Here is a 57,671-nt window from a genome sequence, read left to right as displayed (position 1 = left end):
CTCGAACCCAGCGCCGACGCACACACCGCCATCCACTCAGGGTGACATTCCGGGCGGCCACGGCGCGAATCATCATCGCCACCCCCCAGGGCAATTCAACGGGCACCAGAACCCGACCAAAACCCTTTGAAAAACAAAAAATTAAATTCAAGCGTACAGCGTTCGCGCGCGATATAACCGGGTCCAGAACGGAGATCAAGCCCCTTCAACCTATACGAAATATTCGCTTTGCTAATTCACTCATCAACGACCTCGACGGCCTCTCGAGCGCGACCCGCAGTCATTGACGGAATGATTGCAAATTCGTTTACACGGCACTAATGTCGCCACGCATCGAGTTCCAGAAGGCCTTCCATCGATGTAGTGGAGGCCCAGATCTCAACACAGAGGATAGAGCGATGGACTATCAGAGCGTCTACAAGCATTCGATGAAAGACCCCGAGGCCTTCTGGGCGGAGGCGGCCAGCCTCATCGACTGGGACAAGCCGTGGGACAAGGTGCTTGACGACTCCAACAAGCCCTTCTACCGCTGGTTCAGTGGCGCGATGATGAACACCTGCTACAACGCGGTGGACCGTCATGTGATCGCCGGTCGCGGCGACCAGGCGGCGATCATCCACGACAGCCCGGTGACCGGCAGCAAGCGGGTGATCACCTACGCCGAGCTGCAGCAGCAGGTCGCGCGGATGGCCGGCGCGCTGCAGGCGCAGGGCGTCACCAAGGGCGATCGGGTGATCATCTACATGCCGATGGTGGCCGAGGCGCTGATCGCCATGCTCGGCTGCGCGCGCATCGGCGCCATCCACTCGGTGGTGTTCGGCGGCTTCTCCTCGCACGAGCTGGCCACCCGCATCGATGACGCCAAGCCGAAGATGATCGTCGCCGCCTCCTGCGGCATCGAACCCAACCGCGTGGTGCACTACAAGCCGCTGCTCGACGAGGCGATCGAACTCTCCACCCACAAGCCCGAGCACTGCCTCGTGCTGCAGCGCCCCGAGGAGCCCGGCACCCTGGTCGAGGGTCGCGACCTCGGCTGGGCCGAGGCGCTCGCCGCCGCCGAGCCGGCCGACTGCGTCTCGGTGGCCGCCACCGACCCGCTCTACATCCTCTACACCTCCGGCACCACCGGCCAGCCCAAAGGCGTGGTGCGCGACAACGGCGGTCACGCCGTGGCGCTGGCCTGGAGCATGGGTAACATCTACGACGTCCAGCCCGGCGAAGTATTCTGGGCCGCCTCCGACGTCGGCTGGGTGGTGGGTCACTCCTACATCGTCTATGCCCCGCTGCTGCGCGGCTGCACCACCGTGGTCTACGAGGGCAAGCCGGTCGGCACCCCGGATGCCGGCGCCTTCTGGCGGGTGATCGAGGAGCACAAGGTCAAGGTGCTGTTCACCGCCCCGACCGCCTTCCGCGCGATCAAGGGCGCCGACCCCAAGGCCGAGCATCTCGGGCGCTACGACACCAGCTCGCTGAGCGCGCTGTTCCTCGCCGGTGAGCGCTGCGACCCCGACACCCTGCACTGGGCCGAGGACATCCTCAAGCGCCCGGTGATCGACCACTGGTGGCAGACCGAGACCGGCTGGGCGATCGCGGCCAACTGCATCGGTATCGAACAGCTCCCGGTCAAGGCCGGCTCGCCGACCTGCGCCGTCCCCGGCTACGACATCCAGGTGCTCGACGACGAGGGCGAGCCGGTCAAGCCGGGCAACATCGGCCGCATCATGGTGAAGCTGCCGCTGCCGCCCGGTTGCCTGTCGACCCTGTGGGGCAATGACACCCGCTACGTCCAGTCCTACCTCTCGGCCGAGCCGGGCTACTACCTCACCGGCGACGCCGGCTATCTCGACGAGGACGGCTACGTCTTCGTCATGAGCCGTATCGACGACATCATCAACGTCGCCGGTCACCGGCTCTCGACTGGCGCGATGGAGGGCGTGCTCGCCTCACACCCGGATGTCGCCGAGTGCGCGGTGATCGGCGCCGCCGACGAACTCAAGGGCGAGCTGCCGCTCGGCCTGGTGGTGCTCAAGTCCGGGGTCGAGCGCGATCTCGACACGATCAAGAAGGAGCTGGTCAAACTGGTGCGCGAGCAGATCGGTCCGGTCGCGGCGTTCAAGACCGTTGCCGTGGTCGAGCGCCTGCCCAAGACCCGCTCGGGCAAGATCCTGCGCGGCACCATGAAGGCGATCGCCGACGGCACCACCTACAAGCAACCGGCAACCATCGACGACCCCTCGATCCTCGACGAGATCACCAGCTCGCTCAGCGCCATCGGCTACGGCCGTCACGACTGATCCCCCCGCGACGACCGTCCGCACGGACGGTCGCGTGCGCCGCCCGCCCCACCGGGCGGCGCACCCTACGCCACAGCTCCCCCGTCCGCCCGTCCCCTCCCCCGACAGCATCGAGTATCAGCCTGCTCAATCCGCAGCATTGTCGACAATCAGGATTGACATCGACGAAAAACACGCTATCTTCGCTGTCATTCCGTTGAAGTGTCGACAATCCAGATGACAAAGGCCTCCAACGCCTCAACCGAGCCCAGCTCCACCATCGCCGATCGCATCTTCGACCAGATGCGTCAGGCGATCGTCGAGGGCGGCATCCCCGCGGGCAGCAAGATCAGCGAGCCGGTGCTCGCCGCCCGCTACGGGATCAGCCGCGGGCCGCTGCGCGAGGCATTGCGTCGGCTCGAGTCGATCAAGCTGGTCGAGCGCCGCGCCAACGTCGGCGCCCGAGTGATCCAGCTCAACAGCGACCAACTGCTCGAGATCTACGACGTGCGCGAGGCGCTCGAGGGCATGGCCGCACGGATCGCCGCCGAGCGCATGCCGGAGGAAGCGATCGAGGAACTCAAGGCGCTGCTGGCCCATCATCGCGGTGACATCGCCCGCGACGACTGGCAGACCTACTTCCAGGAGGAGGGGGATCTGGATTTCCACTTCCGCATCGTCCAGGGCGGCGGCAACCGCCGACTGGTCGACATCCTCTGCAACGATCTCTACCACCTGGCGCGGATGTATCGCTGCCAGTTCGGGATGCGGAGCGAGCGGGCGCGGGATGCGCTCAAGGAGCACGAACTCGTCGTCGACGCCATCGCGGCGCGCGACGGCGAGCTGGCGGAGTGGCTGATGCGTCGCCACATCCGCGCCTCGCGCGAGGCCATCGCCCGGCGCCTCGTCCCATAGCGCGGACGACGACCGCGGGCCGGATCCGCGCATCGAAATCACCACAGTCACGGACGCCGCACGCGTCCGGGCGGTTCAAGGAGACCCAACACCATGAGCGACACCATGACGGCCGGCGCACGACTGCGACTCGCGGTCCAGGAAGAGAGCCCCCTGCAGATCATCGGCGCGATCAACGCCTATCACGCGATGATGGCCGAGCGTACCGGCTACCGCGCCATCTATCTCTCCGGCGGCGGTGTCGCCGCGGGTTCCTACGGCCTGCCCGACCTGGGCATGACCAGCCTCGACAACGTGCTGGAGGACGTGCGCCGCATCACCGACGCCACCCAGACCCCGCTGCTGGTCGATGCCGACACCGGCTGGGGTGGCGCCTTCAACATCGCCCGCACCGTGCGCCTGCTCAACCAGGCCGGCGCCGCCGGTTGCCACATCGAGGACCAGGTCGCGGCCAAGCGCTGCGGTCACCGCCCGGGCAAGGCGATCGTCTCGCAGGCCGAGATGGTCGATCGCATCAAGGCTGCGGTCGACGCGCGTCGTGACGACTTCGTGATCATGGCCCGCACCGACGCGCTCGCCGTCGAGGGCATGGACGCGGCCATCGAGCGCGCCGTGGCCTGTGTCGAGGCCGGCGCCGACATGATCTTCCCCGAGGCGATGACCGAGCTGGAGCAGTACCGTCAGTTCACTGCCGCGGTCGACGTCCCGGTGCTCGCCAACATCACCGAGTTCGGCGCCACCCCGCTGTTCAAGACCACCGAGCTGGCCGAGGTCGGCGTCTCCATGGTGCTCTACCCGCTGTCGGCCTTCCGCGCCATGAACAAGGCCGCGCTCAACGTCTACCAGGCGATCCGCAACGACGGCACCCAGGCCGGCGTCGTCGACACCATGCAGACCCGCATGGAGCTTTACGACTACCTCGGCTATCACGCCTTCGAGCAGAAGCTCGACGCGCTGTTCGAGCAGAGCAAACCCGAGTAATTCGCTGACGCCGGAGACGCACGGTCACTCGACCGGCGTCTCCCGCCCCGTCGCGTGCCGCGACCGGGGCCAACCCGATCGAGGAGAGAATCATGGCCGAGACCTCGCAGAGCCAGCTGCCCAAGCCGAAGAAGTCCGTCGCCCTGTCCGGCACCGCCGCGGGCAACACCGCCATCTGCACCGTTGGCCGCACCGGTAACGACCTGCACTACCGTGGCTACGACATCCTCGACTTCGCCGACCAGGCCGAGTTCGAGGAGATCGCCTACCTGCTCATCCACGGGCGTCTGCCCAACCACGCCGAACTGGCCGCCTACAAGCGCAAGCTCAAGAGCCTGCGCGGCCTGCCCGCGGCGCTCAAGACCGCGCTCGAGCAGCTGCCGCCCTCGGCCCACCCGATGGACGTGATGCGTACCGGCTGCTCGGTGCTCGGCACCCTCGAGCCGGAGAAGGACGACATGTCGGTGGCCGGCGCACGCGACATCGGCGACCGGCTGCTCGCCAGCTTCGGCTCGATGCTGATGTACTGGTACCACTTCTCGCACAACGGGCGGCGCATCGAGGTCGAGACCGACGATGATTCGATCGGCGGTCACCTGCTCCACCTGCTCCACGGCGAGACCCCCTCGGACGAGTGGGTGCACGCGATGCACACCTCGTTGATCCTCTACGCCGAGCACGAGTTCAACGCCTCGACCTTCACCTCGCGCGTGGTCGCCGGCACCAACTCCGACATCTACTCGGCGATCACCGGCGCCATCGGCGCGCTGCGTGGTCCCAAGCACGGCGGTGCCAACGAGGTCGCCTGCGACATCCAGAACCGCTACGCCACCGCCGACGAGGCCGAGGCCGACATCACCGAGCGGGTCGGGCGCAAGGAGATCATCATCGGCTTCGGCCACCCGGTCTACACCATCGCCGATCCGCGCAACAAGGTGATCAAGGCCGTGGCCAAGCGTCTCGCCGAGGGCAATGGCGACATGCGCATGTTCCAGGTCGCCGAGCGACTCGAGACGGTGATGTGGAACCTCAAGAAGATGTTCCCCAACCTCGACTGGTTCTCGGCTGTGTCCTACGCGCAGATGGGCGTGCCCACCGCGATGTTCACCCCCTTCTTCGTGATCTCGCGGACCACCGGCTGGGTGGCGCACGTCATCGAGCAGCGCCAGGACGGCAAGATCATCCGCCCGAGCGCCAACTACGTCGGTCCCGAGGACCTCAACTGGCTGCCGATCAAGCAGCGCTGAGCCAGCTACCAGCTACCAGCTACCAGCTACCAGCTACCAGCTACCAGCTACCAGCTACCAGCTACCAGCTCGAGGCTGGAGCTGGTGGCCGGCGGCTGCAAGCCACCGCATTCCCAACCCACTGGAGACCTCATTCAAATGAGCGCACATATCGCCGACGCCAACGTTCGCCCCGATCCGGACCAGGAACTGGTCGCCATCGCCGACTACGTCTGCAACACCGAGATCGACTCGGCCGAGGCCATCACCACCGCCCGTCACTGCCTGATGGACTCGCTCGGCTGCGCCATGCTCGCGCTGCAGTACCCCGAGTGCACCAAGCACCTCGGCGCCATCGTCCCCGGCACCACCGTGCCCAACGGTTCGCGTGTGCCCGGCACCGCCTTCCAGCTCGACCCGGTCAAGGCCGCCTGGGACATCGGCGCCATGGTCCGCTGGCTCGACTTCAACGACACCTGGCTCGCCGCCGAGTGGGGCCACCCCTCCGACAACCTCGGCGCCATCCTCGGCCTCGGTGACTATCTCTCGCGCAAGGCGGTGGCCGACGGCGCCGCGCCCCTGACCGTGGGCGACGTGCTCCAGTACATGGTCAAGGCACACGAGATCCAGGGCGTGCTCGCCCTCGAGAACAGCTTCAACCGCGTCGGTCTCGACCACGTGCTGCTGGTCAAGGTGGCCTCGGCGGCGGTCTCGGCGCTGATGCTCGGCGCCGATCGCGATCAGGTCATCGACACCCTGTCGCAGGCCTGGGTCGACGGCCAGTCGCTGCGCACCTACCGTCACGCGCCCAACACCGGCTCGCGCAAGTCCTGGGCAGCGGGCGATGCCAGCTCGCGCGCGGTGCGCCTGGCGATGATGGTCGACCGTGGCGAGATGGGCCTGCCCTCGGTGCTGAGCGCGCCGACTTGGGGCTTCTACGACGTGCTGTTCAAGGGCAACAAGTTCGCCTTCCAGCGCGACTACGGCAGCTATGTGATGGAGAACATCCTGTTCAAGATCAGCTTCCCTGCCGAGTTCCACGCCCAGACCGCGGTCGAGTGCGCGATGCGCCTGCACGACCAGGTCAAGGACCGCATCGACGAGATCGAGCGCATCGAGCTGATCACCCAGGAGTCGGCGATCCGCATCATCAGCAAGGACGGCCCGCTCTACAACCCGGCCGACCGCGACCACTGCCTGCAGTACATGGTCGCCGTACCGCTGATCCACGGTCGTCTCACCGCCGCCGACTACGAGGACGGCGTCGCCGCCGATCCGCGCATCGATGCGCTGCGTGAGAAGATGGTGGTGCGCGAGGACCCGCGTTACACCGCCGAGTACCTCGATCCCGAGAAGCGCTCGATCGCCAACGCCGTGCAGGTCTTCTTCAAGGACGGCAGCAGCACCGAGCTGGTCGAGGTCGAGTACCCGATCGGTCACCGTCGTCGTCGCGCCGAGGGCATCCCGGTGCTCGAGGCGAAGTTCCTCGCCGCACTCAAGACCCGCTTCCCCAAGGGTCAGGCACAGCGCATCTACGACCTCTGCGAGGACGAGCAGCAGCTGATGCAGACCCCGGTGCACCAGTTCATGGACCTGTTCATGATCTGATCCCGGTCGCGCGCCCCCGCCGGGGCGCGCCCCGAGCGGGGTGGCCTTGACCACCCCGCGCCCTCCCCTCTCCCCACCACCCCGCCGACCACCCGTCCCACTTGGCGTGCCGCCCGCACTGGGCCATGCTTATTAGAGAGCGCTCCCGTGCACGACCCACTGGCGCCGAATCTCGCCATCGGTCGAGCGGGCCTCGTCCCGGGCCATCGCGCAGCATCTCTATCCATATCGGTCAAGCCGCACCCCGACTGCGGCATCTCGCGGAGGCAGTGGTCAATGCACCCCCCCGGCCCCGACAGCGAGCAACTGCGTGTCGAGAACGCCGCGCTGAAGCGCCGTATCGACGAACTCGAACGAGTACAGTACAGGACACACTGCCCCGATACCGCCGCCCTGGTCGATAACTTCCCCGGCATGGCCTACCGCTGCAGGAACGACAGCAACTGGACCATGGACTATGTCAGCGCTGGTTGCCGGTCACTCACCGGCCACCCCCCGGAGGCATTGATGCGCGACCGGGTCATCTACTCGGATCTGATCCACCCCGAGGATCGCGACCGGGTGTGGGATCAGGTCCAGCTGGCACTCGTCGAGCGACGTACCTTCGAGGTCGAGTACCGCATCAACCATATCGACGGCGACATCCGCTGGGCCTGGGAGCGCGGCTGGGGGCTGTGGTCGAGCGACGGCGAACTGCTCAGCCTCGAAGGCTTCATCACCGACATCTCGGCCTACAAGCGCGCCGAGCAGGCACTGCGCGACCATCAGGCGACACTGCGCGCACTGCTCGACACTCCCGACGACTCGATGCTGCTGATGGACACCACCGGCAAACTGATCGCCTGCAACGACATGACCGCCCGCCAATTGCACCGCGACCGCCGACAACTGATCGGCAGCAGCCTGTTCGCACAGCTCCCGACCGAGACCGCCGCCAACCTGCGCCGTCAGCTCAGAGAGGTGATCAACAGCGCCGAGCCGACCCGCTACCAGGAGCAGTATCGCGACCGCTGGTTCGACCACACCCTCTACCCGGTCTGCAACGCACACCACCAGGTCTCGCAGCTCGCGCTCTACTCACGCGATATCACCGAGCAGAAGCAGCTCGAGCGCACCCTCGAACAACTGGCCATCTCCGACCCACTGACCGGACTGTTCAACCGCCGTCAGTTCTGGTCGCTGGCCGAGCAGGACCTGGCTCAGGCGGCGCGCAAGCGCACGCCGACCAGCGCGCTGATGATCGACATCGACCACTTCAAGTCGATCAACGACCGCCACGGTCATCTCATCGGTGATGAGGTGCTGCAGACCGTTGCCGGCCAACTCAAGCTCAACCTGCGCCACAGCGACATCCTCTGTCGCTACGGCGGCGAAGAGTTCGCCGCGCTGCTCCCCGAGACCGATCTCGCCACCGCCTGCGAGACCGCCGAACGCTTGCGCCAGTGCATCGCCGACACCCCGGTCGAGACCGACCAAGGGGCACTCTCGCTGACCATCAGCATCGGTGTCGCCGAACTCGTCGGGGGCTTCAGGACCAGGCTCTCGGCTCTGCTCGAGTGCGCCGATCGCAAGCTCTACGCCGCCAAGCAGGCCGGGCGCAATCGGATCGCCTGCTGGACCCCGCCGGACGACGAGCTAGAGCGCATCGCCAACAAAGAGCGTGGCCCCTGAGGTGGACTCAGCGCGCCAGCGTCTCGCGCACCCGGGACCAGGGGAAGTTACCCGTGAACCCTGGATAGGCACCGCCGGGATCGACCTTCGACTTGTAGCGCCGCCCGCCGCAGACGAAGCTGCGGGTATCGAGTTCGCCATGACCACGTATCTGCGCCGGGCTCAGATCGTGGGCGACGAGCAGTGGCTGCAGCAGTGCGATCAGCGCCTGGATCTGAACCTCGGGAAAGGGGTCGCGACCATCGCCGTCGTTGACCAGCTCGATGCCGACCGAACGGGCGTTGTGACCGCGGGCGTGATGGGCGACCTCGGCCACCGGCGTCCCCGTCACCGTGGTGCCGTCGCGACCGATCAGATAGTGATAGCTGATGCCCGGGTTGCGGGCGAAATGACGCTGGTTGGACTCGAGTGTGCCGCCCCCGGAGTGCCACAGTCGCCCCGCCTTGCAGCCCGGACCGCCGGTGGCGTGGATCACCACCAGATCGATCTCGCGCGCCGGCGTCGCGCCGAGCCCGAGCAGCAAGAGCACGCCGAGCAGCCAGCGCCCGCCTCTCGCCGTCATCCCCATGCTCCACCTCCGGCGGCCTCGACCGCATCTCGGGCACGCCCATGCAGGCGATCTCGGCTATGCTGGGCGGCTTGAATCCGCTTTGCAGAAGGATCCGGCCATCCTCTCCCTGACCGATCTCGCCACCCTTATCATCCTCACCGCCGCCGCCTTCGCCCACGGCGCCCTCGGCTTCGGCTTCCCGTTGCTCGCCACCCCGCTGCTGGCGCTGGTGATGGACCTGCGCATGGCGATCCTGCTGACCCTGATCCCGACCATCCTCATCAACCTGGTGAGCATCGCCCACGAGCGACACTGGCGCGAGGCGCTGCGCCGCTTCTGGCCACTGCCGGTGAGCACCATGATCGGCAGTCTGATCAGCACCCAGCTGTTGCTCAGTATCGACCCGCAACCCTTCCAGATCCTGCTGGCGCTGGTGCTGGTCGCCTTCCTGCTGCTCGAACGACGACGGGGCACGGGACCGGAGCGCCAGGTGCCGCACTGGGCGCTGGCGCTGCTCGGGTTGAGCATGGGGCTGCTGGCGGGACTGATCAACATCTTCGCCCCGGTGGTGGTGGCTTTCGCCCTCTACACCCGGATGAACCCGGCGCTGATGGTCGCGACCTTCAACCTCAGCTTCATCACCAGCAAGAGCGGTCAGGTGCTCGGTTTCGCCAGCCGTGACGCGCTCGACCCGGAGGTACTCGGGCTGGCGCTGATACTGCTACCGGCGGTACTGCTGGCACTGTGGATCGGCATCCGGGTGCGACGCCGTCATGGCGGGGCGAGCTACCGCAACTGGCTGCGCGGGGCACTCTGGGCGATCGCCGTCCTATTGATCATCGAGGCCTGGTGAGGGCGCTCAGTCGGCCTCGGCGAGCGAGTCGAGATCGATCTCCCAGCGCTCGAGGATGCGCCGATAGATCGCCAGCTCACTGTCGGCGAAGTGGCCGTCGGCGCGCGCTACCAGCAGCAGCACCCGCGCGAGCATGCGCCGACGCGAGACCTCGGTGACCGGGGCGAGCACCGCGTCGATCCACTCCAGGTCGTTCAACCCGACATAGCGCGAGGTGCCGGCATGGGCGATCAGGTCGTCGCAATAGGCATCGAAGACCTCGGCGAAGCGGTTGTGGTCGACGCCCAGGGTCTCGAACACCCCGAGATCGTCGAGGATCTCCACCTCGCCATCGGCGACCTCGCCGTCACTGACGATGAAGAGGGTGATCACCCGCAGCAGCGCCTCGGCGCTGTTGTCGGGATAGGGAGTGAGTTCGAGCGTCGACATACCTGCTCCAGCTGATGGCGAATGAGACTGCCACGATCATCGCACAGACCCTGGATCCGGCACGAGTCATCATCAGCCGCCTTTAATCCCCAGCCGCCAGCCATCAGCCTCCAGTGGGCGGTCGTCCTCGACCACCGTCGCCGAAGCGAGGCGTCGCGTCCCGCCTTTGCTGGTCGCTGGCTGGCGACTGGCGACTGGCGACTGGCGACTGGCGACTGGCGACTGGCGACTGGCGGCTGGTAGCTGATGGCTGATGGCTGATGGCTGGTGACTGGCAACTGGCAACTGGCAACTGGCAACTGGCGGCTGATGGCTGATGGCTGGTAGCTGGCGGCTGGAGACTGAAGACGGCTGATAGCTGACTCCGCCGATTGCACCGGCCGTCGAGTGGCACCACAATGGGGCGAGCCCAGACGGGTCGCGGCGTGACCTGTATCGCGCCGCCCGCTCCACCTCAACCTTAAGCTTTAACAGGTGACGGAGCGGCGCGCTCGACCTGCCGGACCCGTGCAACCGCGATCATCCAGGAGCCCGCATGTCCAGATCCCTGACCTCACTCGCCGCGCTGGCACTTGCCACCATCGCCACCTCCGCGCTGGCGGCCAATCCCCGCGTCGCGCTGGACGTCTCCATCGGCGGCGAGCCGGCCGGCACCGTCACCCTGGAGCTGTTCGCCGATACCACCCCGAAGACCGCGGAGAACTTTCGCACGCTCTGCACCGGTGAGCGCGGGGACGACCTCGCCTATGCCGGCAGCCCCTTCCACCGCATCATCCCCGGCTTCATGATCCAGGGCGGCGACTTCACCAACGGCAACGGCACCGGTGGCCGCTCGATCTATGGCGAGCGCTTCCCCGACGAGAACTTTGAACGGCATCACGACCGCCCAGGCCTGCTGTCGATGGCCAATGCTGGCCCCGACACCAACGGCTCGCAGTTCTTCATCACCGTCGCCCCCACCCCCTGGCTCGACGGCAAGCACGTGGTCTTCGGCGAGGTCGTCGACGGCATCGAGGTCATCAAGGCGATGGAGGCCGAGGGCTCGCGCTCCGGGCGCACCCGGACAGCGGTGATACTGGAGGACTGTCGGGCACTGTGACCCCCGGGGCGTGGTGGGCCCTTGGTCTGGTGTCCACCACCCCCACCCTTAACAACAAGCTACCAACCGACGCGAACGAGGACTCAGCCATGCGTATCCCAGACCCTCGCGACACCTTCCTCGACCCACGGCGCCAGCCGCTCGAGCAGGCACCCGAGCGCCAGCCGCGTCTGCAGACCTGGAGCGAACTCGAGACCGTGCACCCGCACGGCGCCGATCGCGAACACCCCCATGCCCGCCAGATCGAGGCGGCGATCCTGCGCACACTGCGCTAGCCTGCGATGGCGCAGGGACGCGCCCCAGTCCACACCCTCACTCCTCCGCCGTCCGCACCCGCAGATAACGCGCAAAGCGCGGAATGCCGTTACTGGTGTAGCCCTGATACCTGAAGGTCACCCAGCTGCCGACCGGCGGCGGCGCCTGCCGTTCGGCATCGCTCAGACCGCTACCGAGACGAAAGCGCCGCCCCTCGGCATCCTCCACCAGCAGCGCCCCGACCATCCCGCGCAGCCGCCCCTTGCCGGGCAGGTGGGCGATCACCCGCGCCTCGGCGTCGAGATAGGGCTTGAGCTTGAGCAGGTCATCGCCGCGCCCCGCCCGATAGGGCGCAGCGCCGCGGTGCAGCATCAGCCCCTCGCCCCCGGCGGCAACCACCTGACGCAACCGCCTCATCAAGTGTGCATGATCGCGGCCACGCCACTGCTCGATCAGCCCCAGCGACGCCGGCTGCGGCACGGCGAACAACTGGCGCAGGGCAGCCAAGCGGCCATCGAAGTCGAGTTCGCACCCGGGCAGATCGAACACCATGTAGCGCACCGCGCGCCACGCGTCCGGCTCGGGCCGTTGACGACGCACGATCCCGGACAGCCGGTCGAAGGTCCCCCGCCCCATCCACAGCTCTCCATCGAGCGCGAGTCGCGGCCAGCCGGCGGTGAAGTGCGCCGGCGCCACGATCGCCCGACCACCGCGACTGACCAGACGCTGCCCGTCCCAGTAGGCGCGCACCCCGTCGAGCTTCTCGCTGACCCAATAATCGGCGACGGGCAGGCCCCGGCGATAGACCCCGGCCAGGGTCAGCGCCGGGGGCGCCTCGCCATCGCGCTCGCCGAGCGGCACACCGGACACGCAGCCGGCAGGCCATTCGTCGGGCGCGGCGCCAACCGGTGCCGATACGAACAAGGCGACCAACAGCAGCGACAGCAAGAACATTTTTTCGTCCCCGATTCGCCCTCATGATGATCGGGACAAGGCTAGTGCAGTGCCGCTTGATACACGGTCGAATCGGACGGGCGAGCGGACACGAAGCGTGCCGCGAATACGCCATCCGCCGGAAAACCGGTAAACTGCCTCTTCATTCAGTACCGCATCGACCGGACGCACCTGGGCCAGCACGTAGCCATCCCGCCAGGAGCCTGCCTTGAACACGCAACGCACCCCGCCGAAACGCCGTCTGGCCGAATGGGTCGAGTTGATCCAGCATCGCGAGATGCCGATCTTCAACAACACCGTGCATCAGGTGTTGCGTGTCTCCGAGGACGAACTGGCGCCGGCCGCCGCCCTGGCCCAGGTGATCATGCAAGACCCCTCGCTCACCACCCGCATCCTCAAGCTCGCCAACTCCGTCTATTACAATCCGGCCGGTACCGGCTCCGGCCACACCCTCACCTCGGTCAATCGCGCCGTAGTGGTGCTCGGCTTCAATGCGGTGAGCAACATGTGCCTGGCCGCGACCCTGGTCGACGACACCATCGAGGGGGCAACCCGCGAGCGTGTCGCGCGCGAACTGGCACGCGCCCTCCACGCGGCGATCCAGGCCCGCTCGATCGCCACCGCGCGCGAGGACAAGGCGCCCGAGGAGGTCTTCATCGCCGCCCTGCTCCACCGCATCGGCGAGCTGGCCTTCTGGTGCTTCGGCGGTGAGCAGGCCGAAGCGCTCGACCAGCTCTACCGTCAGCAGCCGGCGGCGCTCCCCGAACGTGCTCAGGAGCGCATCCTCGGCTTTCGTCTCAACCAGCTCAGCGGCCAGCTGGCCAGGGTGTGGAACCTCAACGAGCTGGTGCGCGAGGCGATCGTCACCCCCAGCGTGCTCGACGAGCGGGTCCAGACCGTGGTGCTCGGTCAGCAGATCGCGCTCTGCGCCGAGGACGGCGGCTGGCACACCGAGCCAATGGAGAAACTGGTCAAGCGCGCTGCCAAGATGATCGACCAGGCGATCGGCGAAACCCACAAGATGCTGCAGCACAATGCCAGCGAAGCGGCCGAGATGGCCGCCGCCATCGGCGCCCAGATCGCCGTCCCGCACATCCCGCAACAGCAAGAGGCGTCAGACCAGCCGAGACCCGAGACGGGCAGCGAGACAGCGGCAGCGGAGGCGACGACGACAGACGCCGAGAGCACCGCCCCCGAGCCCGATGCCCAGCTCCAACTGCGCGTGCTGCGCGAACTCTCGGCACTGATCGAGAGCGGCACGGCCAGTCTCAACGAGGTGATGACCCTGGCACTCGAGGGCATCCACCGCGGCGTCGGCATGGATCGGGTGGTGTTCGCCCTGATCACCCCGGACAAGCGCACGCTCAAGGCCAGATACGCCCTCGGCAGCGAATCCGAACGGCTGCTCGCCCGCTTCCAGTTCACCCGCCTGCCGGGTCAGAACCATCCGCTGTTCACGGTCATCGAGCGCCAGCAGGCACGCTGCCTCCGTGGCGAGGCGCTCGCCGACGTACCGGCCACGGTAATCCAGGCGCTCGGTCGCACCCCCTTCATGATCGCCCCGATCGACATCGCCGGACAGGGCATCGGGCTGCTCTACGCCGACCGCGCCAGCAGCGCGCGCACCCTCACCGAGCCATTGTTCGAGGACTTCCAGCACTTCGCCAAGCAGGCCAGCCAGGGGCTGACCCTGGCGGCGCGACGGCGCGCGCGCTGACCCGCGCTCCGGGCGCTGGAATGTATACTAGAGGCCCGACTCAACCCCTTTTCGCGTGAGACGCTCCAATGCTCTGTTGGGCCCGTTATCTGTTCATCGCCATCATCCTGGTGCTCGGGACCGTCAGCATGCTCGGTGCATGCGGCCAGAAGGGCCCGCTCTACCTGCCCGAGCCGGAGCCGGCAACGCCAGCCGCCACCGGCGGAGACCTGCCCGACGTCACCGACGCCGCTGTCCCCGCCGCCGATCAGCCCTAGCCGAGCACCACATCGACGCCGCATGGATCACTTCAACTATCGAGACGACCTGCTCCACGCCGAGTCGGTCCCCCTGACCGAGATCGCCGAGCGCTTCGGCACCCCGTGTTACATCTACTCCAGGGCGACCCTGGAGCGTCACTGGCACGCCTTCGACCGCGCCTTCGCCGAGCATCCGCATCTGGTCTGCTTCGCCGTCAAGGCCAACTCCAACCTCGCCGTGCTCGACACCCTGGCGCGGCTCGGCTCGGGCTTCGACATCGTCTCGGTGGGCGAACTCGAACGCGTGCTCGCCGCCGGCGGCGACCCGTCGCGGGTGGTCTTCTCCGGGGTCGGCAAGCGCGCCGACGAGATGCGCCGTGCCCTCGAGGTCGGCATCCGCTGCTTCAACCTCGAGTCCGAGGCCGAACTCGACCGCCTCGATCAGGTCGCCGGCGAACTCGGCGTGATCGCCCCGGTGTCGCTGCGGGTCAACCCCGACGTCGACGCCCGCACCCATCCCTACATCTCCACCGGACTGCGCGAGAACAAGTTCGGCATCGACATCCGCGCCGCCGAGGCGGTCTATCGCGACGCCGCCGCACGACCCAACCTGCGGGTCACCGGCATCGACTGCCACATCGGCTCGCAGCTCACCGACCTCGCCCCCTTCATCGACGCCCTCGACCGGGTGCTCGCACTCGCCGACCGTCTCGCCGAGGCCGGTATCGCCATCGAACACCTCGATCTCGGCGGCGGGCTCGGCATCCGCTATCGCGACGAGCTGCCGCCCGACCCGGCCGCCTATGCCGCAGCCATCCGTCACCGCCTCGCCGGCAAGCCCTACGAGATCCTCATCGAGCCGGGCCGCGCCATCGCCGGCAACGCCGGCGTGCTGCTCACCCGCGTCGAGTACCTCAAGCCGACCGAGGCGCGTCACTTCGCCATCGTCGACGGCGCCATGAACGACCTGCTGCGCCCGGCGCTCTATCAGGCCGAGCAGGAGATCGTCCCGGTGCGCCTCGACCCCACGCTCGAGACCCAGCGCTACGACCTCGTCGGCCCGGTATGCGAGACCGGCGACTTCCTCGGCAAGTCGCGCCAGCTCGCCATCCGCCCCGATGATCTGCTGGCGGTGCGCGGCAGCGGCGCCTATGGCTTCACCATGAGCTCGAACTACAACAGCCGCCCGCGCGCCGCCGAGGTCATGGTCGAGGGCGACCAGGCCCACCTGGTGCGCGAGCGCGAGTCGGTCGAGTCGCTGTTCGCGGGGGAACGGAGACTGCCGTGAAGCGTCGCCCCGAGCCCGAACTGATGGACACCGAGGAGCAGGCGCAAGCCTATGCCGAGGCCGACTTCTCCGACTCCAACAGCCTGTTCATGCGTCTCCTCGCCCGTCAGGCGCGGGGCGGATTGCCGGGCTCGGCGGCGCTCGACCTCGGCTGCGGCCCGGCCGACATCGTGTTGCGCCTGCTGCGTACCTATCCGCGGCTGCACTGCGACGCGCTCGACGGCGCCGCGACCATGCTCGAACGGGCTCGCGCCATCCTCGAGGACGCCGCCGATCTCGACGGCCGCTGGCAGCTGGTGCACGACCGTCTGCCCTCGAGCCGGCTCGCAGAGCGCCGTTACGACCTGATCCTCTCCAACAGCCTGCTGCATCATCTCCACGATCCCCAGGTGCTGTGGCGGACGGTGCGCGCGCACGCCAACCCCGACGCCCTGGTGCTGGTGATGGACCTGCTGCGCCCGCCCTCGGCGGGCTGGGCCGAGGCGCTGGTCGAGACCTATGTCGCCAATGCACCCGAGGTGCTGCGCAGCGACTTCCGCAACTCGCTGTTCGCCGCCTACGAGCCGCGCGAGGTGGTCGAGCAGCTCGCCGAGGCCGGGCTCGAGGACCTCGAGGTCGGAGTGGTCAGCGACCGTCATTTGGCGGTCTGGGGACGGCTGCCGGGATGAGCCCGGCGACGCCACGCAGGAGATCGAATCGATGAAGGTCCGCTTCACCAAGATGCACGGGCTCGGCAACGACTTCGTAGTGTTCGACGCGGTGCGCCAGCGCATCACGCTCGACCCCGAACGGTTGCGCCGGCTCGCCGATCGGCGCTTCGGCGTCGGCTGCGACCAGATCCTGCTGGTCGAGCCGCCACGGCTGCCGGGCACCGAGTTCCACTACCGGATCTTCAACGCCGACGGCTCCGAGGTCGAGCAGTGCGGCAACGGCGCACGCTGCTTCGCCCGCTTCGTGCGCGAGCAGGGGCTGACCGAGCACGACGAGATCCCGGTCGGCACCGCCGCCGGGGCGATCCGGCTCCATCTCGAGGCCGACGGCCTGGTCCGGGTCAACATGGGCCGCCCCCGGCTGGCGCCGGTCGAGATCCCCTTCCAGGCCGAGCACGAGGCGCCGCTCTACGACCTCGAGGTCGCCGGCGAGCACCACCAGATCGGCGCCGTCTCCATGGGCAACCCGCACGCGGTGCTACTGGTCGAGGACGTCGAGACCGCGCCGGTGGCGAGTCTCGGGCCGGCGATCGAGCACCACCCACGCTTCCCGCAGCGGGTCAACGTCGGCTTCATGCAACGGCTCGCCGGCGACGCAATCCGTCTGCGGGTGCACGAGCGCGGTGCCGGCGAGACCCTGGCCTGCGGCACCGGTGCCTGCGCCGCAGTGGTCAGTGGGCGGCTACGCGGTCTGCTCGATGAGCGCGTACGCGTCGACCTGCCGGGCGGAGGGCTTATAATCGACTGGCGCAGCCCGGATGACGTCGTCTGGATGACCGGGCCTGCCGAATCAGTGTTCCACGGGGAGATCGTTCTATGAGGGGTCAATCGTGATCACACAGGCAGAGCAGCCCGAGACCAGGGACGAGGCGCTGGAGGCTACGGTCGCCGCCTATCTGCAGCGCCATCCCGACTTCTTCGAGCACCACCCGGAGATCCTCATCACGCTGCGGATCCCGCATCCCACCGGCGACGCCGTCTCGCTGATCGAGCGCCAGGTGCGGGCGCTGCGCCAGGAACTCGACACCGAGCGCCAGCGTCTCGGCCAGCTCATCGCCCGCGCCCGCGAGTACGAGTCGCTGTCGACCCGATTGCACGCGCTGGTGCTGAAGCTGATCGCGATCAACGACCCCGAGCAACTGTGCGAGCGCCTGCGCGAGACGCTGTTGCAGGAGTTCCGCGCCGATGCCGTCACCCTGCGACTCTTCCCGCTCGACCCCGAAGCGGCCACCACCGACCCGCTCACCGCCGCCTTCAAGGACTTCCTCGCACGCAAGCACGCGCTCTGCGGGCCACTCGGCGCCGACAAGGCCGAGGTGCTGTTCGGCGAGGCCGCAGCGAGCGTGCGCACTGCCGCCCTGGTCCCCATCCGCACTGCGGAGCGCTCCGGCGTGCTCGCCATCGGCAGCAGCGACCCCGAGCGCTTCCGCCCCGAGCTTGGCACCGACCTGCTCGACCGGCTCGGCGAGATCATCGCCCACAAGCTGAACGCGGTCACCATCGAACGCTGCGGACGGGACTGACTCGCACATGGCCGGCGAGACCTCCGCCCAGCTGCTCGCGCGCTTTCTCGACCACCTCGCCCACGAGCGGCGGCTGGCACCGCTGACCGTCGCCAACTATCGCCGCGACCTCGAGCGTCTCCTCGCCTGGCTGGAGGCCCACGCCGAGGTGACGATCGAGACCATCGACGGCGAGACGGTGCAGCGCTATATCGGCGCGCGTCATCGCGACGGCATCGGCGGGCGCACCCTGCAGCGCGAACTCTCCAGCCTGCGCGCCTTCTATCGCTGGCTGCTGCGCGAGGAGCTGGTCACCGCCAGCCCGGCGCTCGACATCCGCGCCCCCAAGACCCCGCGCAAGCTGCCCAGGACGCTGGAGGCCGATCAGCTCTGCGCGGTGCTCGACCGTCCCCGCGAGGAGGTGCTGGAGATCCGCGACGGGGCGATGATCGAACTCTTCTACTCCGCCGGACTGCGTCTCTCCGAGTTGGTCGCGCTGGATCTCACCGAGGTACCGCTGGAGGTCGACGAGCTGGAGGTCGTCGGCAAGGGCGCCAAGACCCGGCGCGTGCCGGTCGGGCGCAAGGCGCGCGAGGCGCTGCGCCAGTGGCGACTGCTGCGTCCCTTCGTCGCCGCGCCCGAAGAGCCGGCGCTGTTCGTCAGCCTGCGCGGCACCCGCATCCACCCGCGCACCGTCCAGGCGCGGCTGACGCAGTGGGCCCAGGTCCAGGGGCTGGCCCAGGGGCTGCATCCGCACATGTTGCGCCACAGCTTCGCCACCCATCTGCTGGAGTCCTCGGCCGATCTACGCGCCGTCCAGGAACTGCTCGGTCACGCCGACATCGGTACCACCCAGATCTACACCCATCTCGACTTCCAGCACCTCGCCCAGGTCTACGACCAGGCCCATCCGCGCGCCAAGCGCCGGCGCTGACCGCCCGCGACAATGCCGGCGGCCACGCCACCCGCACCACCATCCCAGGGACCCCCATGCTGCTCTCGCCCCGCTATCGCTTTCTCTTCGTCCACATCGCCAAGACCGGCGGCACCAGCGTGCGCGCCGCGCTCCAGGGGCTGCGCTGGCGCGATCCCTGGTACTACCCGATGTTCCTGTGCAGCCGCATGAGCCATCTCAGCGGTCATCGCATCGGCACCAAGCTGCCGCGCCACGCCAAGGCGGTGCTCGCCCAGGAGCTGCTGCCGCGTCCCTTCTACGACTCGCTGTTCAAGTTCGCCTTCGTGCGCAACCCCTGGGACCTGCAAGTCAGCTCCTTCCATCACATCCGTCGCGAGCGTCCGCACTATCTCGGCGGCCACCAGGAGTTCGCCGACTTCCTGCGCTGGAAGCTCGACCCCGAGCGTCCCTACCAATACCACGTCGACACCTCGATCACCCGCCAGAGCGACTATCTGGTCGACCTCCACGGCGAGGTCATCGTCGACTTCATCGGCCGCTACGAACAACTCCACGACGACTTCGCCACCGTCTGCGCGCGCATCGGCATCACCCAGCCGGCTCTCCCTCACGCGCGCAAGGCGACCGATCGCAAGCGCGACTATCGCAGCTATTACGACGACGACACCGCCGAGCTGGTAGCGCGTCACTTCGCCCGCGACATCAAGCTGCTCGACTACCGCTTCGACCCGGACTGAGCACCCGGCTCAGTCGCGCGGCACCAGATCACGATAGGCGTGCCAGGTGGCGTGCCCGACCAGCGGCACGGCGACGAACAGCCCGAGCAGCAGACTCGCCAGCCCGAGCCCGACGATCACCACGATCAGCCCCGCCCACAGCAGCATCGGCGCCCAGTTGACCCGCACCGCGGCGAAGCTGGTACGCGCGGCGGTGAAGGCATCGACCGGGCGGTCGATCAGCATCGGCACCGTCACTGCCGCGATGCAGAAGGCCGCGGCCGCGAACACCGCCCCCACCGCGACCAGCACCGCCACCAGCCCGAGATGCTCGCCGGAGAGGAAGACCACGGCGACGAAGCGCTCCCAGCTCGGCAACGGATCGGTGAACAGCATGATGAACAGGAACACGGTGGCGAGGATCCACAGCTGCAGGATCATCAGCAGGAAACCGGTGGCGATGCCCAACTGCCCCTGGTTGCGGCGAAAGGCCTCGAGCGCCTGACAGCGTTCGAGCGACTCGCCGACCTCGAGGTGCGCGCTCATCTGATAGAGCCCGATGGCCAACAGCGGCGCGATCAGATAGAAGGCGGCGAGCAGGAAGGGCACCAGGAAGGCGAAGCGCCCGAGCGCCAGCGGCACGGTGATCGCCAGGCTGATCAGCACGATCCCGGCACCATAGCGCAGGCTGTAGCCGGGGGCGGCGCGCAGATCGCGCCAACCGGCGCGCAACCACCGCAAGGGCTGCCCCGGGGCGACCCGGTTGACCCCGGGCGGCGGACGGACGGCGGACTCGGACGAGGTGGACGGCTGCATGCGGGCATTCCTCCGCGCTGGTTCGACCCCCCGATAGCTGGTGGCGGAAGCGCCGAGCGCAACAGGGTTAGGTCAGCTGCCAGCCGCCAGTGGTGGCCGATCCTCGACGGCTGGAGGCTGGCGGCCAGGACGTTGAACCGCAAAGTCACAAAGCGCGCCAAGGATCTCAAAAGCGGCCTGTCGTCAGCGCTCAATCGATGACGGACACGCACAGGTCGTGAGGTCAAACAGCAAGAGGACACCGCAGCACAATTCACCTTCGCGTTCTTTGCGGCTTTGCGGTTCAAACGGCTGACGGCCAGGACGCTGAACCGCAAAGTCACAAAGCGCGCCAAGGATCTCGAAAGCGGCCTGTCGTCAGCGCTCAATCGATGACGGACACGCACAGGTCGTGAGGTCAAACAGCAAGAGGACACCGCAGCACAATTCACCTTCGCGCTCTTTGCGGCTTTGTGGCTTTGCGGTTCAAACGACTGACGACTGGTCGCTGGAGGCTGATCGCTGGCGGCTGGTAGCTGCCAACCGACGAAGCCGTTAGACTCAGGCGGCAGAACCCTTGTCAGGATAAGGAACGGAGAGCCCATGTCGTACGCCCCTTTCCAGCAAGTCGCCGAGGACGTCTACTGTATCGAGACCGGCCTCTATCGCCACGGACTGGCGGCCTGCTATCTGATCCGCTCGAACGATCGGCTCGCCTTCGTCGACACCGGCACCGACCACACGGTACCGGCACTGCTCGACGTCATCGCCGAGCTGGGACTGAGCCCCGACGACGTCGACTACGTCATTCCCACCCACGTCCATCTCGACCATGCCGGCGGCAGCGGCTCGCTGATGGCCGCCTGCCCCGAGGCGCGGCTGGTGGTCCATCCACGTGGCGCACCTCACCTGATCGACCCCGAGCGGCTGATCGCCGGCGCCACCGCGGTCTATGGCGAGGAGGGCTTCGCCAGCGACTACGGCACCCTGCGCCCGGTGCCCGAGGAGCGCGTGATCGCCGCCGAGCACGGTCAGACCTTCCAGCTCGGCGCACGTACCCTGACCTTTCTCGACACCCCGGGACACGCCAACCACCATGGCTGCATCCTCGACTCGCTCACCCAGGGGATCTTCACCGGCGACACCTTCGGCATCTCCTACCGCGAACTCGACACCGACGCCGGTCCCTGGCTGTTCGCCCCGACCACCCCGGTCGCCTTCGACCCCGAGGCCTGGTTCGAGACCCTCGATCAGCTGATGGCGCTCGAACCACGGGTGATGTACCTGACCCACTACGGCCGGGTCGATCGCCCCGCCGAACTGGTCGGGATGCTGCGCGAGAGCATCCGCGCGCTGGCCGAGCTGGCGCTGGCCGAGGAAGGACGCGACGACCCCGGGCGCGGCGAACGACTGACCCGGGCGGTCGCCGACTGGCTGATCAGCGGCGCGCGCGCGCACGGCGTCGCCCTCGACGAGCCCCGGCTGCGGGAGCTGCTCGCGGTCGATATCGGACTCAATGCCCAGGGGCTGGAGGTGTGGCTGAAGCGGCGCGAGAAACGGGCCGCGCGCTGACCCCAAAACACCCCGCCCGCGGATTGCGGGCGGGGCACGGGATCAATCGACGAGCTGATAGCTGGCGCCGCAGTACGGGCAGGTGACGCGACCGTCCGGGGCGTCGGCGATCGGCAGATAGACCCGCGGATGGAGGTCCCATACCGGGGTCTCCGGCCGCGGACAGGCGAGCGGCAGTTGCGCGCGCGTGACCGCGATCGGCGCCTCTTGCTGGGGTTGACGAATAGCGGGATTGGCCATGGATCGAACCTCCGTGATCGTGGGCGCCGTGCCCTCGACGGACACGGCGCGAGTCGCACTCAGACCAGGGTCAGCCACTCGGCGCGGGCCGCGTCGCGACCGTGGACCAGGTCGAAATAGGCCGACTGCAGTCGCTCGGTGATCGGCCCGCGGGTGCCGGCGCCGATCGCCCGACCGTCGACCTCGCGGATCGGGGTGACCTCGGCGGCGGTGCCGGTGAAGAAGGCCTCGTCGGCGATATAGACCTCATCGCGAGTGATGCGCTTCTCCACCACCTCGATGCCGAACTCCTTGGCCAGGGTGATCACGGTGCGACGGGTGATGCCGTCGAGCGCCGAGGTCAGGTCCGGGGTGTAGAGCACGCCGTCGCGGACGATGAAGACGTTCTCGCCGCTGCCTTCCATCACATAGCCCGAGGCGTCGAGCAGCAGCGCCTCGTCGTAGCCGTCGCGCTGCGCCTCCTGCAGCGCCAGCATCGAGTTCATGTAGTTGCCGTTGGCCTTGGCGCGGCACATGGTGATGTTGACGTGATGGCGGGTGAAGGAGGAGAACTTCACGCGGATGCCGTTGCGCATGTTCTCCTCGCCCAGGTAGGAGCCCCAGGACCAGGCGGCGACCACGCAGTGCACCTTGAGGTTGTCGGCGCGCAGGCCCATGCCCTCCGGTCCGTAGAAGCACATCGGGCGCAGATAGGCCGAGTCGAGACCGTTCTCGCGCACCACTGCGCACTGCGCCGCGTTGAGGGTGTCACGATCCCAGGGCATGTCCATGCCGAGGATGTGCGCCGAGTTGAACAACCGGTCGGTATGCTCCTGGAGCCGGAAGATGGCCGCGCCCCGATCGGTCTGATAGGCGCGAACGCCCTCGAAGACCCCCATGCCGTAGTGCAGGGTATGGGTCAGTACATGGGTCTGGGCCTCGCGCCAGGGCACCATCTCACCATCCAGCCAGATCAGACCGTCGCGGTCCGCCATCGTCGTCATATTCTGCTCCGTATCTCCCGGGCCCAGGCTCGGGTCCGGTCACCATAATGAGGGCCCAGAGGCCCCGATCGGTCCGCGCGAGGCGGACCCCAGATAACATGTGCGCGGCGATACCCGGCCAGGCCGGGTCGTCTCGACACCCCATTGACTGGCGCGTCTGTCGGTCCTGCGCCCGGCGACGGAACCGAGGCGCGCCCGAAACGATCGGTTCCGCCGCCCGCTCGGGGCGCGACGGACCGCTCGACAGGCCGGCGCCGGAAACGCCGGCCGATCCCCGGCCCATATCGAGACCGGACACAGACACCCGCCCGCCATCCGGTCGCGCCGGGGTCACGGTGGGAGGGGTCTGGAATGCGTGGGCAGCCGCTAGCCGCACTCCTCCATCAGCTCGCACCACAGCGCCCGGACCCGCGCGCGCTCGTCCAGCAACTGGTCGTCGGCGATGGTCTTGGGCTGTTCCTGCAGGGCGCTGCGATGATAGGCGGCACGTAAGACCTTGTAGGCCTCGGCGAGGTTCTCAGCGGTATCTCCCGGCAGCAGGTCGATGCGTGCCAGGGTATCGAGCAGGCGGACGTTGTCGGTCCAGTCGGCGAGCTCCGGGTGATCGGCAGCCCAGCGCAGTACAGCGTATTGAACCATAAACTCGATATCGGCAATACCACCAGGACCTTGCTTGAGGTCAAAGCGCCCATCGCCGCTGCGATCGAGGTTGGCGCGCATCTTGGCGCGCATCTCGCGCACGTCGCGACGCAGCTGCTCGGGATCGCGGCGACGACAGAGGATCTCGCGGCGCACCTCGGCGAAGCGACGCGCCAGCTCGGGGTCACCGGCGACCGGACGGGCGCGCACCAGCGCCTGGTGCTCCCAGGTCCAGGCGTCCTTGTCCTGATAAGCGGCAAAGGCGCCGATCGAGCGCACCAGCATCCCCTTGCCGCCGTCCGGGCGCAGCCGCATGTCGACCTCGTAGAGCGTCCCCGAGGGGGTGCGGGTGGTCAGCATGTGGATCATCCGCTGACCGAGACGGGCGTAGAACTGCTCGTTGCTGATCTCGCGCTCGCCGTCGGTCATCGCCGTCATCGAGTCGCTGGCATGGACGAACACCAGATCGAGGTCGGAACCATAGCCAAGCTCGATGCCACCGAGCTTGCCGTAGCCGAGCACCAGGAACCCCGAGCCCTCGCCGGGGATCGCGCTGGGACGACCGTGACGCGCCTGCAGGTGCGCCAGGGTCAGCTCGAGCACCCGCGTCACCGTGGCCTCGGCGATCTCGGTGAGATAATCGCTGACCACCATCAGCGGGATCACCCCGGTGAGATCGGCCGCCGCCACCCGCAGCATGTTGCCCTGGGCGAACTGACGCAGCCGCTCCATCTGCTGCTCGAGGTCCTCGGGGTCGACCGGTCCGAGCAACACGTCGAGTTCCTCGTCGAGTCCCTCGCGGCGCAGCGGGTCATAGAGCCGGCGCGGGTCGATCATCTCGTCGAGCAGCAGCGGCTGACGCGACAGCCGGTCGGTGAACCAGGGACTCATCCCCGCCAGTCGCGCCAGCTGCGAGAGGATGCAGGGGTGCTCGACCAGCATCGCCAGATAGGAGGTGCGCCGCGCCACCGCTTCGAGCAGGCGCAGCACCCGCTCGAGGGCGAGATCGGCGTGTTCGCTGGCGGCGACGATCGGCAGCGCCAGCGGCATCAGCTGCGCCAGACGCTCGCTGCCGCGGCGGCTCACCTTGCGCTCGATGGTGTCGCGGAAGGCATCGATGTGCACCAGCGCCGACTCGGGGCTGACGAAGCCGGACTCGGCGAGCAGCGCGAGCGCCTGCTCGCGCTCGTACTCGCCGCGCCACAGCGCCGCCAGCTCGTGCTCGTGCTCGTGGTCGGCCGGCTCGTCCTCGCCGCTCGGCGGCGCGAACACCTCGTCGAAGTGGTGCTGCACCCGTTCGCGGTGCGCGGCAAGCACCGGGGCAAAGCTCGCCCAGTCGGCGAAGCCCATCGCGCGCGCCATCCGCTCGCGCGCCGCCTCGTCCTCGGGCAGGGTGTGGGTCTGGCGATCGCGCCAGGCCTGCAGCCGGTTCTCGACCCGGCGCAGGAAACAATAGCCCTCATCGAGTTCGCGCACCGCCTCGGGCGGCAACAGCTCGCGTTCACCCAACAGCGCCAGCACCTCGCGGATCGGACGGATCTGCAACTCCGCATCGCGCCCGCCGCGCACCAGCTGGAAGGCCTGACCGATGAACTCGATCTCGCGGATCCCGCCGGGACCGAGCTTGATGTTGGCGTCCATGCCGCGCCGATACAGCTCCTTGGCGATCAGCCGCTTGAGTTCGCGCAGCGACTCGATCGCGCCGAAATCAAGATAGCGCCGGTAGACGAAGGGCCGCAGCATCGCCTCGAGCTGGGCGATGTCCTCGGCGTCACCGCATACCGCGCGCGCCTTGATCATCGCGTAGCGCTCCCACTCGCGCGCCTGCGACTGGTAGTAGTCCTCCATGGCATCGAAGCACATCGCCAGCGGCCCCGACTCACCGAAGGGACGCAGCCGGGTGTCGACGCGGAACACGAAGCCGTCGACCGTCTGCTGGCCGAGCGCCTGCACCAGACGCTGACCGAGCCGGGTAAAGAACTGCTCGTTGCTGAGCGCGCGTGGCCCGTCGCGGACCTCGCCGCGTTCGGGGAAGGCGAAGATGAGATCGATGTCGGAGCTGAGATTGAGTTCGCGCGCGCCGAGCTTGCCCATCGCCAGCACCACCATCTCCAGGGCGCGCCCCTCGGCATCGCAGGGCACGCCGAGTTCGGCACGGGTCCAGTCCTGGAGCTTGCCGAGCGCCTGACGGATACAGCAGTCGGCAAGCTCGGAGAGGTCCTCGAGCACCTCCTCGAGCGCGCCCTCGCCGCTGAGATCACGCCACACGATGCGCACCTGCTCGCGGCGCCGGAACAGCCGCAGCGCGCGCGCCAGCGCCTGTTCGTCGTCGACCCCGGCGAGCGCTTGGGTCAACGCGCGATCGAGATCCCCCGGCCCATAGGTGCGGAAGAGATCGCCGCTGGCCAGCAGCTCGGCGAACATCTCGGGGTGACGCTGCACCTCCAGCGCGACGAACTCGCTGCCGTCCCAGACCGCGGCGCGGGCGCGCGCGAAGACGGGGGAATCGGGCACCTCGACACCCGTCTCGGCGGCCCAGGCCAGCCAGTCCTGCCAGTGACTCTCGGTGACGGGTTCGGTGCTCATCGGTTGGTTCATCGGCGCTACAGGGTCTCGATCTGGTAGTCGGCACCGATGCGGCTTGCCGCGCCCGGCGCCAGGTTGAGGGTCTCGGAGGCGGTGTTGACCGTCTCCACGCAGAGGAAGCGGCGCGCGTCCTCGGGCGCGAGATCGTCGGCAAAACGGTGGATCTCGGTCGCGCCCGGGTTCCACACCACCCAGGTACGGCTGCCGCGCGCGCGCACCCGGATGCGTCGCCCCAGCACCGGATCGTCGAGCCACAGCGGACCGGGGGCGTCGAGATAGATACGATTGACCTCCTCGCCGCCGGCGCTCACCGGACCTTGCTGCCGACATGGCGCAACCGGCGCGCCCCGTGCCTTGTCCAGATAACACCGACCATCGAGCCCGTGCAAGCGAACCCGGTCGGACGCGCCGACGCGCAGATAGGTATGCAGCCCCTGGGTGAGCGTCCAGGGGTGATCGGCATCGTTGCGGGTCTCCAGGGTCAGCCCCAGGGTCGCCCCGACGCGAATCTCCAGCAAGAGCGTGCAGGGGTGCGGCCAGGCGGCGAGGGCCCCGGACTCCGGCACCAGACGCAGCCGCACCACCCCATCGGACTGGGGCGCACAGTCGAGCAGCCGCCAGTCGGCGGTGCGGGCGAAACCGTGGATCGGACCACCGTCCGGGTCGACCCCGAACCAGGGCCAGCACAGCGGGACCCCGCCCATGCGCTCGCGCCCGGGACGGAAGGCGGTGCGACTGCCGATGAACAGCAGGTCCTCGGCGCAACCGCGCGGTCGGTAGGCGAGCACCTGGGCCCGACGGACCGAGACCAGCGCCTCGGCCAGCGGGGTCTCGATCCGGGCGAGCAGATCGCCCGCCGCGGTCGCGACCAGCCGCACCCCGGCGCAGACCGCCTCCCCCACCTCACCCATCAGCCCCGCCCCCACGCGACGCAAACGAGCACCATGAACAGACGAGGGAAAGCGGGCGAGGACATCGGCGGCAACCTTCACGAATGCGGATTCGATCGATTATACGCCGCATGACGGGAGTGAGCGGCCAGCGGCCAGGATGTTGAACCGCAAAGCCGCAAAGTACGCAAAGGATCTCGAAAGCAGCCGGTCGTCAGTGGACTACATGCGCTCTTGCTATTGATTACAGCCATCTAGTGGTCTTGGCTTGCCACGCCGCAGGAAAAACAAGGAGAAAAAACCAACTCACCTTCGCGTTCTTCGCGGCTTTGCGGTTCAACCTTCCCGCGGCTGGCGACTGGCGACTGGCGACTGATAGCTGACGGCTGGCGGCTGAAAACCGCCCCAAACGAAAAAGGCCCCGCCGAAGCGGGGCCTTTCTTGTGGTGCGACGAACGCGCCGGGCTTACATCATGCCCATGCCGCCCATGCCGCCCATGCCGCCCATGTCAGGTGCGGCCGGAGCGTCTTCCTTCGGCTCATCGGCGACCATCGCCTCGGTGGTGATCATCAGACCAGCCACGGACGCGGCGTTCTGCAGCGCCGAGCGGGTGACCTTGGTCGGGTCGAGGATACCCATTTCGACCATGTCGCCGTACTCGCCGTTGGCGGCGTTGTAGCCGAAGTTGCCCTCACCCTCGGCGACCTTGTTGAGGATCACCGACGGCTCGTCACCGGCATTGGCGACGATCTGACGCAGCGGCTCTTCCATCGAACGACGGGCGATCTGGATGCCGACGTTGCGGTCGTGGTTGTCATCGGAGAGATCCTTGATGGCGGTCAGCGCACGCACCAGCGCGGTACCACCACCGGGGACGATGCCCTCCTCGACGGCGGCGCGGGTGGCGTGCAGCGCGTCCTCGACGCGGGCCTTCTTCTCCTTCATCTCCATCTCGGTAGCGGCACCGACCTTGATCACGGCCACACCACCGGCGAGCTTCGCCAGACGCTCCTGGAGCTTCTCGCGGTCGTAGTCCGAGGAGGTCTCCTCGACCTGCGCGCGGATCTGCTCGCAACGGTTCTTGATGTCGATCTCGGCGCCGGCGCCGTCGATGATGGTGGTCTCATCCTTGCCGACCTGGACCTTCTTGGCGGTGCCCAGCTCGTTGAGGGTGGCCTTCTCCAGCGACAGACCGACCTCTTCGGCGATCACGGTGGCGCCGGTGAGGATGGCGATGTCCTGCAGCATGGCCTTGCGACGATCACCGAAGCCCGGGGCCTTGACGGCGCAGACCTTGACGATGCCACGGATGGTGTTGACCACCAGGGTGGCCAGCGCCTCGCCCTCGACGTCCTCGGCGATGATCAGCAGCGGCTTGCCGGCCTTGGCGACGGCCTCGAGCACGGGGAGCAGATCACGGATGTTCGAGATCTTCTTGTCGAACAGCAGGATGTAGGGATCGTCCAGCTCGGCGCTCTGGCTCTGCTGGTTGTTGATGAAGTAGGGCGAGAGGTAGCCGCGGTCGAACTGCATGCCCTCGACGACGTCGAGTTCGTTGCTCAGCGAGGTACCGTCCTCGACGGTGATGACGCCTTCCTTGCCGACCTTCTCCATCGCCTCGGCGATGATCTTGCCGATCGACTCGTCGGAGTTGGCCGAGATGGTGCCGACCTGAGCGATCGCCTTGTTCTCGGTGCAGGGCTTGGAGAGACCACGCAGCTCGGCGGTGGCGGCCTCGACGGCCTTGTCCATGCCGCGCTTGAGGTCCATCGGGTTCATGCCGGCGGCAACCGCCTTCAGACCCTCGCGGACCATCGCCTGGGCAAGCACGGTCGCGGTGGTGGTGCCGTCACCGGCGATGTCGGAGGTCTGCGAGGCAACCTCCTTCACCATCTGCGCGCCCATGTTCTGGAACTTGTCGGCAAGCTCGATCTCCTTGGCCACGGAGACGCCGTCCTTGGTGACGGTCGGTGCGCCGAAGGACTTCTCCAGCACCACGTTGCGGCCCTTCGGACCCAGGGTCACCTTGACTGCGTCGGCGAGGACGTTGACGCCCTCCATCATGCGGGCGCGGGCGTCACCACCGAACTTCACGTCTTTTGCACTCATTGTCTAGCTTCCTCGAGTATGAATTCTGGTCGTATCGGAATGGATGCGGGGGAGCGCTCGGCTCAACCCTCGACGACACCCATGATGTCGTCCTCGCGCATCACCAAGAACTCCTGGCCGTCGAGCTTGACCTCGGTGCCGGAGTACTTGCCGAACAGCACACGGTCGCCGACCTTGACGTCGAGGCCACGGGCCTCACCGTTGTCGAGGATCTTGCCGTTGCCGACAGCGACCACCTCGCCCTGGATCGGCTTCTCGGTGGCCGAGTCCGGGATCACGATACCGGCGGCGGTGGTGCGCTCTTCTTCCATGCGACGGACGACGACGCGATCATGCAAGGGACGGATGTTCATTAAGGGCTCCTCGTAACGGTTGAGAAGTGGATCTATCTGTATCTAGAGCGCCACAGCGGTGGTGACCGAGGGTCTGTTAGCACTCACCTGAAACGAGTGCTAATAGTAGAGACAAAATCCATGCTGTCAAGGGTCCGATGACGGGCCGATCTCAACCACGAAAGTCAGCGACCGCAACGCAGGAACAAGGTCTGGCGGTGTCGGCAGAAAGGCGGGCGGGGGCGGCAGGGCGCGCCGTCACGACCAAGGCGCGACGGCGCGCGGGAGGAGCGCGAGTCAGTCCTCGCGACGGTAGTCACCCTCGATGACGCGGGGCTCGTCGGGGGAGCGGAAGGGGTCCTGCCCCTGCACCGTGGTCACCGAGATCCCACGCACGTAGCGCAGCACCAGCACCCGGCGCAGCGGCGGCACCAGCAGCAGGAAGCCGACGACGTCGGTGAGGAAACCGGGCAGCAGCAGGAAGAGTCCGGCGACCAGCAACAGGGCGCCGTCCATCATCTCGAGCGCGGGCACCTCGCCGCGGTCGCTCAGCTCGCGGACCCGCAGCAGCACGCCGAAACCCTGGTGGCGGACCAACCAGGTCCCGATCACCGCAGTGAGGATCGACAGCATGATGGTCGACAGGGCGCCGATCTCGGAACCGACCTCGATCAGCAGATAGATCTCGATCAGCGGCAGCCCGATGAATAGCACAAGAAAAAGCAGCACGGCGTTAGTCTCGATCAGGGTGGAAGACCAGGATCCCGGAGAGCGGGACCGGCGAGCGCCCGCGCCAATCGGACAGCGGGCATATCGGCTCTCCCGCGACCCGAGGTCGGGGAGGCGACTGGAGGAAGGACGGCAGCATAGCCATGCCCTGCAGCATAGTGCATCGCACGCCCCGAATGGAACCGGCGACCAGCCGCCAGAAGATCGAACCGCTAAGACACAAAGGCAGCGAAGGAAGAGGCCAAGGACTGAAGGCCGGCTCCCTTTCTCTCTTCTCCCTTCGTTCCCTTCGCGTCTTAGCGGTTCAGTACCCTGACCGCTGGCGACTGGCGACTGGCGACTGGAAGCCATATTGACAGCACGCGCCGGCGCCGCTCAGGATGCCGCAACACCCCGGCGTGAACCATCGGCGGACGCGGCGCACCAAGAAGGATCAGGCCATACCCGCAAGGAGACCCAGAGCATGCACCCGGCCCCCCGCCACCATCTGTTGCTGTGCACCTGCCCCGATGTCACCCAGGCGACCCGGCTCGCCGAACAGCTGGTCGAGGAGGAGCTGGCCGCCTGCGTCAACCTGGTCCCCGGCCTGACCTCGATCTATCGCTGGGCGGGCGAGATCGCCCGTGACAGCGAGGTCCTGCTGCTGATCAAGACCAGCGCCACGCGCAGCCGGGCGCTCATCGACCGACTCGCCGAACTCCACCCCTACGAGACCCCGGAGGCGATCGCCGTCCCCATCACCGAGGGACTCGCTGATTACTTGAACTGGATCGACACCGCCACAGGAGCACACCCCTGATGTCCCGCTTCGGCCCCCTGTCACGTCTGCTGCCCCTGCTCCTGCTGCTCGCGCTGCTGCTCCCGGGACTCGCCGCCCAGGCCCGCAACGACTTCCTGCTCCCGGATCAGGCCTTCCAGCCCAGCGCCGAGGCCATCGACGCCGACACCCTGAAGGTGCGCTGGCAGATCGCCGAGGGCTACTATCTCTACGCTGCCAAGTTCGCCTTCACCACCGACACCGCCGGCATCACCCTCGGTGAGCCGGTACTGCCCGAGCCCGAGATCAAGCAGGACGAGTTCTTCGGCGAGGTCGGCATCTATCGCGACACGGTCGAGATCACCCTGCCCGTGACGCGCACCGCTGCGGCCCCCGAGGTGCTCACCCTGGAGACCACCTCACAGGGCTGTGCCGACGCCGGGCTCTGCTACCCGCCGCATCGCCAACGCGTCCAGGTACGCCTGCCTGCGCCGCCGACCGCCGCGCCGGCCCCGGCGATCCCGCTGCCCGGCCTCGATGCCGGCGCCGGCATCAGCCGCGCCCTCGGCCTCGACGACGACGAGATCCTCACCGTCGACCAGGCCTTCGACCTCCAGGTCGAGGTGCTCGGCCCCGAACGGGTGCGACTGCACTGGGAGATCGCCCCCGGCACCTATCTCTATCGCGATCTGGTCGAGGTCGCGCTCGACGACGCCCGGCTCGCGCTCGAGCAGCCGGCGCTGCCGCCGGGCGAGATCAAGCACGACTCGGTGCTGCCCGACGGCAGCATCGGCGACGTCGCCGTCTATCACGACCGTCTCACCCTCGACCTGAGCCTGCGCCGCGCCACCACCGAGGCGCTCGACACCACCCTGGTGGTCGGCTACCAGGGCTGCGCCGAGCGCGGCATCTGCTACCCGCCGCAGACCCGCGCGGTGGCGCTCGCCCTCCCCGCCGGCGGCAGCGTCGCACCCCTCGCCGTCGCGCCGCCGCCGGCCACGCCCGCGCCGAGCGCGGCGCCGGTCTCCGAGCAGGACCGACTGGCCTCGACCCTGGCCAACGCCAGCCTGTGGACCAGCATGGCGCTGTTCTTCGGGCTCGGTCTGCTGCTCGCCTTCACCCCCTGCGTGTTCCCGATGATCCCGATCCTGTCCGGCATCATCGCCGGACAGGGTGCCGGCATCACCACCCGCCGTGCCTTCGTGCTGTCGCTGGTCTACGTGCTGGCGATGGCGCTGACCTACACCGTCGCCGGGGTGCTCGCCGGGCTGTTCGGCGCCAACCTCCAGGCCGCCTTCCAGGACCCTTGGATCCTCGGCGCCTTCGCCCTGGTGTTCATCGCCCTGGCGCTGTCGATGTTCGGCTTCTACGACCTCCAGCTACCCGCCGCGCTGCAATCGCGCCTGGCCGCACTCAGCAACCGCCAACAGGGCGGCACCCTCGCCGGGGTGGCGATCATGGGCCTGCTCTCTGCGCTGATCGTCGGTCCCTGCGTCGCCCCGCCACTGTTCGGCGCGCTCATCTACATCAGCCAGACCGGCGACGCGCTGCTCGGCGGCGTGGCGCTGTTCGCGCTGAGCCTCGGCATGGGCGCGCCGCTGATCGTCATCGGCACCTCGGCGGGCAAGCTGCTGCCCCGCGCCGGGGCCTGGATGGAGGCGGTCAAGGCGGTGTTCGGCGTCGCCCTGCTCGCCGTCGCCATCAGCCTGATCGAACGGGTGATCCCGGCGGCGGTGGCGATGTTGCTGTGGGGCCTGTTGCTGATCTGCTCGGCGGTCTATCTCGGCGCGCTCAGCCCGCTCGATCACGAGAGCGGCGGCTGGCGCAAGCTGTGGAAGGGACTCGGGGTGGCGCTGCTGGTCTATGGCAGCCTGATGCTGATCGGCGCCGCCGCCGGCGGCAAGGACACCCTGCAGCCGCTGCGCGGTCTCGGCATCGGCGGCGGCGAGGCGGCCCATGCCGCGTTCACCCGGGTCAAGACGGTCGCCGACCTCGACCGCGAACTGGCCGCCGCCAGCGCCCAGGGCCGCCCGGTGATGCTCGACTTCTATGCCGACTGGTGCGTCGCCTGCAAGGAGATGGAGCGCTACACCTTCAGCGACCCCGCGGTGATCGCCGAACTCGACCGCTTCGTGCTGCTGCAAGCTGATGTCACCGCCAACGACGCCGCCGATCAGGCGCTGATGCAGGGACGCTTCGGCATCCCCGGACCGCCGGCGGTGCTGTTCTTCGGCACCGACGGCGCCGAGCGCACCGGCTTCCGCCTGGTCGGCTTCACCCCCGCCGAGGCCTTCGCCGATCACCTGCGCCGGGCCGCGCCGTGAACCCGGTCAAGGTGGTGCTGGTCACCGCACTGGCCGGCGGCATCAGCATCGGCGCGGCGGTCCTCGGTCAGCGCTGGCTCGACCAGGGCGCCGACCGTGACCATCACGTCGGGCTGCGCGGCGGCACGCTCGACCAGCTGCCGGACTTCCGCCTGTCCGATCTCGGTGGGCGCGAACACACCAGCAACGCTTGGGCCGGCCGCCCGCTGGTCCTCAACTTCTGGGCAGTCTGGTGCCCAGACTGCGCCGAAGAGCTACCGCGACTCGAGCGCTTCGCCAGCGCCCATGCCACCACCGGATTGGCGGTGGTGGCGATCGCCGTCGACCGCCCGGAGACGACCCGCGCCTTCCTCGCCGAACACCCGCTCGATCTCACCGTGCTGCTCGCCGATCTCGAGGCCATCGACCTCGCCCGGCGCCTCGGCAACCGCGTCGAGGGACTGCCCTTCACCGTCGCCTTCGACGCCCGTGGCCGGCGCATCTTCAGCCACACCGGGGTGCTCGATCAGGCACAATTCGAACAACTCGCCGCCCGACTCGCTGACGACCCCGCGAGCGCCCGCTGACGGGGCGTGAATTCGCCGAACCAGCTGGACATCATCCCGTAAAATACGGACAATTCGCGGCGGTTCACTACTATTCAAAGCCGAAATAGTGGATCCGAAACCGTTGCAACCTTCGGCGAGGCAGCTGGCGACATGGCCGCGATCCTGGTCCTGAACGGACCCAATCTCAACCTCCTCGGCACCCGCGAGCCCGCGCACTACGGCAGCACCACGCTGGCCGACATCGAGCGCGAGCTGCAGCAGATGGCTGCACGGGCAGGACACGACCTCGCCTTCCTGCAGAGCAACGCCGAGCACGTCCTGGTCGACGCAGTCCACCGCGCGGCACACGAGAACGTGCGCTTCATCATCATCAATCCGGCCGCCTTCACCCACACCAGCGTCGCCCTGCGCGATGCGCTGCTGGGGGTCGCGATCCCCTTCATCGAGGTGCACCTGTCGAACGTGCACGCCCGCGAGCCGTTTCGCGCGCACTCCTACTTCTCCGACATCGCGGAGGGAGTGATCTGCGGGCTCGGAGCCGAGGGATACGCACTGGCGCTGCGCGCTGCGCTCACCCGCGTGGCGCAAGACCACACGAACGAGAAACACTGACCATGGACATCCGCAAGGTTAAGAAGCTGATCGAGCTGTTGGAGCAATCCGACGTCGCCGAGATCGAGATCCACGAGGGCGAGGAATCCGTGCGCATCAGCCGCCACGGCAGCACCGCCATGCCGGTCTACACCCCGCAGCAAGCCGCGGCTCCGGCCCCGGCCGCACCCGCGGCGAGCGTTGCCGCGAGCAGCGCCGACGAGGGCGATGACGAGGCCCCGCTCGAACTCCAGGGCGAGGTCGTGCGTTCGCCGATGGTCGGCACCTTCTACCGCGCCCCGGCGCCGGGCGCCAAGTCCTTCGTCGAGGAGGGCCAGTCGGTCAAGACCGGCGAGACCCTGTGCATCATCGAAGCGATGAAGATCCTCAACCAGATCGAGTGCGAACAGGCGGGTACCGTCAAGCGCATCCTGGTGGAGAACGGTCAGCCGGTCGAATACAACCAGCCGCTGTTCGTGATCGAGTGATCGAGTGAGGGGACGCCCCCTCGCGCGAGCGTCGACCCTGCGCCACCTCGGTGGCGCAGCCTGGCAACCGCTACAGAAGACACTGCAATCATGGCTGCAATGATCGAGAAGGTTCTGATCGCGAACCGCGGCGAGATCGCGCTCCGGGTGCTGCGCGCCTGTCGCGAACTCGGTATCAAGACGGTCGCGGTACACTCCGAGGCCGACCGCGACCTCAAGCACGTCCTGCTGGCCGACGAGGCCGTCTGCATCGGCCCGGCGGCATCCCAGCAGAGCTACCTCAACATCCCGGCGCTGATCAGCGCCGCTGAGGTCACCGACACCGTTGCCATCCACCCCGGCTACGGCTTCCTCTCAGAGAACGCCGACTTCGCCGAGCGCGTCGAGCACTCCGGCTTCATCTTCATCGGCCCGCGCCCCGAGACCATCCGCCTGATGGGCGACAAGGTCTCGGCGATCGAGGCGATGAAGGCCGCCGGCGTGCCCTGCGTCCCCGGCTCGGGCGGCCCGCTCGACGACAACAAGAAGCGCACCCTGGAGCTGGCGCGCGAGATCGGCTACCCGGTGATCATCAAGGCATCGGGCGGCGGCGGCGGACGCGGCATGCGCGTGGTGCACTCCGAGGCCACCCTGCTCAACGCCATCTCGCTGACCAAGGCCGAGGCCGCCGCGGCCTTCGGCAACGACATGGTCTACATGGAGAAGTACCTGGAGAACCCGCGTCACATCGAGTTCCAGGTGCTCGCCGACCAGATGGGCAACGCCATCCATCTCGGTGAGCGCGACTGCTCGATGCAGCGCCGTCACCAGAAGGTGGTCGAGGAGGCCCCGGCCCCCGGCATCACCGAGGCGCAGCGCCGCGAGATCGGCGAGCGCTGCGCCGAGGCCTGCCGCACCATCGGCTATCGTGGCGCCGGCACCTTCGAGTTCCTCTACGAGAACGGGCAGTTCTACTTCATCGAGATGAACACCCGCGTCCAGGTCGAACACCCGGTCACCGAGATGGTCACCGGCATCGACATCATCAAGGAACAGATCCTGATCGCCGCCGGCGAACCGCTGCGCTACCGTCAGGAGGACATCGAGATCCGCGGACACGCCATCGAGTGCCGGATCAACGCCGAGAACTCCGAGACCTTCATGCCCAGCCCGGGCAAGATCACCGAGTTCCACGCCCCCGGCGGCCCCGGCGTACGGCTGGAGACGCACATCTATTCCGGCTACACGGTGCCCTGTTACTACGACTCGATGATCGGCAAGCTGATCACCCACGGTGAGGATCGCGAGGCCGCCGTCGCACGCATGTGTAGCGCGCTGCGCGAGACCATCGTCGACGGCATCGACACCAACATCAAGCTCCAGCGCACCATCATGCGCGACGGCGCCTTCCTCGCCGGTGGACCCAACATCCACTATCTCGAGAAGATGCTCGGTCTCTGAGCCTCTCGGGGCGGGCACCCGCCCGCCCCGCTCCTCCAGTCTCCAGTCTCCAGTCTCCAGTCTCCAGTCTCCAGTCTCCAGTCTCCAGTCAGAGTGTGAACCGCCAAGACACCAAGAGCGCGAAGATGAAGAAAGGCTTCCAGCTGCCAGCCTCCAGTGAGAGGCTGGGGTGTCTCGTCGCGTCGCGGTTGATCGCATACCGACACTGGAGACTGATTACTGAAGGCTGATCGCTTTCTTCGCGTCCTTTGTGTCCTGGCGGTTCGGACCAGCTTCCAGCGATCAGCTTCCAGCCTCCAGTCGGGAAGGCTGGTATGCATGATCAGCGATTGACGGGCAAGACGATATCTTGGCGGTTCAATCTCCCGGCGGCTGACAGCTGACAGCTGACAGCTGACAGCTGACAGCTGGCGGCTGGCGGCTGGCGGCTGGTGGCTGGTGGCTGACGGCTGGCGGCTGGCGGCTGTTCCGAACCGCAAAGACACCAAGGACCCGAAGGGTTTTTGGGCGTGGATGACGGTCGATTCCCGGCCAACTGCGACCCGTCCCGTAGGCCGAGCAAAGCGCAGCGTGCCCGGCGCCTGCGTGCGCCTCGATGGGCACGCTGCGCTTTGCGCATCCTACGACGCTGGCAGCAAGTGGCTGGCGGCTGGTAGCTGGTAGCTGGAAGCTGATCGCCACCCGCCCCAGTCTCGCGCGCGGATGCTATGATTTCAGGTTTGTTTCAGAGGACGCGCGCCCCATGCCCTGGCTTCAGCTCAGATTCGATGCCCCCCGCGAACAGGCCGAACGGCTCGCCATCGAGCTGGAGGAGGCCGGCGCGCTGTCGGTGACCTTCGGCGATGCCGGCGACGAGCCGCAGCTCGAACCGGGGCCGGGCGAGACGCCGCTGTGGACCGAGGTGACGACCACCGCGCTGTTCGAGGACGATGCCGCCAGCAGCGCGCTGGTCGCCGCGCTCGTTCGCGACCTCGCCACCCGTCTGCCGGTCCCGCCCATGGTCGAGCGGCTGGAGGATCAGGTCTGGGAGCGCGTCTGGCTCGACACCTTCAAGCCCACCCGCTTCGGTCAACGGCTGTGGGTCTGTCCGCACGGTCAGTCGCCCGAGGCCGCTGACGCGGTCGTCGTCGCGCTCGACCCCGGCCTGGCCTTCGGCACCGGGCACCACGCCACCACCGCGCTCTGTCTGGAGTGGCTCGACGGCGCCGACCTCGCCGGCAAGACGGTGCTCGACTACGGCTGCGGCTCGGGCATTCTCGCCATCGCCGCGCTCAAGCTCGGCGCCGCGCGCGCCGTCGCCGTCGACCACGACCCCCAGGCGCTCCAGGCCACCCGTGACAACGCCGCGGCCAACGACGTGGCCGAGCGCATCGAGTGCTATCTGCCCGACGAGCACCCCGAAGGCGAGGCCGACATCGTGCTGGCCAACATCCTCGCCGGTCCGCTGGTCGAGCTGGCCCCGCGGCTGCTCGCAGCGGTTGGCGACGGCGGCGCGCTGGTGCTCTCCGGCGTGCTCGCCGAGCAGGCCGAGACGGTGCGTGCGGCCTATGCCGAGACGATCGCGCTCGATCCCACCTGTCAGCGCGAGGACTGGGTGCGGATCAGCGGACGCCGCTCGGCATGAGCGCCCGCCCCTTCCAGATCGGCCCGCACCGATTGGAGAACAATCTGGTGCTGGCGCCGATGGCCGGCATCACCGATCGCCCCTTCCGCACCCTCTGCCGCCGTCTCGGCGCAGGGCTGGCGGTCTCGGAGATGATCTCGGCCAACACCGCGCTGTGGGGCACCCGCAAGTCGGTGCGCCGACTCGACTTCGGCGACGAGCACGGACCGGTCTCGGCGCAGATCCTCGGCGCCGACCCCACAGCCATGGCCGAGGCGGCGCGGATCAACGTCGCCCACGGCGCCGACATCATCGACATCAACATGGGCTGCCCGGCGAAGAAGGTGTGCAAGGTCGCCGCCGGCTCGGCGCTGTTGCGCGACGAGTCGCTGGTGGCGGCGATCCTCGAGACGGTGGTGGCGGCGGTCGAGGTGCCGGTCACGCTCAAGATCCGCACCGGTTGGGCGCCGGAGGCGCGCAACGCCCCGCACATCGCCCGCATCGCGCACGAGAGCGGCATCGCCGCACTCACCGTGCACGGGCGCACTCGCGCCTGCGGCTATGGCGCCCCGGCCGAGTACGACACCATCCGCGCCATCCGCGAGCAGGTGCCGATCACGCTGATCGCCAATGGCGACATCCGGGACGCGCACAGCGCACGGGCGGTTCTGGACTACACCGGCGCCGATGCTATCATGATCGGGCGCGCGGCCCAGGGACGCCCCTGGATCTTCCGCGACATCGCCACCGCACTGGCCACGGGCGACACGTCCGACCCGGCCCCGCCCTCCCGAACCTGGATCAGAGATCTCCTGCGCGAGCACCTCGAGCAGCTCTACCAGTTCTACGGCGACCACGGCGGGGTGCGCATCGCGCGCAAGCACATCGCATGGTACAGCCGCCACCTCCCCGGTGCGGCGCGCTTTAGAGACCGAATCAACCGGACCGAGACGCCGGCGCAACAACTCGCGCAGGTGCTCGCGTTCTTCGATCAATGCCCCGACACGGAGACAGACGCAGCATGAAGACAGAGGCTGCAGGCAACGCATCGGAACCGAACTCGACGGGGCTCCGGGTGACGGACGCCAACCACTCCGACCCGCTGAACAAGTGCGTGCGCCTCGCCCTGCGCGCCTATCTCGACAACATGGGCGACCATGACGTGCACGATCTCTACGCCCTGGTGATGGAGGAGGTCGAGCGCCCGCTGTTCGAGACCGTGCTCCAGCACACCGGCGGCAATCTCAGCCAGGCCTCGCGCATGCTCGGCATGACTCGCACCACCCTGCGCAAGCGACTGAACGACTACGGGGTCGAGCGCGAGCGTTGAACGCGCCCTCGCCGACGTCGATGTCGGCCGATTGATTCCCCCCGCGGAATCGATCAGCATCCATCCTGTACCAACCAACCGATCCGGACCTACACCAGATGCAACCCATCAATCGCGCCTTGATCAGCGTTTCCGACAAGACCGGCCTGGTCGACTTCGCCCGGGAGCTGGCGGCCAGAGGCGTCGAAATCCTCTCCACCGGCGGCACCGCGCGACTGCTCACCGAGCAGAACATCGCCGTCACCGAGGTCTCCGACTACACCGGCTTCCCCGAGATGATGGCCGGGCGCGTCAAGACCCTGCACCCGAACATCCACGGCGGCATCCTCGGACGTCGCGGCACCGATGATCGGGTGATGCGCGAGAACGGGATCAAGCCGATCGATCTGGTGGTGGTCAACCTCTATCCCTTCGAGCAGACCGTGGCGCGTCCCGACTGCGACCTGCCGACGGCGATCGAGAACATCGACATCGGCGGCCCGACCCTGCTGCGCGCAGCGGCCAAGAACCACGCCAACGTCACCGTGGTGGTCGACGCCGCCGATTACGCCCGCGTCGGCGCCGAGCTGGCCGAGCACGGCGGGGTGAGCGACACCACCCGCTTCGACCTCGCCGCCAAGGCCTTCGAGCACACCGCCCGCTACGACGGCGCCATCGCCAACTATCTCGGCGCCCGCGCCGAGGCCCGGAGCGAAGGCGAGGAGGCCCCGGTGGCCCTGCCGCGCACCCTCTCGCTGCAGCTGGTGCGTCACCAGTCGATGCGCTACGGCGAGAACCCGCACCAGAACGCCGCCTTCTACGTCGAGCACCAGCGCGCCGAGGCCGGCATCAGCACCGCCCACCAGCTCCAGGGCAAGGCGCTGTCGTTCAACAACATCGCCGACACCGACGCCGCGCTCGAGTGCGTCAAGCAGTTCGACGAGGCCCCGGCCTGCGTCATCGTCAAGCACGCCAACCCCTGCGGCGTGGCCATCGGCGCAAACATCCGCGAGGCCTACGAGCGCGCCTTCTCGACCGACCCCGAGTCGGCCTTCGGCGGCATCATCGCCTTCAACCGCGAACTCGACGCCGAGACCGCGAAGCTGATCGTCGAGCGTCAGTTCGTCGAGGTGATCATCGCCCCCAGCGTCGCCCCCGAGGCCGCGGTGGCCGTCGCCGCCAAGAAGAACGTGCGTCTGCTCGTCTGCGGCGAGTGGTCGGCCCAGCCCGGCGCCCGGCTCGACTACAAGCGCGTCAACGGCGGCCTGCTGGTGCAGGACGCCGACCTCGCGCTCCACGACGCGCTGCGCACCGTCACCACCCGCGAGCCCAGCGAGCAGGAACTCACCGACCTGCTGTTCGCCTGGCGGGTGGCCAAGTTCGTCAAGTCCAACGCCATCGTCTACGGGCGTGAGGGCATGACCATCGGCGTCGGCGCCGGTCAGATGAGCCGCGTCAACTCCGCGCGCATCGCCGCGATCAAGGCCGAGCACGCCAGCCTCCAGGTCGCCGGCTCGGTGATGGCCTCCGACGCCTTCTTCCCCTTCCGCGACGGCATCGACCAGGCCGCCGAGGCCGGCATCACCGCCGTCATCCAGCCCGGCGGCTCGATGCGCGACGAGGAGACCATCGCCGCCGCCAACGAGCACGGCATGGCCATGGTGTTCACCGGGATGCGCCACTTCCGCCACTAGGCCGGCGCATCAATCTGAACCGCAAAGACGCGAAGCACGCAAAGCGATCTTGAGGGAGGCCCTGGGCGCATCCCGACACCGGGGGCGGCAACAGGCCGCTCCCGGAGAAGAGCCTTGGCGTCCTTTGCGCCTTTGCGGTTCCATCTGCATCGGAGCAGCGGATTCGAACCATGCGCATCCACCCCACCGCCATCATCGAGGACGGGGCCGAGGTCGACCCCAGCGTCACCATCGGGCCCTACTCGATCGTCGAGTCCGGCGCCGTGATCGGTCCCGAGTGCCGTATCGAGAGCTGCGCGCGCATCTACGGCAACACCCGCATGGGCGCGCACAACCGCGTCTGTCACGGCGTCACCCTCGGTGCCGAGCCGCAGGACCTGAGCTTCACCCCGGAGCGCGCCACCCCGCTGGTGATCGGCGACCACAACCACTTCAAGGAAGGGGTCAACATCAGCTGCGGGATCAAGTCCGAGCAGGGTACCCGCATCGGCGACCACAACTTCTGGATGGCCTTCTCCCACGCCGGGCACGACGCCCAGGTCGGTGATCACAACATCCTCGCCAACGGCGCCACCCTCGCCGGTCATGTCACCGTCGAGGACCACTGCTTCGTCTCCGGTCAGGTGGCGGTCCACCAGTTCGCCCGTATCGGCGCCTACGCGATGATCGCCGGGGTCACCGGGGTATCGCAGGATGTGCCGCCCTACGCCCTCGCCGACGGCCACCGCGCCCGCTTCGTCGGGCTCAACGTGGTCGGGCTGCGCCGTGGCGGCTTCGATCAGGCGCAGCGCAGCCGCATCAAGGCGGTCTACCGGCTGGTGTTCCGCTCCGGGCTGCGGCTGGCCGAGGCGCTGGTGCGCGCCGAGCGCGAGCACCCCGGCCCCGAGACCGAGCACATCGTGCGCTTCATCCAGTCGAGTCGACGCGGGCTGATCTCGCTCGGCTGAGCCGCGAACCGAACCCAACCCACACAGCCAATCGCGCGGCCAGCGGCCGCGTCTGGAGCAACCCCATGAAGATCCTCATCATCGGTGGCGGCGGGCGCGAACACGCGCTGGCCTGGAAGGCCGCCCAGTCCCCGCTCGCCGAACGCGTCTACGTCGCCCCCGGCAACGGCGGTACCGCGCTCGAGCCCAAGATCGAGAACGTGGCGATCGCCGCCGAGGACATCGCCGCGCTGGTCGACTTCGCCCGCGCCCAGCAGATCGGCCTGACCATCGTCGGCCCCGAGGCACCACTGGTCGCCGGCGTGGTCGACGCCTTCGCCGAGGCCGGGCTGGCCTGCTTCGGCCCGCGCCGCGACGCCGCCCAGCTGGAGGGCTCCAAGGCCTTCACCAAGGACTTCCTCGCCCGTCACCAGATCCCCACCGCCGCCTACGGCGTGTTCACCGAGATCGAGCCGGCGCTCGCCTATCTGCGCGAGATCGGCGCGCCGATCGTGGTCAAGGCCGACGGCCTGGCCGCCGGCAAGGGCGTGATCCTCGCCGAGGATCTGGAGACCGCCGAGGCCGCGGTGCGCGACATGCTCGACGCCGGGCGCTTCGGCAGCGCCGGGGCGCGGGTGGTGATCGAGGAGTTCCTGCGCGGCGAAGAGGCGAGCTTCATCGCCATGGTCGACGGCGAGCACATCCTCCCCTTCGCCACCTCGCAGGACCACAAGGCGCGCGACGACGGCGACCGCGGTCCCAACACCGGTGGCATGGGCGCCTACTCGCCGGCACCGATCGTCACCCCCGAGATCCACGCCCGCATCATGCGCGAGGTGATGGAGCCGACCGTCGCCGGGCTCGCCGCCGAGGGCACGCCCTACACCGGTTTCCTCTACGCCGGGCTGATGATCGACGAGACCGGCACCCCCAAGGTGCTGGAGTTCAACTGCCGTCTCGGCGACCCCGAGACCCAGCCGCTGCTGATGCGTCTCGACTCCGACCTGATCGCGCTGTGCCAGGCCGCGATCGAGGGCCGCCTCGACCGGATCGAGGCCGCCTGGAACCCCAACCCCGCGCTCGGCGTGGTGATGGCCGCCGGCGGTTATCCGGACGGCTACGAGAAGGGCAAGGAGATCCTCGGGCTGGAGGCCGCCGCGGCCACCGGCGCCAAGGTCTTCCACGCCGGGACCACGCGCGAGGGCGAGCAGGTGCGCACCAGCGGCGGGCGCGTGCTCTGCGTCACCGCCATCGGCGAGAACGTCTCGGCGGCCCAGGCCGCCGCCTATGCCGGGGTCGACCAGATCTGCTGGGACGACTGCTTCTGCCGTCGCGACATCGGCCACCGCGCCATCGCCCGCGAGCGCGCGGACGACTGAGCGCTCGGCCAGCGCGCCGGGCCTGCGCCCGGCGCGACTCAGAGCCCGTCGAGCAACCGCGCCAGCCCGGCCAGCTCGGGATGGCGCGCGGCCACCGTGCGCAGCGCGTCGAGCACCCGTGGCAGGTCGTCGAGATACTGCCGCTTGCCGTCGCGCAGCGCGAGCCGGGCGAAGATCCCGCACACCTTGAGGTGACGCTGCACCCCCATGAGGTCGAACCAGCGCAGGAACTGCGCCGGGTCGCGACCGCCGGCGCTCGCCGCCGGGAGGACGCCGCGCGCCAGCGCCTGCCGGCGGAAGTCGAGCGCCCAGCCCTCGACGCGCGCCTCCGGCCAGCTGATATAGGCGTCGCGCAGCAGCGACACCAGGTCATAGGTCAGCGGTCCCAGCACCGCATCCTGGAAATCGAGGACGCCGGGGTTGTCCGCCGCCAGCCACATCAGGTTGCGCGAGTGATAATCGCGATGCACGCAGACCTGCGGCTGTTCGAGCGCGCTGTCGATCAGCACCCGATCGAGCGCGTCGAGCAGCGCCGTGGTCGCCGCCTCGGGCGTGCGCCCGAGATGGCGTTCGAGGAACCAGTCGCGGAACAGCCCCAGCTCGCGTCCGAGGAAGGCGGCGTCGTAGCGCGGCAGGTCGTCGGTCGCCACCGCCGTCTGCAGCGTCAGCAGCGCGTCCATCGCCTCGCCATAGAGCCGGTCGGCGTTGGTCTCGTCGAGCACCTGCAGATAGGGTCGCTCGCCGAGGTCGTCGAGCAGCAGGAAGCCCTGCTCGGTCGCGGCGGCGTGCACCTCGGGCGCATTGAGCCCGGCCGCGCGCAGCCGTCGCGCCAGACGCGCGAAACGGCCACAGTCCTCGTGCTCGGGCGGGGCGTCCATCGCGATCAGGGTACGATCGTCGAGATGGACCCGCAGATAGCGTCTGAAGCTTGCGTCGGCCGAGGCCGGGGTGAGCTGGAAGGGCGCCCCTTCGAGCACCTGTTCGAGCCAGGCGTGGAGCGCTGCGTCGCGGTCGGCCAAGGGGGAACTCCGGTGGGTTGTCGGTGAAAACACAGAGAGAGGCGCAATGATCCAGCCACCAGCACGCGCGCGCAATGCCGGGGTCGGCTCCGGGACGGCCCAGCTCGCCGTTCGACGGGGCATGATCGCGATTGATGGTATGGCCCAGATATGACATGGTTGCAGCCTCCAACCGGATCCGTCCACCCGCTCACCAACCAGCCCGTCAGACGCATGGCGACCATGGTCGACTTCAAACAGGGCGTGCGCGCCTCACTGCTGGCGACCCTGCTCGCCGTCTCCGCGCCGGGCGCGGCGAACTGCACCCAGGACTGCCCGGAGTCCGAACCCAGCGATGGCGGCACCCTGGCGACGCTGCGCGCCATGCTCTCGGCGATCCGGCTGCCCGACCTGGTCGCGCTCACCCCGCTCGCCCCCGATGACAGCCTCCCGGCCGAGCCCGAGGAGCCCGTCCCGCAGCCCGGCGCGGCGCGCGCCAGCGCCGACTATTTGCACCGGGGGCTGGCGTGGGATCAGTGCGGCCCGCGCAAGGGCGCCAGCGTCTCCATCCTCGGCAACGAGGACGACACCACCCCCATCGATATCGTCGCCGACCGGGTCGACTACGACCGCCGGGGCGAGCGCATCGAGCTGCGCGGCACCGTCGAGATCACCCGCCCGGGCCAGCGTCTCGAGGCCGACCGTGCCACCTACGCGAGCGCCAGCGGCCAGACCGAGGCCAGCGGCGACGTCTTCCTCGACTATCGCGGGCTGCGTCTCCAAGGCGATCGCGCCGACTACAACCTCGACACCCAGACCGGCACGGTCGAGCACGCCCGCTACCGTCTCTCCGGCAGCGCCAACCTGCGCGGCAGCGCCACCCGCGCCGAGCTGCTCGACCCGGCGCGCAGCCGCTACCAGGACATCGTCTACACCACCTGCGCGCCCGGCAACGACGACTGGTCGATCCGCGCCTCCAGCCTCGAACTCGACCGCGACAGCGGCATGGGCGTGGCGCGCAACGCGCGGCTGCGGGTGGCCGACGTACCGGTGCTCTACACCCCCTATCTGCGCTTCCCGATCGACGATCGGCGGCGCAGCGGCTTGCTGATCCCCTCGTTCGGCTCATCGAGCGAGACCGGCACCGACATCACCATCCCCTACTACTGGAACATCGCGCCCAACATGGACGCGACCCTGATGCCGCGCTACATGAGCACCCGCGGGCTGATGCTCGGCGGCCAGTTCCGCTATCTCTCGCCCCATCAGCAACTCGAGATCAACGCCGAGCTGCTGCCCGAGGACCGCAAGAACACCGAGGAAGGGGTGCGCGGCGCACTGCGCGTGTTGCAGAACGGCTACTACGCCGGTTGGTACAGCTCGATCGACTACGCCTCGGCCTCCGACGACCAGTACCTGGCAGACTTCGGCAACCGACTCGACGTCACCAGCCTGCGCAACCTCTCGCAGCGTGCCGACTTCGGCTATACCGGCGAGGGCTGGCGCACCCTGATCCGGTTGCAGCAGTTCCAGACCGTCGACACCAGCATCACCCCCGAGAACCGACCCTACGGCCAGCTCCCGCACCTCGAACTCGAACTCGACCCGCAGCGCTGGAACGGCCTGCTCGAGTACCGCTTCCAGGGCCAGTACGACTACTTCGACCACAGCAACGCCGTCCACGGCAGCCGCCTGGTAGCGGTGCCCTCGGTGCGCATCCCGATACGACGCAGCTTCGGCTATCTCATCCCCCAGGCACGGGTCTACTACACCGGCTACGAGCTGCAGGATCAGCAGGACGGCCTGCCCGAGCGCCCCTCGCACCTCATCCCCAGCTTCGACCTCGACGGCAAGCTGGTCTTCGAGCGCGAGACCAACTGGTTCGGCAGCAGTGCGCTGCAGACCCTGGAGCCGCGCATCTACTACCTGCTCACCGCCTACGAGGACCAGTCGGACACCCCGCGCTTCGACACCACCGCGCTCGACTTCAGCTTCGCCAGCCTGTTCCGCGCCAACCGCTTCACCGGCTACGACCGCATCGGCGACGAGAACCGTCTCACCCTCGGCCTGACCTCGCGCACCATCGCCGACGACAGCGGACGCGAACTGTTCCGCGCCAGCATCGGCCAGATCTACTACTTCGACTCGCGCCGGGTGCGACTCTACGGCGACGAGGCCGAGGAGGACGTCAGCTCCTCGGTCGCCGGCGAGTTCGCCGCCCGTCTCAGCCAGGACTGGAGCGCACGGGCGAGCGTGCAGTGGAACCCCAACGAGACCGAGGACCCGTGGGAGAAGCGGGTGCTGCAGCTGCGCTACGCCCCCGAACCGAACCGTCTGGTCAACCTCAGCTATCGCTACAACCTCGGCAACCAGACCGGATCCGAACGCTACGAGGACGCCGACCTCTCCTTCCAGCTCCCGCTCGGCGACCGCACCCGGCTGGTCGGGCGCTGGCTCTACTCGATGCTCAACGACGAGACCATCGAGGCCTTCGCCGGCATCGAGTACGGACGTTGCTGCTGGCGCCTGCGCCTGCTCGGACAGCATCTCAAGACCAGCTCCGAGCGCGACGGCAGCACCAGCGTCATGTTGCAACTGGAGCTTGCCGGTCTCGGTTCATTCGGCAACCCGATCGACAAGCTCCTGGAAAGAGGAATCTATGGGTACCACACGGACTAACCGGCCCGCCCCCTGGGCCGGCCTGCTCGGCGGCCTCGCGCTCGCCCTGGCGCTCGCGCTCGGCGCGACGCCCGCCACCGCCGCGGTCGAGGCGCTCGACGCCATCGTCGCCGTGGTCAACGACGACGTCATCGTGCAGAGCGAGGTCGAGCGCGAGATCGAACTGGTGCTGCCGCAGATGCAGCGCGCCGGCACCGCCGCGCCGCCGCGCCCGCAGCTCGAGAAACAGGTGCTCGATCGCCTGATCCTCAAGCGGCTGCAGCGCCAGCAGGCCCGCGCGCTCGGCATCGAGGTCGACGAGGCCACCCTCAACGAGGCGCTCGGCGACATCGCCGCGCGCAACGGTCTCACCATCGCCGAGCTGCAGGCCACGCTCGAGACCGGCGGCATCGACTTCGCCGACTTCCGCGCCGACACCCGCGACCAGATCCTCACCAGCCGACTGCAGAACCAGGAGGTGGTGAGCAAGATCCGCATCACCGACCAGGAGATCGACCGCTTCCTCGAGCGCGAGTCGAGCCTGCTGATCGAGCGCGAGCGGGTGCGTCTCCAACACATCCTCATCGCCCTGCCCGAGCAGCCCGACGCCGAGCAGGTCGCACGGGCCGAACGCAAGGCCAAGCAACTGGTGGTCAAGCTACGCGGCGGCGCCGACTTCGCGGCACTCGCGGCACGCGACTCCGACGGGCGCAACGCGCTGCAGGGCGGCGACCTCGGCTGGTTCGAGATCGGCGCCACCCCGACCCTGGTCGCCGACCTGGCGCTGACGCTCAACGAGGGCGAGATCAGCGACCCGATCCGCAGCTCCAGCGGCTATCACATCATCAAGCTCAGCCAGATCGAGGGCGCCAAGCCGGGCAACCTGCAGCAGACCCATGTGCGCCACATCCTCATCCGCACCAACGAGCTGGTCTCCGACGCCGACGCCAAGCGCCGTCTCTCGGTGCTGCGCCAGCGCATCCTCGGCGGCGACGACTTCGCCCTGCTCGCCCGCGCCAACTCCGACGACACCGGCTCGGCGCTGCGCGGCGGCGACCTCGGCTGGGTCAATCCCGGCGACACCGTGCCGGCCTTCGAGGAGGTGATGGACAAGCTCGGGCCGGAGCAGCTCAGCGCCCCCTTCCAGAGCCCCTTCGGTTGGCATCTGGTGCAGGTGCTGGAGCGCCGTACCCAGGACTCGGCCGAGGGTGCGATGCGCATCAAGGCACGTGAGGCGCTGCAACAGCGCAAGGCCGAGGAGGCGATCGAGCAGTGGCTGCGCCAGCTGCGCGACGAGGCCTATATCGAGATCAGGCTCGACGACCTCGAGCCCTGAGCGGACGAAGACGGCGCCGCATGGACAGGGCGCCGGAGGGAGACGGGACAAGCGACGGGCGCGCCGCGCGGCGCGCCCGGGGCGAGAGGCAGGTCGCGACTCAGGCGCCGGCCTCGAGCTGGGCGACCTTGTCCATCACCAGCTGCTCCAGGTCGCGCTTGTACTGCGCCACCCGCTCGCGGATCTCGGGGTCGGACGCGCCGAGGATCTGCGCCGCGAGCAGCCCTGCGTTCTTCGCCCCGTTGATCGCCACCGTCGCCACCGGCACCCCGGCGGGCATCTGCACGATCGACAGCAGCGAGTCCTCGCCTGACAGGGTCGAGGTCTTCACCGGCACCCCGATCACCGGCAACGGCGTCAGCGAGGCGGCCATGCCCGGCAGGTGCGCCGCACCGCCGGCGCCGGCGATGATCACCTGCAGCCCGCGCGCGGCGGCCTGCTCGGCGTACTCGTAGAGCCGACGCGGGGTGCGGTGGGCCGAGACGATGGTCATCTCGTAGGGGATGCCGAGACCGGCCAGGCTGTTGGCCGCCTCCTGCATCACCGGCAGGTCCGAATCGCTGCCCATGATGATGCCGACTCGCGCGCGCGCGCGTTCCTGAACCTGGCTCATGCCTGCTCCTCCCCGGTGATCTCGATCAGCTCGCGTACCCGCAGCGCCTTCTCGCGCGCCTGTTCGATGTCGGTATCGAGCACGGTGACATGGCCCATCTTGCGAAACGGCGAGGTGGTGGCCTTGCCGTAGAGGTGCACGCACACGCCCGGGATGGCCAGGGCCTCGGCCATCCCCCGGATCACCGGCCGGCCACGATAGCCGGGCGCGCCGAGCAGATTGATCATCGCCGCCGGCACCAGCTGGTCGGTCGAGCCGAGCGGCAGCCCCACCACCGCGCGCAGATGCTGCTCGAACTGGTCGGTGACACAGGCCTCGATGGTGTGATGACCGGAGTTGTGGGTGCGCGGCGCCACCTCGTTGACCAGCAGCGAGCCGTCCTCGGCGAGGAACATCTCGACACCGAACACCCCGACGCCACCGAGCGCCTCGACCGTGCGCACCGCCAGGGCGCGCGCCGCCTCGGCCTCGCTGTCATCGATCGCCGCCGGGGCGAGCAGCATGTCGAGCACGTTCTCGCCGGCGCGGAAGCACATCTCCACCGGCGGATAACAGCGGCAGTCGCCGTCGCGCCCACGCGCCACCAGCACCGCGACCTCCTTGCGCGCCGGCACGAAGCGCTCGACCAGCGAGGGCACCGGCAGGTGACGGTCGAAGTCCTCCGGACGCTTGATGATCGACACCCCGCGCCCGTCGTAACCACCGCGTCGCGCCTTCTGCACCAGCGGATAGCCGAAAGCGGCGAAGGCCTCGGGCGTGGGCTCGGGCATCGGCACGAAGGGCGCGGTGGGAATCCCCGCCGCCTCCAGCGCCTGCTTCTGGGTGAGCTTGTCCTGGATCAGCGCCAGCACCCCCGGCGCCGGATAGATCGCATGCCCCTCCTGCTCGAGCTCGACCAGGGTCTCGGTGCCGATGTCCTCGATGTCGAAGGTGAGCACGTCGCAGGCATCGGCCAGCTCGCGCAGCTTGGCCGGGTCATGATAGTGACCGACGATCTGCTGACCGGCGATCTGCGCCGCGGGCGAACCCGGCTGCGGATCGAGCACCACGCAGGTGCAGCCGATCCGCTTGGCGGCCTTGGCCATCATGCGGCCGAGCTGGCCACCACCGATGATGCCGATACGGGCAATGGGTAAGGAAAATCGATCCATAGTGCAATGATCGGGGATGTGGAAGAAATTGGAAAGCCCTAAAGAATACAGGGGAGTAGTCAGGACAGCGCGTGGACGTATCGGCTGGGTCGGGCGACGGTCGCGGGGACGCTGAGACGACATGGTATCGGCTGCGCCCGCGAGTCTCCAGTATTACGTTCCCTACAAAACCTCGCGTCCGAGGCGTCTGCGGACGCCAGCAAGCCTCAATCTCGCCGAAAAACGGGTGGCCGACTTGTCGTAACGGCTGGCAGGTCGTCGACAGGGCTTGAGTCCTGCCAACGGGCGCTCGGTGGCGTTGCGATCGCGGGATTTACGAAACGTCCGCAGACAGCCAGCCGCAGCGGCGCTTACGCCCTCTGCTTGTCCGCCGCCAGCGCCGAGGCGCATGGCACGGACCGGCGTCGAGTCGATCATCCAGGTCTCCCGCCCGATCCCCCGGTCTCGGGTCGTCGGAGGTGCAACCGCTCCAGGTCCTTGGGCAAGGTGTCGCCCCAGGCCAGCCATGCCATGCCGCCACCGGGCACAGCCCCGGAAGGGGCCCTTGAGCATCGGGCGAGCGCACCGGCACCGCTGGCTGCAATCAACGCCCTGGGCTTCAAACCTGTGCGATCGAGCCCCCCGTCAGAAACAAGGATCGCCAAACAGACGCTGGACGAAAGCCCCTTACTGGACAAGAGACTGGAACTCGCCGCGGGCCTTGAGCTTGGTCATGAACAGCGAAGCGCCAAACTCAGTCCAGTGCAGTTGGTCAAAATACGAAAACTTGTTGTTTTCATAGAACGGGCATCCGCCAGCGCAGAAAACCCCTTCGGTATCGATGAAGTCGACACCCAGACGACCCGCCATGCTCCTTGCATAATCGGTTTCTTCCGGTCTCAACCATCTCTTCTCGTTGAGCGATGCGTTCATCAAGGGCAAGGATCTTTGATCCTTGGTGATCGCATTGATGGATAGCCACGTCTCCCCGATCAATGGCTTCGGACCGAAAAAGACAATCTTTATCTCAGGATTCAGAGCCTTTATTTCCGTGACGGCCTGGCGATAGAATGCTTCCGCATCTTCCGGCTCGCCGGCCATTTGCCAGTGAGCGGCATAGACAAAGATTTCAGCGTCCTTTATCTCCTGCGAGGAGATCATCGTCGCAAAGTTCTGACGACACGAATCCGCGTTCTTTTCAGCGCCCCACTTCGGCATCATGAAGGCGGCGCACTCAAAGCTGGTCTGATAGATCTTCAGACCAAAACGATCGTCGTTCGCCAATGCCTTGTAGATATCGAATGCCTGACTATCGCCGAAGATCAGTATATTCGTCGCATCGTCACGGAAACCGCTGCCCGAAATCTCCGACCAATACTGTTCACGCTCCTGTTTTATCGCCTGCTCATCCATCGCAAGATTGGAGTTCAGCCTGAATCCAAACCCGTCACCCAGGTAGGTGGCAAGCCCAACCAGACCCATGCCCGACATGGCGAACACCAGCACCAGGACCTTCTTTCCAGCGACCCTGGAGCGAACCCTTTTCTCGACGAACTGGTAGGTCAACCATGCCAACAGGAAGGCCCCGGCGACACCGAGCAGCCGGGTCGCCACGGCAGGCGAGCCGTCCTCGAGGATGTAACCGAAGGAAAGGATGGGCCAATGCCACAGATAAAGCGGATAGCTGATCAGGCCGACCCACACGAAGAGCCGGCTTGAAAGCACTTTCTCGTTGACCCATGCCTGAGGCCCGGCAGCGATTATCAAGACGGCGCCAAGCACAGGGAACAAGGCCCAATAACCCGGAAACTCGGATCGTTCGTTGATTTGTGTGACGGCAACGATCAGAAACAGCACGCCAACCAAGGAAAAAACATTGGCCTTGTTTAGAAATGCCTTGCCCTTGCCCGGCTCGACGGCATTGCTGACCGGCTCGGCATACAGTTTCAGCCAGGCCAGCAGACTCCCCGCAAGCAGCTCCCAGAAGCGGGTCAGCGGAAGGTAAAAAGCGGCTTCCTCGTTGTTTTTTGTCGTGACGATACCGAGAGAGAAAGACACGACGAAGACACCCGCGATCAGCCAGACAAGGCTTAGCCCCCTTTTCCATGCCAGCATGACCAGCAGGGGCCAGAAGATATAGAACTGCTCCTCGACACCCAGGCTCCACAAGTGCAGCAAGGGCTTTAGTTCGGCGGCGCTATCGAAATATCCCGACTCCGTAAACAGAACGATATTGGATATGAAGGCAGCACCAGAGGCAATATGCTTGCCCAGCTGCTCGTACTCGTTCTCCAGCAAAAAATACCAGCCAAAGAGGTAACTCGAGAGCAGCACCAGGAAAAGTGCCGGAAAAATCCGCTTCACCCGTCTGCCATAGAAATCGGACAGACTGAAAGCACCGGCATCAACGCTCTTGAATATGATCGAGGAGATAAGAAAGCCGGATATCACAAAGAAAACGTCAACGCCAACGAAGCCACCCCTCAAATGGCTGGGAAAGGCGTGAAAAAGAACGACAAAAAGAACGGCGACAGCGCGGAGCCCGTCGATATCTGGACGATATGCGGGATGACAGCCAGAACCTTTACTTGGACGCTTTTCTCTTTCCATCAAAAACAACCTGCCCCCTGCCAGAAAAGCAGGAAGCACAAATCATGAATATTCGAAAAGCGAAAGGATCTTCACTTCCCAACAAGAGGCATGGCCGTCAACGCTCACACGAGCCCTTGAGCCTTTTCAAGAGCCGCAAGGTCTTCCCGAGCCCACTCCTCAACCACGACGGGAGTCTCGGGCTGCTCGTGACCTTGATGAGCGAATACTTGAAAAAGGCATAGGCGGCCATTTTATAGGTCGACTGAGGGTTGATGTAGATGGCTTCTTTGGCCAGTTGTCTGGGCCCCGCCTCGAACAGGGCCTGTCCTCTTGCCACCGGCGCCACCGGAAGGAGCCTGTGGTAATCCGCCACCATCCCGTCCAGGGTACGCGGCGGAGTCTCTTCGAGCCGGCCACGCACCCTGGAGAGACCCTCCCTGTCGCCATCGAGAGCGCGCATCAGTTCGACAACCGACCCGGCATCCAGGTCACACAGAAAACCGGTTTCACCATGATCGATGCGATCGACAAAACTCCCCACTCGGGTGGCAACCACAGGTATGCCATAGTGCTGCAGCTCGCCAAGCGTGTAGGAAAAGGTTTCCGGGACCAGAGAACAGAGCAAGCCGACATGCGGGCGCAAGGCAGAAAGCTCGGACTGAATCTCTCCCCGGGCATAGTGCTCGACGAGATGAACGCCGGGAATGCCCGAGAACACATGGCCGCTGACACCACAGCCGATCAGATAGATGTCGGCGAACCGAGCCAGACGCGGCAGGACCTGCTCGAGCAGCCTCAAGCCCTTCGCCTCACTCAGTTTTCCCGGAATCACAACACGCAACCGCCCCGTATCCTCTCCCGCGAGTGATGGGCTGGGCGACAACCCCAAGCCGTGCGGAATGACATGGGCAGGCAGGGACTCGAGCTGAGGCATCTGGGTACGCCATCGCTCGAGCACGGAACGGACAGGCGTGACCAGCGTGACGGGGTTGTCCTGCAAGACCCCGACAAAGGCTGCGCGCAACGCCTCCCAGTCCTCCGGGGCACGACTGGTAAAGAATTGATGACCAGGATTATCCTTCATGCACGCCCGAAGCCTTTCGCCATCGCAGCGGGCGCAGACATCGTTGAACCGGGAATACAGCGCGATACAGAAAGGATAATGGTCATGAGCAACCAGCAAGGTCGGGAGGCCCGTGCGAAAGACATCGAGCGAGTGACCGATCAGCGAAGAGACGATAACGCCCTGGACCTGATACTCCGAGAGGATCTCGCGCAGGACGGCGCGATAATCCAGGTTGGCCAGTGCCGTCTCCGTGATTGGCGTGGTCAGTGACCAGACACGGAGCGGCGGCATCGCACTGTAGCTGCTGTAAAGCTCGAGACGCTGCCCGAACTCACCCCAGGACCCGATCGACTTCAAGACCAGGTTGACGCGACTCGAATCACCGGCGATGAAATCATCCACCCAGTGACCGAGCCCGCCCCCCCAGCTATGAGCGATATGCAGCTGAACCGGCTGCGATGAACGGACTGCTGCGGAATCGATGGCTGGCGCATGCCCCTCGTCAAGCCTGGTGCGCAGCCATCCGAGCAGCCTGCTGAATTTCGACGCAGACTCGATGTAGGCCGAGAGCGCGCTTGACTCACCCAGGCCTCGCTGTTTGGCAGTCAGCAAATTCAGCGCGACCAAACTGACGAGACCGGCGCGCTCGAGACAAACGACCGGGTCCAGGTCCCTGTCTGCCGCCCGTAGAGCGGACAGCCCTTGCGCGGTCAAGTAGCAGCACTGGGGGAACAGGATGGGAAGCTGTAGGTGTTGCGTTGCGCCGAGCGCCGCAACCAGCCGGTCGTTGTCCAGCCACGCGGTCATGGCGGCCGCATCGACCGCGCCCGTTGAACTCGATCCACGCGCAGAGAGACCAGCGCCGTCATCGAGGGGCGGCACCCCCATGCAAAGCGGAGAAATGCAGCCGATCAGGGCGTCGTCCTTGGCGATGGAACGCAGCCGCGTATCCCACCCGGGCGGCACCAGGAAACCGGCGCCGACAACCATCACCTCGCTGACCGAGGCCGGCAGCGTGCTCAGGATGTCGGAGAGACCGTTGCTGACCTGCGGGTGGATCTCGATGCGATCATCGCGCGCGAGATCCAGGCCAACCCGGCTGGAAAGCTCGCGGCAAAATGCCCGCTGTTCCCGCTCGCTCATCCCCCGGCTAAACCCAGGCAGATAGAGTCGAATCCCGGTGGCGTAGGCAGTATTCGACAACAGCAGGCGCAGGCTCTCGACCAGACAGTCATCCCGCACCGTCAAGCCTGTTGTCGCAGGGCCCCCATCAAAGCAAAGCACGCGTTCCACGGTAGCATCAGCGCCGGAGCAACCGGGCACCTCGACTCACCAGACGGGCCACCTTCCAGCTACGTGAATGCTTGATGCGACGCAGCTCATCGAGCGCCTCGCTCAATTGTGCCCGCAGCGCCTCGGCGGGAAGCTCGTCGAAGTCCGTTGGTGCCGGACCATTGACACGGAACCAGTCGTAATAGGACTGATGGAGGTCTGAGGTGTCGAATGGATCGGGGAAGGCGTCCTGCAGATCCTGACGGTTGCGATAGACGATCCTCTGCAGCTTGGTGATCGTCTCCCCGTTGCTGTAGCAGGCAAACTTGCACGGCAGCTTGCCGAGCGCATCCTGACCGTTCTTGCGACACTCCTCGATATACCAGTCGCGCAGCTTGAAGAGCACCGGGCTGGATTTCCCGTAACGCTTCAGCATGGCCTCTTGGGCACCGCTGTCGAACCCGGAGAAGTGATAGAAGCTCAAGGGCTGGCCATTGATCTCGATGCCGTCCTCGATCGAACCCGTTGCCTGTCGGTGGCTGATGTTCCAGGTTGCGACATTGTATTGAGGATCACGCAGGATCAGCACGTCCTCGAAGAAGCCGGGCGCCAGATCCACCCACCGCTGATCGGTGAACAGTCCGTTGGGGATATCGTCATAACAGAAGTCCACCAGCCGCGCCGCCCACCAGTCGAGAAAACGCCGTCCCTCGCTGCTGGCGGTGTTGACGCCGACGAACCCCAGATTGTAGATCCCGTGCTTCAGGGCACTGATCTCGTTGTCGAGAATCCCCTGCAGATCCTCCTCGGGGTCGGTCAGGTGAGGCGTCAGGGCGACGCTGTGCTCGGCAAGCTTGCCGCTGAGTTCATCCAGACCACCGAAAACAACCATGTCGGGGTCGAAATAGAAGACCTGCGCCGCATCATGCCGTCGTGCGATCTCCTGTGCCGCCAGGCCTTTCACTGCGGTGCAAAGCTCCACCACGCTGTGCTTGAACACCCAGGCATTGACATCGGCGATCGGCAGATCCTCGATCTGCAGCACACTATCGAACGGCTCCACCGCCAGATCGAAACCGCTGGGCGGCGTGTCACTGAGCATCAAGTGGAAACCAGCATCGGGGCAGACCCGCTTGACCGACGAAGCCAGCACACGAGCCTTCGGCAGATAGTTGCTCGTAATACTGGTAAAGCAGTGAGGCGATGATTTCATTTTTTACGCAGAATCCTCGTATAACGCCAACTACGGCTGGCATGAATGGCGGCCAACTCCGCCTTGTGCGCGGCCAGATCGGCTTCGCGCGCGGCCAGGGCCGCCTCGCGCTCTGCCAGTTTGGCCTTCAGCAAGGCCACTTCTTGCTGGCGAGTGCTCGACTCCAGGTCGAGCGCATCACGCAGCAGGGCCACGTCAGCCTCGCGATCGCGCACGAAGCGCTCGACGCGTTGCTCACCCAGCTCCCGCCAATGGCGACGCAGATGGCGATGATTGCGGTGCATGGCAGCCAGCAGCGCGCGCGGGACACCGAAGCGCTCGCGGAGTATCCCTCGCTGCATGCGCTCGATCTCCGCGCCACCGCGCAGCGCACCCGACAAAATCGTATTGGCGCCGTGAAGGCGATAATCGAACAGGGGCTCGTCGATCAGATAGGTGAATCGCTCCGGCGCCTCGAGCGCGGCCCGCAGCGCAAACTCCCAATCGACGACATAACGATATTCCCTGAGACCACCGATGCGATCCAGCAGCGCGCGCCTGAAAAAGAAGTTCGAGGTCGAGGCCGTATAGTTGCCGTACAGCAGGCCAGCCACGGGGCCATCCGCCCTCGCGTACTGACGGAACCCCTCGATCATCGTATTGAACCAGTGGCCGGGGTCGCTCACGACGCCCCCGTCCTGGTCGATCAGGCGCAAATCGCTGACCAGGAAGTCGTACGCCTCCCCCGCCACCGCGAGCAGACGCTCGAGACGATCCGGGTGATAGCGGTCGTCGGAATTCAGGATGGCGACCCACTCCCCGCGGGCCATCGACAGCCCGCGGTTGATCGTCGCATGCGAACCGGCGTTGTCCTGGCGCAGCAGCCGGGCGCGCGGATCATTGGCCAGGGCACGCTCGGCAACCGCCGCCGTGTCATCCGGCGAGCCGTCATCGATGACGATCAGCTCGAGGTCATT

Annotated in this window: 50 protein-coding genes (1 of these 50 only partly in view); 32 read left to right on the top strand and 18 right to left on the bottom strand. The window is 67.3% G+C overall.

Annotated features, from left to right (window positions below):
* The first annotated feature begins 398 nt into the window (after nt 1–398).
* The 6 genes from MARPU_RS01255 to MARPU_RS01230 all read left to right on the top strand — a co-directional run bounded on the left by MARPU_RS01255 (nt 399) and on the right by MARPU_RS01230 (nt 8,674).
* Complete coding sequence (locus tag MARPU_RS01255) at nt 399–2,294, top strand: propionyl-CoA synthetase (RefSeq protein WP_005221735.1); 1,896 nt, start codon at nt 399–401, stop codon at nt 2,292–2,294.
* Nucleotides 2,295–2,510: 216 nt separating this feature from the next.
* Nucleotides 2,511–3,188 (top strand): GntR family transcriptional regulator, encoded by a 678-nt coding sequence (locus tag MARPU_RS01250; RefSeq protein ID WP_005221737.1) that lies wholly within the window; start codon nt 2,511–2,513, stop codon nt 3,186–3,188.
* 93 nt (nt 3,189–3,281) lie between these two features.
* On the top strand, nt 3,282–4,169 hold the full coding sequence (gene prpB / locus MARPU_RS01245; RefSeq protein ID WP_005221740.1) for a methylisocitrate lyase: 888 nt from the start codon (nt 3,282–3,284) through the stop codon (nt 4,167–4,169).
* 92 nt (nt 4,170–4,261) lie between these two features.
* Entirely contained in the window at nt 4,262–5,416 is a 1,155-nt protein-coding gene (gene prpC, locus MARPU_RS01240; protein WP_005221742.1) for a bifunctional 2-methylcitrate synthase/citrate synthase, read from the top strand.
* Nucleotides 5,417–5,554: 138 nt separating this feature from the next.
* Nucleotides 5,555–7,003: a bifunctional 2-methylcitrate dehydratase/aconitate hydratase gene (locus MARPU_RS01235; RefSeq protein ID WP_005221746.1), complete on the top strand. Its 1,449-nt coding sequence runs from the start codon at nt 5,555–5,557 to the stop codon at nt 7,001–7,003.
* Nucleotides 7,004–7,279: 276 nt separating this feature from the next.
* Nucleotides 7,280–8,674 (top strand): sensor domain-containing diguanylate cyclase, encoded by a 1,395-nt coding sequence (locus MARPU_RS01230; RefSeq protein WP_005221748.1) that lies wholly within the window; start codon nt 7,280–7,282, stop codon nt 8,672–8,674.
* A 7-nt stretch (nt 8,675–8,681) separates the two neighbouring features.
* Here MARPU_RS01230 and MARPU_RS01225 read toward each other — a convergent pair whose 3' ends face one another.
* Nucleotides 8,682–9,236 carry an N-acetylmuramoyl-L-alanine amidase gene (locus tag MARPU_RS01225; protein WP_025275050.1) on the bottom strand — a complete coding sequence of 185 codons (555 nt, stop codon included), beginning with the start codon at nt 9,234–9,236 and terminating at the stop codon, nt 8,682–8,684.
* A gap of 88 nt (nt 9,237–9,324) precedes the next feature.
* Here MARPU_RS01225 and MARPU_RS01220 point away from each other — a divergent pair, with 88 nt between their 5' ends.
* Nucleotides 9,325–10,077, top strand: coding sequence for a sulfite exporter TauE/SafE family protein (locus MARPU_RS01220; protein ID WP_005221763.1), 753 nt, complete (start codon nt 9,325–9,327; stop codon nt 10,075–10,077).
* 6 nt (nt 10,078–10,083) lie between these two features.
* Here the strand turns inward: MARPU_RS01220 and MARPU_RS01215 are convergent, their stop codons facing one another.
* Nucleotides 10,084–10,506: a tellurite resistance TerB family protein gene (locus tag MARPU_RS01215; RefSeq protein WP_005221765.1), complete on the bottom strand. Its 423-nt coding sequence runs from the start codon at nt 10,504–10,506 to the stop codon at nt 10,084–10,086.
* Nucleotides 10,507–11,041: 535 nt separating this feature from the next.
* Here MARPU_RS01215 and MARPU_RS01210 point away from each other — a divergent pair.
* A complete protein-coding gene (locus MARPU_RS01210) occupies nt 11,042–11,605 on the top strand; it encodes a peptidylprolyl isomerase (protein ID WP_005221767.1) in 564 nt (187 codons plus the stop codon).
* A gap of 89 nt (nt 11,606–11,694) precedes the next feature.
* Nucleotides 11,695–11,880 carry a hypothetical protein gene (locus MARPU_RS01205; protein ID WP_005221769.1) on the top strand — a complete coding sequence of 62 codons (186 nt, stop codon included), beginning with the start codon at nt 11,695–11,697 and terminating at the stop codon, nt 11,878–11,880.
* A 37-nt stretch (nt 11,881–11,917) separates the two neighbouring features.
* Here MARPU_RS01205 and MARPU_RS01200 read toward each other — a convergent pair whose 3' ends face one another.
* Complete coding sequence (locus MARPU_RS01200) at nt 11,918–12,814, bottom strand: DNA ligase (protein ID WP_005221770.1); 897 nt, start codon at nt 12,812–12,814, stop codon at nt 11,918–11,920.
* A 208-nt stretch (nt 12,815–13,022) separates the two neighbouring features.
* Here MARPU_RS01200 and MARPU_RS01195 point away from each other — a divergent pair, with 208 nt between their 5' ends.
* The 8 genes from MARPU_RS01195 to MARPU_RS01160 all read left to right on the top strand — a co-directional run bounded on the left by MARPU_RS01195 (nt 13,023) and on the right by MARPU_RS01160 (nt 19,923).
* Nucleotides 13,023–14,531, top strand: a complete 1,509-nt coding sequence (locus MARPU_RS01195; RefSeq protein WP_005221772.1) for an HDOD domain-containing protein — start codon at nt 13,023–13,025, stop codon at nt 14,529–14,531.
* Nucleotides 14,532–14,599: 68 nt separating this feature from the next.
* A complete protein-coding gene (gene lptM, locus MARPU_RS01190) occupies nt 14,600–14,788 on the top strand; it encodes an LPS translocon maturation chaperone LptM (protein WP_005221774.1) in 189 nt (62 codons plus the stop codon).
* Between the two features lie 22 nt (nt 14,789–14,810).
* Nucleotides 14,811–16,058, top strand: coding sequence for a diaminopimelate decarboxylase (gene lysA, locus MARPU_RS01185; protein ID WP_005221776.1), 1,248 nt, complete (start codon nt 14,811–14,813; stop codon nt 16,056–16,058).
* Nucleotides 16,055–16,726: a class I SAM-dependent methyltransferase gene (locus MARPU_RS01180; protein WP_005221777.1), complete on the top strand. Its 672-nt coding sequence runs from the start codon at nt 16,055–16,057 to the stop codon at nt 16,724–16,726. Before lysA ends, MARPU_RS01180 begins: the two co-directional genes overlap by 4 nt.
* Before the next feature lie 31 nt (nt 16,727–16,757).
* Nucleotides 16,758–17,588, top strand: a complete 831-nt coding sequence (gene dapF, locus MARPU_RS01175; protein WP_005221779.1) for a diaminopimelate epimerase — start codon at nt 16,758–16,760, stop codon at nt 17,586–17,588.
* Between the two features lie 10 nt (nt 17,589–17,598).
* A complete protein-coding gene (locus MARPU_RS01170) occupies nt 17,599–18,291 on the top strand; it encodes a DUF484 family protein (RefSeq protein WP_005221781.1) in 693 nt (230 codons plus the stop codon).
* Between the two features lie 7 nt (nt 18,292–18,298).
* Nucleotides 18,299–19,204, top strand: coding sequence for a tyrosine recombinase XerC (gene xerC / locus MARPU_RS01165; protein ID WP_005221783.1), 906 nt, complete (start codon nt 18,299–18,301; stop codon nt 19,202–19,204).
* A gap of 56 nt (nt 19,205–19,260) precedes the next feature.
* Nucleotides 19,261–19,923, top strand: a complete 663-nt coding sequence (locus tag MARPU_RS01160) for a sulfotransferase family 2 domain-containing protein (RefSeq protein WP_005221786.1) — start codon at nt 19,261–19,263, stop codon at nt 19,921–19,923.
* A 9-nt stretch (nt 19,924–19,932) separates the two neighbouring features.
* On the opposite strand, the gene MARPU_RS01155 is transcribed toward MARPU_RS01160, so the two are convergent.
* Complete coding sequence (locus MARPU_RS01155; protein ID WP_005221787.1) at nt 19,933–20,718, bottom strand: DUF2189 domain-containing protein; 786 nt, start codon at nt 20,716–20,718, stop codon at nt 19,933–19,935.
* A gap of 582 nt (nt 20,719–21,300) precedes the next feature.
* Here MARPU_RS01155 and MARPU_RS01150 point away from each other — a divergent pair.
* Nucleotides 21,301–22,269, top strand: coding sequence for an MBL fold metallo-hydrolase (locus MARPU_RS01150; protein ID WP_005221789.1), 969 nt, complete (start codon nt 21,301–21,303; stop codon nt 22,267–22,269).
* 42 nt (nt 22,270–22,311) lie between these two features.
* Here MARPU_RS01150 and MARPU_RS01145 read toward each other — a convergent pair whose 3' ends face one another.
* The 7 genes from MARPU_RS01145 to MARPU_RS17810 form a co-directional block, all read right to left on the bottom strand.
* On the bottom strand, nt 22,312–22,509 hold the full coding sequence (locus tag MARPU_RS01145) for a zinc-finger domain-containing protein (RefSeq protein WP_005221791.1): 198 nt from the start codon (nt 22,507–22,509) through the stop codon (nt 22,312–22,314).
* Nucleotides 22,510–22,568: 59 nt separating this feature from the next.
* Nucleotides 22,569–23,492 carry a branched-chain amino acid transaminase gene (locus MARPU_RS01140; RefSeq protein ID WP_005221792.1) on the bottom strand — a complete coding sequence of 308 codons (924 nt, stop codon included), beginning with the start codon at nt 23,490–23,492 and terminating at the stop codon, nt 22,569–22,571.
* A 366-nt stretch (nt 23,493–23,858) separates the two neighbouring features.
* On the bottom strand, nt 23,859–26,717 hold the full coding sequence (glnE, locus tag MARPU_RS01135; RefSeq protein ID WP_232229484.1) for a bifunctional [glutamate--ammonia ligase]-adenylyl-L-tyrosine phosphorylase/[glutamate--ammonia-ligase] adenylyltransferase: 2,859 nt from the start codon (nt 26,715–26,717) through the stop codon (nt 23,859–23,861).
* Nucleotides 26,718–26,734: 17 nt separating this feature from the next.
* Nucleotides 26,735–27,628, bottom strand: coding sequence for a D-hexose-6-phosphate mutarotase (locus tag MARPU_RS01130; protein WP_005221797.1), 894 nt, complete (start codon nt 27,626–27,628; stop codon nt 26,735–26,737).
* Between the two features lie 445 nt (nt 27,629–28,073).
* Nucleotides 28,074–29,717 (bottom strand): chaperonin GroEL, encoded by a 1,644-nt coding sequence (gene groL, locus MARPU_RS01125; protein ID WP_005221799.1) that lies wholly within the window; start codon nt 29,715–29,717, stop codon nt 28,074–28,076.
* A gap of 62 nt (nt 29,718–29,779) precedes the next feature.
* The gene (gene groES, locus MARPU_RS01120) at nt 29,780–30,070 is read right to left on the bottom strand and encodes a co-chaperone GroES (RefSeq protein ID WP_005221801.1); all 291 of its coding nucleotides are present in this window, start codon (nt 30,068–30,070) and stop codon (nt 29,780–29,782) included.
* 276 nt (nt 30,071–30,346) lie between these two features.
* Nucleotides 30,347–30,778 carry an FxsA family protein gene (locus tag MARPU_RS17810; protein ID WP_005221803.1) on the bottom strand — a complete coding sequence of 144 codons (432 nt, stop codon included), beginning with the start codon at nt 30,776–30,778 and terminating at the stop codon, nt 30,347–30,349.
* A gap of 463 nt (nt 30,779–31,241) precedes the next feature.
* Here MARPU_RS17810 and cutA point away from each other — a divergent pair, with 463 nt between their 5' ends.
* The 12 genes from cutA to purD all read left to right on the top strand — a co-directional run bounded on the left by cutA (nt 31,242) and on the right by purD (nt 43,837).
* Nucleotides 31,242–31,577, top strand: coding sequence for a divalent-cation tolerance protein CutA (cutA, locus tag MARPU_RS01110; protein ID WP_005221804.1), 336 nt, complete (start codon nt 31,242–31,244; stop codon nt 31,575–31,577).
* Complete coding sequence (gene dsbD, locus MARPU_RS01105) at nt 31,577–33,859, top strand: protein-disulfide reductase DsbD (protein WP_005221806.1); 2,283 nt, start codon at nt 31,577–31,579, stop codon at nt 33,857–33,859. Before cutA ends, dsbD begins: the two co-directional genes overlap by 1 nt.
* Nucleotides 33,856–34,425: a TlpA family protein disulfide reductase gene (locus MARPU_RS01100; RefSeq protein WP_005221808.1), complete on the top strand. Its 570-nt coding sequence runs from the start codon at nt 33,856–33,858 to the stop codon at nt 34,423–34,425. The genes dsbD and MARPU_RS01100 overlap by 4 nt, the downstream gene beginning before the upstream one ends.
* Nucleotides 34,426–34,557: 132 nt before the next feature.
* Nucleotides 34,558–35,019 (top strand): type II 3-dehydroquinate dehydratase, encoded by a 462-nt coding sequence (gene aroQ, locus MARPU_RS01095; RefSeq protein ID WP_005221810.1) that lies wholly within the window; start codon nt 34,558–34,560, stop codon nt 35,017–35,019.
* A 2-nt stretch (nt 35,020–35,021) separates the two neighbouring features.
* Entirely contained in the window at nt 35,022–35,486 is a 465-nt protein-coding gene (gene accB / locus MARPU_RS01090) for an acetyl-CoA carboxylase biotin carboxyl carrier protein (RefSeq protein WP_005221812.1), read from the top strand.
* A 99-nt stretch (nt 35,487–35,585) separates the two neighbouring features.
* Nucleotides 35,586–36,926 (top strand): acetyl-CoA carboxylase biotin carboxylase subunit, encoded by a 1,341-nt coding sequence (accC, locus tag MARPU_RS01085; RefSeq protein WP_025275049.1) that lies wholly within the window; start codon nt 35,586–35,588, stop codon nt 36,924–36,926.
* Between the two features lie 742 nt (nt 36,927–37,668).
* Nucleotides 37,669–38,550, top strand: a complete 882-nt coding sequence (prmA, locus tag MARPU_RS01080; protein WP_005221816.1) for a 50S ribosomal protein L11 methyltransferase — start codon at nt 37,669–37,671, stop codon at nt 38,548–38,550.
* The gene (gene dusB / locus MARPU_RS01075) at nt 38,547–39,554 is read left to right on the top strand and encodes a tRNA dihydrouridine synthase DusB (RefSeq protein WP_005221818.1); all 1,008 of its coding nucleotides are present in this window, start codon (nt 38,547–38,549) and stop codon (nt 39,552–39,554) included. The genes prmA and dusB overlap by 4 nt, the downstream gene beginning before the upstream one ends.
* A complete protein-coding gene (locus MARPU_RS01070; protein WP_005221820.1) occupies nt 39,551–39,859 on the top strand; it encodes a helix-turn-helix domain-containing protein in 309 nt (102 codons plus the stop codon). Before dusB ends, MARPU_RS01070 begins: the two co-directional genes overlap by 4 nt.
* Before the next feature lie 98 nt (nt 39,860–39,957).
* Entirely contained in the window at nt 39,958–41,532 is a 1,575-nt protein-coding gene (purH, locus tag MARPU_RS01065; RefSeq protein ID WP_005221822.1) for a bifunctional phosphoribosylaminoimidazolecarboxamide formyltransferase/IMP cyclohydrolase, read from the top strand.
* 170 nt (nt 41,533–41,702) lie between these two features.
* Nucleotides 41,703–42,479: an acyl-ACP--UDP-N-acetylglucosamine O-acyltransferase gene (lpxA, locus tag MARPU_RS01060; RefSeq protein ID WP_005221824.1), complete on the top strand. Its 777-nt coding sequence runs from the start codon at nt 41,703–41,705 to the stop codon at nt 42,477–42,479.
* A gap of 65 nt (nt 42,480–42,544) precedes the next feature.
* Entirely contained in the window at nt 42,545–43,837 is a 1,293-nt protein-coding gene (gene purD / locus MARPU_RS01055; protein ID WP_005221826.1) for a phosphoribosylamine--glycine ligase, read from the top strand.
* Between the two features lie 38 nt (nt 43,838–43,875).
* Here purD and MARPU_RS01050 read toward each other — a convergent pair whose 3' ends face one another.
* On the bottom strand, nt 43,876–44,856 hold the full coding sequence (locus tag MARPU_RS01050) for an aminoglycoside phosphotransferase family protein (RefSeq protein ID WP_005221829.1): 981 nt from the start codon (nt 44,854–44,856) through the stop codon (nt 43,876–43,878).
* Between the two features lie 213 nt (nt 44,857–45,069).
* Here MARPU_RS01050 and MARPU_RS01045 point away from each other — a divergent pair, with 213 nt between their 5' ends.
* A complete protein-coding gene (locus MARPU_RS01045) occupies nt 45,070–47,514 on the top strand; it encodes an LPS-assembly protein LptD (protein WP_005221830.1) in 2,445 nt (814 codons plus the stop codon).
* The gene (locus tag MARPU_RS01040) at nt 47,495–48,829 is read left to right on the top strand and encodes a peptidylprolyl isomerase (RefSeq protein WP_005221832.1); all 1,335 of its coding nucleotides are present in this window, start codon (nt 47,495–47,497) and stop codon (nt 48,827–48,829) included. The genes MARPU_RS01045 and MARPU_RS01040 overlap by 20 nt, the downstream gene beginning before the upstream one ends.
* Nucleotides 48,830–48,929: 100 nt before the next feature.
* Here MARPU_RS01040 and purE read toward each other — a convergent pair whose 3' ends face one another.
* From purE to MARPU_RS16465, 6 genes are all read right to left on the bottom strand, one after another.
* Complete coding sequence (gene purE / locus MARPU_RS01035; RefSeq protein ID WP_005221833.1) at nt 48,930–49,442, bottom strand: 5-(carboxyamino)imidazole ribonucleotide mutase; 513 nt, start codon at nt 49,440–49,442, stop codon at nt 48,930–48,932.
* Nucleotides 49,439–50,593: a 5-(carboxyamino)imidazole ribonucleotide synthase gene (gene purK / locus MARPU_RS01030; protein ID WP_005221835.1), complete on the bottom strand. Its 1,155-nt coding sequence runs from the start codon at nt 50,591–50,593 to the stop codon at nt 49,439–49,441. Before purK ends, purE begins: the two co-directional genes overlap by 4 nt.
* A gap of 666 nt (nt 50,594–51,259) precedes the next feature.
* Nucleotides 51,260–53,182 carry an acyltransferase family protein gene (locus MARPU_RS16470; RefSeq protein ID WP_005221838.1) on the bottom strand — a complete coding sequence of 641 codons (1,923 nt, stop codon included), beginning with the start codon at nt 53,180–53,182 and terminating at the stop codon, nt 51,260–51,262.
* A 97-nt stretch (nt 53,183–53,279) separates the two neighbouring features.
* Nucleotides 53,280–55,523 (bottom strand): glycosyltransferase, encoded by a 2,244-nt coding sequence (locus MARPU_RS01020; protein ID WP_156929206.1) that lies wholly within the window; start codon nt 55,521–55,523, stop codon nt 53,280–53,282.
* Nucleotides 55,524–55,530: 7 nt separating this feature from the next.
* The gene (locus MARPU_RS01015; protein WP_005221841.1) at nt 55,531–56,715 is read right to left on the bottom strand and encodes a hypothetical protein; all 1,185 of its coding nucleotides are present in this window, start codon (nt 56,713–56,715) and stop codon (nt 55,531–55,533) included.
* On the bottom strand, nt 56,712–57,671 hold the 3' portion of the coding sequence (locus MARPU_RS16465; RefSeq protein WP_005221842.1) for a glycosyltransferase. 96 nt of this gene lie beyond the right edge of the window; the window shows 960 of its 1,056 coding nt (coding positions 97–1,056); the start codon falls outside the window, past its right edge — the gene reads right to left on this strand; its stop codon occupies nt 56,712–56,714. The genes MARPU_RS01015 and MARPU_RS16465 overlap by 4 nt, the downstream gene beginning before the upstream one ends.

Source organism: Marichromatium purpuratum 984 (assembly GCF_000224005.2).
Classification (GTDB): Bacteria; Pseudomonadota; Gammaproteobacteria; order Chromatiales; family Chromatiaceae; genus Marichromatium; species Marichromatium purpuratum.
This window is presented reverse-complemented; position numbering and strand designations above follow the sequence as displayed.

Coding starts and splice junctions, on each gene's coding strand:
- MARPU_RS01255 (WP_005221735.1), top strand. CDS start 399: ATGGACTATCAGAGCGTCTACAAGCATTCGATGAAAGACCCCGAGGCC.
- MARPU_RS01250 (WP_005221737.1), top strand. CDS start 2,511: ATGACAAAGGCCTCCAACGCCTCAACCGAGCCCAGCTCCACCATCGCC.
- prpB (WP_005221740.1), top strand. CDS start 3,282: ATGAGCGACACCATGACGGCCGGCGCACGACTGCGACTCGCGGTCCAG.
- prpC (WP_005221742.1), top strand. CDS start 4,262: ATGGCCGAGACCTCGCAGAGCCAGCTGCCCAAGCCGAAGAAGTCCGTC.
- MARPU_RS01235 (WP_005221746.1), top strand. CDS start 5,555: ATGAGCGCACATATCGCCGACGCCAACGTTCGCCCCGATCCGGACCAG.
- MARPU_RS01230 (WP_005221748.1), top strand. CDS start 7,280: ATGCACCCCCCCGGCCCCGACAGCGAGCAACTGCGTGTCGAGAACGCC.
- MARPU_RS01225 (WP_025275050.1), bottom strand. CDS start 9,236: ATGACGGCGAGAGGCGGGCGCTGGCTGCTCGGCGTGCTCTTGCTGCTC.
- MARPU_RS01215 (WP_005221765.1), bottom strand. CDS start 10,506: ATGTCGACGCTCGAACTCACTCCCTATCCCGACAACAGCGCCGAGGCG.
- MARPU_RS01210 (WP_005221767.1), top strand. CDS start 11,042: ATGTCCAGATCCCTGACCTCACTCGCCGCGCTGGCACTTGCCACCATC.
- MARPU_RS01205 (WP_005221769.1), top strand. CDS start 11,695: ATGCGTATCCCAGACCCTCGCGACACCTTCCTCGACCCACGGCGCCAG.
- MARPU_RS01200 (WP_005221770.1), bottom strand. CDS start 12,814: ATGTTCTTGCTGTCGCTGCTGTTGGTCGCCTTGTTCGTATCGGCACCG.
- lptM (WP_005221774.1), top strand. CDS start 14,600: ATGCTCTGTTGGGCCCGTTATCTGTTCATCGCCATCATCCTGGTGCTC.
- lysA (WP_005221776.1), top strand. CDS start 14,811: ATGGATCACTTCAACTATCGAGACGACCTGCTCCACGCCGAGTCGGTC.
- dapF (WP_005221779.1), top strand. CDS start 16,758: ATGAAGGTCCGCTTCACCAAGATGCACGGGCTCGGCAACGACTTCGTA.
- xerC (WP_005221783.1), top strand. CDS start 18,299: ATGGCCGGCGAGACCTCCGCCCAGCTGCTCGCGCGCTTTCTCGACCAC.
- MARPU_RS01160 (WP_005221786.1), top strand. CDS start 19,261: ATGCTGCTCTCGCCCCGCTATCGCTTTCTCTTCGTCCACATCGCCAAG.
- MARPU_RS01155 (WP_005221787.1), bottom strand. CDS start 20,718: ATGCAGCCGTCCACCTCGTCCGAGTCCGCCGTCCGTCCGCCGCCCGGG.
- MARPU_RS01150 (WP_005221789.1), top strand. CDS start 21,301: ATGTCGTACGCCCCTTTCCAGCAAGTCGCCGAGGACGTCTACTGTATC.
- MARPU_RS01145 (WP_005221791.1), bottom strand. CDS start 22,509: ATGGCCAATCCCGCTATTCGTCAACCCCAGCAAGAGGCGCCGATCGCG.
- MARPU_RS01140 (WP_005221792.1), bottom strand. CDS start 23,492: ATGACGACGATGGCGGACCGCGACGGTCTGATCTGGCTGGATGGTGAG.
- glnE (WP_232229484.1), bottom strand. CDS start 26,717: ATGAGCACCGAACCCGTCACCGAGAGTCACTGGCAGGACTGGCTGGCC.
- MARPU_RS01130 (WP_005221797.1), bottom strand. CDS start 27,628: ATGGGTGAGGTGGGGGAGGCGGTCTGCGCCGGGGTGCGGCTGGTCGCG.
- groL (WP_005221799.1), bottom strand. CDS start 29,717: ATGAGTGCAAAAGACGTGAAGTTCGGTGGTGACGCCCGCGCCCGCATG.
- groES (WP_005221801.1), bottom strand. CDS start 30,070: ATGAACATCCGTCCCTTGCATGATCGCGTCGTCGTCCGTCGCATGGAA.
- cutA (WP_005221804.1), top strand. CDS start 31,242: ATGCACCCGGCCCCCCGCCACCATCTGTTGCTGTGCACCTGCCCCGAT.
- dsbD (WP_005221806.1), top strand. CDS start 31,577: ATGTCCCGCTTCGGCCCCCTGTCACGTCTGCTGCCCCTGCTCCTGCTG.
- aroQ (WP_005221810.1), top strand. CDS start 34,558: ATGGCCGCGATCCTGGTCCTGAACGGACCCAATCTCAACCTCCTCGGC.
- accB (WP_005221812.1), top strand. CDS start 35,022: ATGGACATCCGCAAGGTTAAGAAGCTGATCGAGCTGTTGGAGCAATCC.
- accC (WP_025275049.1), top strand. CDS start 35,586: ATGATCGAGAAGGTTCTGATCGCGAACCGCGGCGAGATCGCGCTCCGG.
- prmA (WP_005221816.1), top strand. CDS start 37,669: ATGCCCTGGCTTCAGCTCAGATTCGATGCCCCCCGCGAACAGGCCGAA.
- dusB (WP_005221818.1), top strand. CDS start 38,547: ATGAGCGCCCGCCCCTTCCAGATCGGCCCGCACCGATTGGAGAACAAT.
- MARPU_RS01070 (WP_005221820.1), top strand. CDS start 39,551: ATGAAGACAGAGGCTGCAGGCAACGCATCGGAACCGAACTCGACGGGG.
- purH (WP_005221822.1), top strand. CDS start 39,958: ATGCAACCCATCAATCGCGCCTTGATCAGCGTTTCCGACAAGACCGGC.
- lpxA (WP_005221824.1), top strand. CDS start 41,703: ATGCGCATCCACCCCACCGCCATCATCGAGGACGGGGCCGAGGTCGAC.
- purD (WP_005221826.1), top strand. CDS start 42,545: ATGAAGATCCTCATCATCGGTGGCGGCGGGCGCGAACACGCGCTGGCC.
- MARPU_RS01045 (WP_005221830.1), top strand. CDS start 45,070: ATGGCGACCATGGTCGACTTCAAACAGGGCGTGCGCGCCTCACTGCTG.
- MARPU_RS01040 (WP_005221832.1), top strand. CDS start 47,495: ATGGGTACCACACGGACTAACCGGCCCGCCCCCTGGGCCGGCCTGCTC.
- purE (WP_005221833.1), bottom strand. CDS start 49,442: ATGAGCCAGGTTCAGGAACGCGCGCGCGCGCGAGTCGGCATCATCATG.
- purK (WP_005221835.1), bottom strand. CDS start 50,593: ATGGATCGATTTTCCTTACCCATTGCCCGTATCGGCATCATCGGTGGT.
- MARPU_RS16470 (WP_005221838.1), bottom strand. CDS start 53,182: ATGGAAAGAGAAAAGCGTCCAAGTAAAGGTTCTGGCTGTCATCCCGCA.
- MARPU_RS01015 (WP_005221841.1), bottom strand. CDS start 56,715: ATGAAATCATCGCCTCACTGCTTTACCAGTATTACGAGCAACTATCTG.